Annotated in this window: 47 protein-coding genes; 21 read left to right on the plus strand and 26 right to left on the minus strand. The window is 50.1% G+C overall.

What is annotated here, in order from left to right:
- On the minus strand, nt 1-3,418 hold a 3,418-nt coding region (locus JWG88_RS17460), incomplete at its 3' end, for a DUF6531 domain-containing protein (protein ID WP_205235080.1).
- Between the two features lie 395 nt (nt 3,419-3,813).
- Nucleotides 3,814-4,470, minus strand: coding sequence for a response regulator (locus tag JWG88_RS17465; protein ID WP_205235081.1), 657 nt, complete (start codon nt 4,468-4,470; stop codon nt 3,814-3,816).
- Nucleotides 4,471-4,818: 348 nt separating this feature from the next.
- Between JWG88_RS17465 and JWG88_RS17470 the strand changes: the two genes are divergently transcribed.
- Together JWG88_RS17470 and JWG88_RS17475 are read left to right on the plus strand one after the other, a co-directional pair.
- A complete protein-coding gene (locus tag JWG88_RS17470) occupies nt 4,819-6,363 on the plus strand; it encodes an aminotransferase-like domain-containing protein (protein WP_205235082.1) in 1,545 nt (514 codons plus the stop codon).
- 65 nt (nt 6,364-6,428) lie between these two features.
- Entirely contained in the window at nt 6,429-6,656 is a 228-nt protein-coding gene (locus JWG88_RS17475; RefSeq protein ID WP_205235083.1) for a hypothetical protein, read from the plus strand.
- A 35-nt stretch (nt 6,657-6,691) separates the two neighbouring features.
- Here the strand turns inward: JWG88_RS17475 and JWG88_RS17480 are convergent, their stop codons facing one another.
- The 7 genes from JWG88_RS17480 to JWG88_RS17510 form a co-directional block, all read right to left on the minus strand.
- A complete protein-coding gene (locus JWG88_RS17480) occupies nt 6,692-7,156 on the minus strand; it encodes a nucleoside deaminase (protein WP_205235084.1) in 465 nt (154 codons plus the stop codon).
- A gap of 262 nt (nt 7,157-7,418) precedes the next feature.
- On the minus strand, nt 7,419-7,847 hold the full coding sequence (locus JWG88_RS17485; RefSeq protein ID WP_205235085.1) for a gamma-glutamylcyclotransferase family protein: 429 nt from the start codon (nt 7,845-7,847) through the stop codon (nt 7,419-7,421).
- Complete coding sequence (gene lspA / locus JWG88_RS17490; RefSeq protein ID WP_205235086.1) at nt 7,840-8,373, minus strand: signal peptidase II; 534 nt, start codon at nt 8,371-8,373, stop codon at nt 7,840-7,842. The genes JWG88_RS17485 and lspA overlap by 8 nt, the downstream gene beginning before the upstream one ends.
- Nucleotides 8,366-8,647 carry an Lrp/AsnC family transcriptional regulator gene (locus tag JWG88_RS17495; protein ID WP_205235087.1) on the minus strand — a complete coding sequence of 94 codons (282 nt, stop codon included), beginning with the start codon at nt 8,645-8,647 and terminating at the stop codon, nt 8,366-8,368. The genes lspA and JWG88_RS17495 overlap by 8 nt, the downstream gene beginning before the upstream one ends.
- A gap of 137 nt (nt 8,648-8,784) precedes the next feature.
- Entirely contained in the window at nt 8,785-9,084 is a 300-nt protein-coding gene (locus JWG88_RS17500) for an AzlD family protein (RefSeq protein ID WP_205235088.1), read from the minus strand.
- Nucleotides 9,077-9,784 carry an AzlC family ABC transporter permease gene (locus tag JWG88_RS17505; protein WP_205235089.1) on the minus strand — a complete coding sequence of 236 codons (708 nt, stop codon included), beginning with the start codon at nt 9,782-9,784 and terminating at the stop codon, nt 9,077-9,079. The genes JWG88_RS17500 and JWG88_RS17505 overlap by 8 nt, the downstream gene beginning before the upstream one ends.
- Nucleotides 9,785-9,834: 50 nt before the next feature.
- Nucleotides 9,835-10,200, minus strand: a complete 366-nt coding sequence (locus JWG88_RS17510; RefSeq protein ID WP_240194567.1) for a hypothetical protein — start codon at nt 10,198-10,200, stop codon at nt 9,835-9,837.
- Between the two features lie 399 nt (nt 10,201-10,599).
- On the opposite strand from JWG88_RS17510, the gene JWG88_RS17515 reads away from it, so the two are divergent.
- The 5 genes from JWG88_RS17515 (at nt 10,600) to folP (ending at nt 18,695) form a co-directional block, all read left to right on the plus strand.
- On the plus strand, nt 10,600-10,827 hold the full coding sequence (locus tag JWG88_RS17515) for a hypothetical protein (RefSeq protein ID WP_205235090.1): 228 nt from the start codon (nt 10,600-10,602) through the stop codon (nt 10,825-10,827).
- Nucleotides 10,828-11,230: 403 nt separating this feature from the next.
- Nucleotides 11,231-12,352, plus strand: a complete 1,122-nt coding sequence (gene carA / locus JWG88_RS17520; protein ID WP_205235091.1) for a glutamine-hydrolyzing carbamoyl-phosphate synthase small subunit — start codon at nt 11,231-11,233, stop codon at nt 12,350-12,352.
- A 40-nt stretch (nt 12,353-12,392) separates the two neighbouring features.
- Nucleotides 12,393-15,614, plus strand: coding sequence for a carbamoyl-phosphate synthase large subunit (gene carB, locus JWG88_RS17525; RefSeq protein ID WP_205235092.1), 3,222 nt, complete (start codon nt 12,393-12,395; stop codon nt 15,612-15,614).
- A 216-nt stretch (nt 15,615-15,830) separates the two neighbouring features.
- Nucleotides 15,831-17,885, plus strand: coding sequence for an ATP-dependent zinc metalloprotease FtsH (gene ftsH, locus JWG88_RS17530; protein WP_205235093.1), 2,055 nt, complete (start codon nt 15,831-15,833; stop codon nt 17,883-17,885).
- Nucleotides 17,886-17,903: 18 nt separating this feature from the next.
- A complete protein-coding gene (gene folP, locus JWG88_RS17535; protein WP_205235094.1) occupies nt 17,904-18,695 on the plus strand; it encodes a dihydropteroate synthase in 792 nt (263 codons plus the stop codon).
- Between the two features lie 44 nt (nt 18,696-18,739).
- Here folP and JWG88_RS17540 read toward each other — a convergent pair whose 3' ends face one another.
- Complete coding sequence (locus JWG88_RS17540) at nt 18,740-19,228, minus strand: FHA domain-containing protein (protein WP_205235095.1); 489 nt, start codon at nt 19,226-19,228, stop codon at nt 18,740-18,742.
- Between the two features lie 354 nt (nt 19,229-19,582).
- On the opposite strand from JWG88_RS17540, the gene JWG88_RS17545 reads away from it, so the two are divergent.
- From JWG88_RS17545 to JWG88_RS17570, 6 genes are all read left to right on the plus strand, one after another.
- On the plus strand, nt 19,583-19,948 hold the full coding sequence (locus tag JWG88_RS17545; protein WP_205235096.1) for a response regulator: 366 nt from the start codon (nt 19,583-19,585) through the stop codon (nt 19,946-19,948).
- A gap of 229 nt (nt 19,949-20,177) precedes the next feature.
- Entirely contained in the window at nt 20,178-22,781 is a 2,604-nt protein-coding gene (locus JWG88_RS17550; RefSeq protein ID WP_443112643.1) for a hybrid sensor histidine kinase/response regulator, read from the plus strand.
- Nucleotides 22,782-23,463: 682 nt separating this feature from the next.
- Complete coding sequence (locus tag JWG88_RS17555) at nt 23,464-24,294, plus strand: formylglycine-generating enzyme family protein (RefSeq protein WP_205235098.1); 831 nt, start codon at nt 23,464-23,466, stop codon at nt 24,292-24,294.
- A gap of 53 nt (nt 24,295-24,347) precedes the next feature.
- Nucleotides 24,348-25,265, plus strand: a complete 918-nt coding sequence (locus JWG88_RS17560; protein WP_205235099.1) for a DmsE family decaheme c-type cytochrome — start codon at nt 24,348-24,350, stop codon at nt 25,263-25,265.
- Between the two features lie 11 nt (nt 25,266-25,276).
- Nucleotides 25,277-27,319, plus strand: coding sequence for an MtrB/PioB family decaheme-associated outer membrane protein (locus JWG88_RS17565; protein ID WP_205235100.1), 2,043 nt, complete (start codon nt 25,277-25,279; stop codon nt 27,317-27,319).
- Between the two features lie 391 nt (nt 27,320-27,710).
- Entirely contained in the window at nt 27,711-28,352 is a 642-nt protein-coding gene (locus JWG88_RS17570) for a protein-L-isoaspartate(D-aspartate) O-methyltransferase (RefSeq protein ID WP_205235101.1), read from the plus strand.
- A gap of 32 nt (nt 28,353-28,384) precedes the next feature.
- Here the strand turns inward: JWG88_RS17570 and rarD are convergent, their stop codons facing one another.
- On the minus strand, nt 28,385-29,290 hold the full coding sequence (rarD, locus tag JWG88_RS17575; RefSeq protein ID WP_205235102.1) for an EamA family transporter RarD: 906 nt from the start codon (nt 29,288-29,290) through the stop codon (nt 28,385-28,387).
- 377 nt (nt 29,291-29,667) lie between these two features.
- Between rarD and JWG88_RS17580 the strand changes: the two genes are divergently transcribed.
- On the plus strand, nt 29,668-31,788 hold the full coding sequence (locus tag JWG88_RS17580) for a thioredoxin domain-containing protein (RefSeq protein ID WP_205235103.1): 2,121 nt from the start codon (nt 29,668-29,670) through the stop codon (nt 31,786-31,788).
- Nucleotides 31,789-31,909: 121 nt separating this feature from the next.
- Here the strand turns inward: JWG88_RS17580 and JWG88_RS17585 are convergent, their stop codons facing one another.
- The 6 genes from JWG88_RS17585 to JWG88_RS17610 form a co-directional block, all read right to left on the minus strand.
- Nucleotides 31,910-32,665 (minus strand): cytochrome c biogenesis CcdA family protein, encoded by a 756-nt coding sequence (locus tag JWG88_RS17585; RefSeq protein ID WP_205235104.1) that lies wholly within the window; start codon nt 32,663-32,665, stop codon nt 31,910-31,912.
- A 135-nt stretch (nt 32,666-32,800) separates the two neighbouring features.
- A complete protein-coding gene (locus JWG88_RS17590) occupies nt 32,801-33,217 on the minus strand; it encodes a PilZ domain-containing protein (RefSeq protein WP_205235105.1) in 417 nt (138 codons plus the stop codon).
- Nucleotides 33,218-33,681: 464 nt separating this feature from the next.
- On the minus strand, nt 33,682-34,728 hold the full coding sequence (locus tag JWG88_RS17595) for a two pore domain potassium channel family protein (protein WP_205235106.1): 1,047 nt from the start codon (nt 34,726-34,728) through the stop codon (nt 33,682-33,684).
- Nucleotides 34,728-35,705 carry a YihY/virulence factor BrkB family protein gene (locus JWG88_RS17600; RefSeq protein WP_205235107.1) on the minus strand — a complete coding sequence of 326 codons (978 nt, stop codon included), beginning with the start codon at nt 35,703-35,705 and terminating at the stop codon, nt 34,728-34,730. The genes JWG88_RS17595 and JWG88_RS17600 overlap by 1 nt, the downstream gene beginning before the upstream one ends.
- A gap of 14 nt (nt 35,706-35,719) precedes the next feature.
- Nucleotides 35,720-35,953 carry a YqaE/Pmp3 family membrane protein gene (locus tag JWG88_RS21995; protein WP_205235108.1) on the minus strand — a complete coding sequence of 78 codons (234 nt, stop codon included), beginning with the start codon at nt 35,951-35,953 and terminating at the stop codon, nt 35,720-35,722.
- 254 nt (nt 35,954-36,207) lie between these two features.
- Nucleotides 36,208-36,885, minus strand: coding sequence for a hypothetical protein (locus JWG88_RS17610; RefSeq protein ID WP_205235109.1), 678 nt, complete (start codon nt 36,883-36,885; stop codon nt 36,208-36,210).
- A gap of 525 nt (nt 36,886-37,410) precedes the next feature.
- On the opposite strand from JWG88_RS17610, the gene JWG88_RS17615 reads away from it, so the two are divergent.
- From JWG88_RS17615 to JWG88_RS17625, 3 genes are read left to right on the plus strand one after another with little or no spacing between them, the layout of a single operon-like run.
- On the plus strand, nt 37,411-38,055 hold the full coding sequence (locus tag JWG88_RS17615) for a TetR/AcrR family transcriptional regulator (RefSeq protein ID WP_205235110.1): 645 nt from the start codon (nt 37,411-37,413) through the stop codon (nt 38,053-38,055).
- Nucleotides 38,039-39,190 (plus strand): efflux RND transporter periplasmic adaptor subunit, encoded by a 1,152-nt coding sequence (locus tag JWG88_RS17620; RefSeq protein WP_205235111.1) that lies wholly within the window; start codon nt 38,039-38,041, stop codon nt 39,188-39,190. Before JWG88_RS17615 ends, JWG88_RS17620 begins: the two co-directional genes overlap by 17 nt.
- Nucleotides 39,187-42,498 carry an efflux RND transporter permease subunit gene (locus JWG88_RS17625; protein WP_205235112.1) on the plus strand — a complete coding sequence of 1,104 codons (3,312 nt, stop codon included), beginning with the start codon at nt 39,187-39,189 and terminating at the stop codon, nt 42,496-42,498. The genes JWG88_RS17620 and JWG88_RS17625 overlap by 4 nt, the downstream gene beginning before the upstream one ends.
- A 179-nt stretch (nt 42,499-42,677) precedes the next feature.
- Here JWG88_RS17625 and JWG88_RS17630 read toward each other — a convergent pair whose 3' ends face one another.
- Nucleotides 42,678-43,514 (minus strand): response regulator, encoded by an 837-nt coding sequence (locus JWG88_RS17630; RefSeq protein ID WP_205235113.1) that lies wholly within the window; start codon nt 43,512-43,514, stop codon nt 42,678-42,680.
- A 472-nt stretch (nt 43,515-43,986) separates the two neighbouring features.
- On the opposite strand from JWG88_RS17630, the gene JWG88_RS17635 reads away from it, so the two are divergent.
- Both JWG88_RS17635 and JWG88_RS17640 read left to right on the plus strand, forming a co-directional pair.
- On the plus strand, nt 43,987-44,940 hold the full coding sequence (locus JWG88_RS17635) for a radical SAM protein (RefSeq protein WP_205235114.1): 954 nt from the start codon (nt 43,987-43,989) through the stop codon (nt 44,938-44,940).
- Nucleotides 44,941-45,236: 296 nt separating this feature from the next.
- Nucleotides 45,237-46,889, plus strand: coding sequence for a fatty acid--CoA ligase (locus tag JWG88_RS17640; RefSeq protein ID WP_205235115.1), 1,653 nt, complete (start codon nt 45,237-45,239; stop codon nt 46,887-46,889).
- A gap of 114 nt (nt 46,890-47,003) precedes the next feature.
- On the opposite strand, the gene JWG88_RS17645 is transcribed toward JWG88_RS17640, so the two are convergent.
- The 7 genes from JWG88_RS17645 to JWG88_RS17675 form a co-directional block, all read right to left on the minus strand.
- Entirely contained in the window at nt 47,004-47,411 is a 408-nt protein-coding gene (locus tag JWG88_RS17645) for a c-type cytochrome (protein ID WP_205235116.1), read from the minus strand.
- 21 nt (nt 47,412-47,432) lie between these two features.
- A complete protein-coding gene (locus JWG88_RS17650; RefSeq protein WP_205235117.1) occupies nt 47,433-48,842 on the minus strand; it encodes a cytochrome b N-terminal domain-containing protein in 1,410 nt (469 codons plus the stop codon).
- Between the two features lie 64 nt (nt 48,843-48,906).
- On the minus strand, nt 48,907-49,386 hold the full coding sequence (locus JWG88_RS17655; protein WP_205235118.1) for a QcrA and Rieske domain-containing protein: 480 nt from the start codon (nt 49,384-49,386) through the stop codon (nt 48,907-48,909).
- 44 nt (nt 49,387-49,430) lie between these two features.
- Entirely contained in the window at nt 49,431-49,826 is a 396-nt protein-coding gene (locus tag JWG88_RS17660) for a hypothetical protein (protein ID WP_205235119.1), read from the minus strand.
- Between the two features lie 9 nt (nt 49,827-49,835).
- Nucleotides 49,836-52,346 carry a cbb3-type cytochrome c oxidase subunit I gene (locus JWG88_RS17665; RefSeq protein WP_205235120.1) on the minus strand — a complete coding sequence of 837 codons (2,511 nt, stop codon included), beginning with the start codon at nt 52,344-52,346 and terminating at the stop codon, nt 49,836-49,838.
- Nucleotides 52,343-53,332 (minus strand): cytochrome c oxidase subunit II, encoded by a 990-nt coding sequence (locus tag JWG88_RS17670; protein WP_205235121.1) that lies wholly within the window; start codon nt 53,330-53,332, stop codon nt 52,343-52,345. The genes JWG88_RS17665 and JWG88_RS17670 overlap by 4 nt, the downstream gene beginning before the upstream one ends.
- Before the next feature lie 219 nt (nt 53,333-53,551).
- Nucleotides 53,552-54,724: a CgeB family protein gene (locus JWG88_RS17675; protein WP_205235122.1), complete on the minus strand. Its 1,173-nt coding sequence runs from the start codon at nt 54,722-54,724 to the stop codon at nt 53,552-53,554.
- A 572-nt stretch (nt 54,725-55,296) separates the two neighbouring features.
- Here JWG88_RS17675 and JWG88_RS17680 point away from each other — a divergent pair.
- Together JWG88_RS17680 and JWG88_RS17685 are read left to right on the plus strand one after the other, a co-directional pair.
- Nucleotides 55,297-55,908, plus strand: a complete 612-nt coding sequence (locus tag JWG88_RS17680; RefSeq protein ID WP_205235123.1) for a hypothetical protein — start codon at nt 55,297-55,299, stop codon at nt 55,906-55,908.
- Complete coding sequence (locus JWG88_RS17685) at nt 55,883-56,476, plus strand: lysophospholipid acyltransferase family protein (RefSeq protein ID WP_306793125.1); 594 nt, start codon at nt 55,883-55,885, stop codon at nt 56,474-56,476. Before JWG88_RS17680 ends, JWG88_RS17685 begins: the two co-directional genes overlap by 26 nt.
- A gap of 36 nt (nt 56,477-56,512) precedes the next feature.
- Here the strand turns inward: JWG88_RS17685 and JWG88_RS17690 are convergent, their stop codons facing one another.
- Nucleotides 56,513-56,881, minus strand: coding sequence for a response regulator (locus JWG88_RS17690; RefSeq protein ID WP_205235125.1), 369 nt, complete (start codon nt 56,879-56,881; stop codon nt 56,513-56,515).
- Nucleotides 56,882-57,671: the final 790 nt, after the last annotated feature.

The following is a 57,671-nucleotide window of genomic DNA, read 5'->3' on the forward strand; positions in this document are numbered from 1 at the left end:
CGGGATCGATCATCTGGGTGCGGTTGCCCAGCAGATCGTATTGATAATCCACCCGTCCCATGAATTTATCGATGGCGGTTACCAGCATACCGCGGGCATCGTAATAGCGCTGCTCCCTGGTCGATTCATTGGCAATCAGGGTCTTTCTGCCGACATTGTCATAGGCATAGGATTTGAAAGTGGTGTCACCGGTGCTTTCTTTAATCACGCGGTCGCGCCTGTTGTATATATAGGCGATGGCGGTGCCATTGGGCTGGTGTTTCTCCAGCAGCTTGCCCGTAGGGCTGTAGATGAAGGTGGTTGTGTTGCCCAATGCGTCCATGGACTCTATCCTGCGGTCCATCTCGTCGTAGGCGAAATATTGAGCGTTGCCATTGGCATCGGTTACCCGGATGAGGTTGTCCACCGCATCGTAGAGATTTTCCGTGGCGTAGCCTTCGGCGTCGATTACGGCCGTTACCCGGTCGAGTTCGTCGTATTCCCTGGCGGTGATGTTGCCGTTGGCGTCCTGTTGGGCAATGAGCCTGCCTTTGGCATCATATTGATAGAAGTTTTTCCTGTCGCCCGGGAAGGTGCGTTGCTTTACAACTCTGTTTCGGGAATCATAGACATACCGCACCCCGGTACCATTGGCATAGGTTGTCTGAATTTTATTGCGTTCGCCGTCGTATTGATAGTCCTTGGTGTTGCCCAGAGGATCGGTTTCAGCAAGCATGTCGCTTCGTCTATCATACCTCCAGGTATATACATTGCCTTCGGCATCGATAGACTTGATGCGGCGCTGCATATTGTCGTAGATATTGCGGGTCACGGCACCCACCGGATCGACGGCGCGGGTTATCTTGCCCAATTCATTGTATTCGATGCTCGATACTGCCCCGTTTTCATCGGTTATCCCGGTGACTCTTCCCAGGGCGTCGGTGACGAAATCCCTGCTTGTCCCGTCCGGGTGGATGATCCGGGCCAGATGACCAAGACCGTCGTAGCTGAATTTTGTTGTATGGCCGTTTTCGTCGGTTACCGCCGTACGCAGACCGCGGTTGTCATAGGCTAAGCTCTTGCTGGTGCCGTCGGGATTTTCAACACTGCCGAGGTTGCCGTGGGCATCATAAAAATACCTTGTGGTTCGCCCCAGCGGGTCGGTGACCGAGGCTACCTTGTTGAATATCCTATCGTAAGTGATTGATGTAACATTGCCCAAGGCATCGGTCTTGCGGATGACATCGTTGAAATCATTGTAACCAAGCGTGGTGGTATTACCGTTTTCGTCGACGATTAGATCGCGGTTGTTGTGCTCGTCATAACCATAGGAGACCTCCGAACCATCCGGATGAACAACTCTTTCAAGACGGTTCGATTCGTTGAAGTGATATGAGGTGCGATACCCCATACGATCCATCATGGTTGTGACTCTGTTCTCCGGGTCATAGGAATAGTTGATTTCATAGCCTATCTCATCTATTTCCCTCACAACTCGACCTGATTCGTCATAGATATAACGGTAGGTATCGCCTTTGGGGTTGGTGCGGCCGGTCAGGTAGCCTTGTTCGTCATAGATATACCGCCACTCATTGCCCATGGGATCGGCATATATCGAGAGCCGGTCGCCGGAGTATTGATAACCGAATGTATTGTTCAGCGGATCGGTGATCTTTGAGATGAATCCCTGATTGTTATAGGCAAAGGTCGTGACCTTGCCAAACGTATCTTTGATTGAAGAAAGTTTACCGTCTGTATAGTTGTAGCTGATTATATTCCCATTTAAATCGATATCCTGAGCGAGTAAGGCGGTCCCGTCCGTCGTTTTTGTGAAGAATCGCTTTTCGCCATGCTTGGAAACAAATACATATCCGTCATTCGTCGGCTCGATATGACCGGTGTAGCTGCCATTGTCGGTGACGGGAAGATATGTTCCGTCGTCCTGCTGCTCGAAGAGAACCGGAGATCCACTCTCTTCGATGAGCTTCAGGTGATCGGCTCCGAAGTAAAGGTTGCGATCTTCGGGAAAGGGATTGCCGGGAAAAAGCTCCTCCTGCAATTGAGCTTCGGCTTCAGCGTTCTTGGCTTCATCTGCAAGCTTGGCTGCCATATGAGCTACGACAACCTGTTTTTGCACTATGGCATTGGCCGGTTCCTCTGCCTGGGCGGCTGTGTTTTCTGTGGCGGCTGCCGACTCAGCTGCCGTGGCAACCTTGGCATTTGCAGACTGCAGGTTTGCTGCAGCCAGGTTTGCCGAGTTCTCTGCTCTGCCGGCAGCATCCGCTGCTAGGGTCGCATTGTCTCTTGCATCCTGAGTGTTTGCTATAACAGCTTTTTCGGCGGCCAGGTTGGCGGATCCTTTAGCACTGGCAGCATGAGTGGCGGCACGTTCTGTCAAGGGTATGATTTGATTTCGAAGAGCTTCAACTTCTTCGGCTTTTTCGCGGACAATAGCGGAATATTGGTTTACCCTGTCAAGAGCGGACAGAGCATCGTTCATCGCTATTGTTGCTAGGGCAGCGAGCTTTTCGGCACGGACTTTCAGTTGAGCGGTGATCTCCTGCCGTTCTTTGACAAAGGGATTGCGACCGATGATAATTTTGGTATCCAGGTTGAAGCCCCATCCCTTGCCAAAGGATGTTTGTTGGTCTTTTCGATTGCTCCTGTATGTTCTCTGGATTTTTATAAGAGAATCTATCGTCTTGTAGCTCAGGTCGGTGAGTGAATACTCCTCGACACCGCTGGCGAGAAAGACGGGATCACCGATTGTGGCGCCCTGGGTTTCCAGATTCATGTCATCGCTCTCGCCGCGATTCAGGAGCACTTCGGCCAATTGCTCATTTATTATTTGTTCGGCTGCACTGCCCAATGAGGCGCTCTCCGCAAGATAGCTGCTGACAAGGCTTAAGGAACTGTCGATCGCACCGACCGAGGCGGTAACTTCATCGAGATATTCACCTAGAGTTCCCTCCAACTCGCTAAGGCTGGAGAAAAGCTCGGTGACCGCATCCGCATCCGCCGCGGCCCCGTTGGCTGAACCGTTAGCCGCGTTGAGCGCTTCTATGACTGCCTGGATCGCTGCGATCTGCTCGTCTGTTAAGTCACCGGAACCGCCTTTGACACCGGACTTAAATTGGAGTCTGGGAACCGACGGTGGTATGTCGAATTTCAGCCAGCAGTTTTCGCCTGGAGGATAGTAGGTGAAGGATCTGCAGACGATATCTATTGAACACTGATAAGCACATTCCTCCAGGGTAATATTATTGAGATCTTTGTAATCCGAACCCGGCAGGTCAATATTGCCGCTCACGCCTATTCCATGAATTACCTCTGCCGTGGAGCTTCCAAGCAACGGGAAGAGCAGGAACCACCAAATCAGACAGAAGGTTATTACTCCCCAAAAACAAGTTTTAATGCGCGGAAAGGGTGATGTGATCATGTTGATTTTCCTGTAGACGGTTTTGGATGGATTCGACCTTTCAGCTTTCGTGAATCAGGAATGTGTTGGGGATAGATATTACAGAAAAGAATGGCCGTGACAATTGGCAAAGCGTATAAATACAGCTAGGCGTTGGACCTAAATATATCTAAACGTTTTGCCTATGTCGCTGGAAAGCGGTATGTCCGGTCGAGTCGATAAGAGAACGACCGGCAAGAATTTTGTGACCTGTCAGGTATCGATGAACTCGTAAAAGTCATCGAAGTTGAAATGGGCTCTCGAAAAAGTTCAATATACCAGGCGCAGATATCTGGAACGGCGATTTGGTAGTGCACGGTGTATCACCATTTCACATCTGCAACGACGAAGATCGAGCTTTTTACGAGTCCATCAGGTTATTGATAAGGATTAGGGAAGTGCTCTTGAAGGCGAAGAAAGAGTTTGTATACCGTGTTGCAGGTTAGTTTTTTCATAATATTGCCTCTATGCACCCTTACCGTTTTGGGGCTGATGCAAAGCACATCGGCAATAACCTGTACAGATTTCCCCTGTGCCAGGAAGCCGGCAATTTCTTGTTCTCGGGGAGTCAGGTTATCCAACTCATGAATTTTATTCGTGCTGAGATGAATGAGGCTTTTAAGAAAATCACCCGGTAAGTTGCTGCTAATGTATAAACTACCCTCATGGACAGACTGGATTGCAGCGGTGATCTTTTCAAGGCTGTCGCACTTAAGAGCGTATCCTTTTGCTCCAAGCTTCATTGCTCTATGGAAGTAGCTTCGATGGATATGCGCGGTATATATAATTACGCCGGATCTTGGTGATATCAGAAGAATCTCATCGAGAAAGTCCAAACCATTTCGTTCTCCCAGGAATATGTCGAGAAGAATTATGTCCGGTTTGTACTTAGCTGTTGCTGTCACGGCTGATCGGTATCCGGAAGCGGATGCCACGATATCTATTTTCGGATGTTGCCTACAATATGAGGTGAAGCCTTTAATCACTATCGGATGATCATCAACGATGAGGATATGAATTTTCCCTGATTTCATTGTTGCATTGTGGATTCATTTTACTGATGGACCATAATCGATAGCAATCCGGTAAATTTGTCTTCTTTTTTGCCGGTGGATTCACCACGGTACGATGCGGATACCGAACTTTGATGGTAGCTTCGGGATAAGAACCATGTTCTTCCTATCCCTTTTCAGCTGTTTTTGTCAATAGTTTTTATAGTAATAATCACTTATCCCGTTTTCGGTCGGGCAAGAATCTGGTGTCTTTGCAGTGCAGGGATTTAGGGTAATCAGGAATTGTAATCAATTATTTTCTCTTGACACTGACTATATCAATTGTGTATCAATACAGTATCCATACACAATAAATATGAGATTATTGCTATGTATACCATCGACAGAGAAGCCGACACTCCGCTTTACATGCAGATTCGGGATAGGATAATAAGTGCCGTCCAGTCTTCCGAACTCAAACCGGGAGACAAATTACCATCGGTTGCAGCGCTGGCCAGGGAAATCGGGGTGACCCAGGCAACTATTCGCAGAGCTCTACAGGATCTTGGCGATGCGGGATACACCGATTCCCATGTGGGACGCGGCACCTTTATCTGTGAATCCACAATGGCTTCTGCAGATACGGAAGAGTCCGAGAGCCACGGGTCAACCTCGGCACCCTCCGGCACCAGCCGACCAAATCCGATAAATGCTTTGCAATTTGCCGGCAGAAGGCTGCGCTCGGGAATCAAGAAGGCGTTGTTCGACATTATGCCGCTGGCACATAAACCCGGGATAATTCAGCTGACGCGGGGCGTTCCCGATGACAAACTGCTTGCGCCCAAATTCCTTGAAGACGTAACCCAGGAGACCCTGGCCGGAGGCTCGCAGCAGTTTATTCAGGCTACAGAGGAATTGGGATTGGCTGCACTGCGCCAGGAAATCGCCAGACGCTTCAATGAAGACGGTAATGCCATCAGCGCCGATCAGGTCCTGATCACCAACGGCGCCATCCAGGGCGTCGCCCTGGTTGCCCAGGCGTTTATGGAGAAGCAGCCGGGCATCATTTGCGAAACCCCATGCTTCCAAGGGATCCCCGATACTTTTACGGCAATGGGACATTGGGTGGAAACAGTGCCGCGTGACGAGAACGGACCTCACATCGAAAAACTGCATCGTTTTGCCAAAGAAAAACCGCACCTGCTCTACCTCTGCCCCTTCGCTCACAACCCCACCGGAACGGATCTTAGCCCCGCCCGTTATCAAGAACTGACATCATGGGCCAGGAAAACCGGCAGCATCATTGTCGCCGATGAAATCTTCAAGGAACTCAGATACGACAATACCCTGCGTCCCAGCCTTTTCATGGAACTGGGTGGCGAACAGACCGTCGTCGTCAGTTCGCTCTCGAAATCAGTGATGACCGGCCTTCGCATCGGCTGGATTATCAGCTCGCGCGAGAGGATACAGGAGCTGGCGCAGCTCAAACGGCTGATGGATCACTCCACTCCCTCGCTGATTCAGGGCATGGCCCTGACAATATTCACCTCCGGAAGATTTGACAGCCACACCGATACCATGCGCACTCTTTACCGGAAACGCATGGAAACCATGCTCGAGGCCCTCAAAACCCACATGCCGCCCGGAGTCACCTGGACACTGCCCAGCGGCGGCTTCTCACTTCTTCTCGAGCTACCGAAGGGATATTCAAGCGTGGCGCTGCTGCTCTTAGCCGTCGATAATGGAGTTTCGTTTCTGCCCGGCCCCCTTTTTGATATAGACCAGAGATATGTGCACACCCTGCGGCTCAGTACCGCCTGGTCGAACACCCGGGAGATCAGGGAAGGCATCGAATTGCTGGCCGGAGCCATTGAGGAGTATATCCGCCGGCCGCCTGAAGATTCGGGACTAAGCGGCTTAGGAAATTTTCAGTAACTTTCGGTGGACAATTCAAACACGATGACCAAAGAAGTCGTCGAAGTTACCAAGAAGGTGAAGCTATGAATCCATACCTGCTGGAGAAGATGCTGGAAGAAAGACGCGGAGAAATGCTTGAGGAGGCTGTCCGACTACAGCTCCTGGCGGCCTATAATGCTCATTCTCCGTCAAGAAGGTCCAGACTGTTTACCGCCCTGGGAGTATATCTGGTCGCCGCAGGCGAGAGACTGATCGAGCGCAATAGCTGCAGGGTGGAGATTGGAAATACCGACACCACCGCACAAGCGTAGCTTTCAGGAGATAACTGGTTTTTCTACAGGGATGCTTAGTCTTCCTCCAGCCCTTCTTCCATCTCCAGTATCTCCAGACGATCATTTCTCCTGGCCCAGTCGACAAACAACCTGCGGCAGTCCTCTTCCCTGACCGGACCAATCTTGAGCAGATGGGCATGATCGAAGCGGACTTCCAGAATCCATTTAAAGGTTCTTGAACCCGAAACAACCTTAGCCACCTGAGCCTGCAGCATCGCTCCCTGACACATGGGGCAGGGCCAGAGCGTGGTGTACATTACACAGCCGCTGAAATCAGTTGAGCCCAAAGCCGCGCCGGCCCGGCGCAGGCAAAGCATCTCGGCATGAGCGGTGGGATCCTTGGCGGCCTGTTCTTCATTTCCACCGCGCGCCACTATAACACCATCCTTCACCAGAACGGCACCCACCGGACATTCTCCGCGCCTACCAGCGGCGACCGCCTCCCTGTAGGCCTCTTCCATAAATTCCCGTTCGTCCATGCATTTTATTCTACCTGCAGATCATTATTTTGACAATATCGCAGCACCACCCTTCCTGCTCAAGCATCCTGTTCATGACCAGACCATCAGAACCAGAGCAACGACGCCAAAAGCAGCACAAGCCAGAGCACAATCTTTTTCCAGAGTGTCTCTGTACTCAATTCCACCTCTCCTGGCCGTAGAATGATTCCCATAAACCTGAGATCAGCCAGCATCGATTGAGTAATTCAGAGACAGAATTCACTCATCTCTTATTCGGTTTTCACTCAGGTCCTTGTTTTATGGCGTTATAGCCGCTATAAGAGCTGGCAAAATCGTCCTTTTCATTATTGAGAAATTCGGCAAAGTCCCAATCCTTATCATCCAACCTGTCAAAATATTCGGGCCGGACAACATAGGCATATGCCTCCATTTTGGCGCCGTCTTCCAAAAACACCTGTAAAGATTTGCGGGCGTATAATTTCCCTTCGAACCTGTCAAGAATCAGCCCGCTCTTTTGAGAAATGTTGGAATAAACAAGGCCCTCTACCTCAAACCCCGGTGCCGCGTACAATCCCGGATAGTGTTCTTTTTTGATCCTGAGCCGTCGGTATCCTCTGACAACCCCTTTTTTAGAGAACGGCACGGAACCGGTAACCGCTTTGATAATATCTTCGCACATCAGGGTTCCATAGACAAAAAAATCAGCCATTGCCATCCTCCTGATCACGATTGACCATTTTGCTTCTCTTTACCGGAAGAAGGGAAAAGAACAGCAGGAGACAACCAATAAGTACAGCCATATCGGCAACATTAAAAATGCCGGTCCGCAGACCGCCCAGGCCTACATTGACGAAATCGACTACGGCGCCGTCTCGAAAACCGCGGTCTATCAAATTGCCCGTACCGCCGCCGATTATCATCGATGAAGCAATCAGTCCGACAGACGTGGTATGGTCGTCAAATAGCGTATAAACAAAAAAGCCTATAAGAAAAACCGAGGTAAGCAGCAGGAAAATCAGGTTTCTCACCCCGTCTGACAATGATGCACCAAGGCTGAGAAAACCGCCGCGGTTTTCAACAAGAAGAAAGCGCAGGCAGTCATTGAAAAGCGAAACAATCCTTCTGTCTTCAAGGAGTAGAATCGCCAGATATTTACTTCCCTGATCCAGCAGAATTACGGTGACTGCAACCAGACCTATACTGCCGAGCCTCTTAAGTAGCTTACGTCTATTCATCAAGTCCCAGGGAAAACATGGACTCCAGGTCATGCTTTGAATAGGCCTTGAACGCGAGCATGGTTTCAGTGGCGGTAATATTCTCGACATTTCTCAGTTTTACCGTCACCAGAGTGGACAGATCGTCATTTGTCCTCACCCGGACGATGGCAATCAGATCATATTTACCGCTTACCGAATATACTTCCGAGATCTCATCGAATTCAACCAGCTTCGCTGCCACCTCGTTGATACTTGTTCGATCAACATTCATTAATATTATTGAAGTTACCATAAGCCCACCTCCTTATTTTTAGATTGATAGAATTTTCACAAATTTTTCCGACCCCATCGGAACCGGATAGGACCTTGACTACAGAGGACAGTTAGCTGAAATGATACCATTTTCAACAACAGTTACTGATAAGGTCTCTACAATCCGAACCATCTGCTCAGGGCAATAATAAAGACGCCGACCAGCATCGAGACAAAGACATTGCCCGTCTTCAAGCTGCAGAGAGCAGTGCAGGCGGTCGCGATCCAGCTCCACAGGCCGCCGGCCAGGGCAGCGGGGACAACAAGGGAGAGCAGGATGGTGCCTGGAAGGGCATCCATGAATTTCTTGAAGCGTCCTGTTTTCGGGAGCCTGCCGGCCAGCAGCAGCCCTCCCAGCCGTAATCCATAGGTAATCACGGCGGCGGCAGCGATAACCAGGTAGCTCTTTTCAATCATGCTCTTTCCCCTTTATCTCTTTCTCAGGGAGAAAAGCCGTGATCAGCGCTCCTCCTATCCCGCCAATAAGAATGTACCATTTTCCGGCCAGAAGATTAGCGCCGGCTACTGCCAATACAGCGGTAGCAGCCCATGGCAGCAGATCGCGCCGGCCTCGCCAGAAACTGAACACCAGGGCGGTAAAAACGGCAACGAAGGCAAAATCCAGACCGAAGCGTTCAGGGTCCGCGATGACCGTGCCCAGTCTGTGCCCCGCCATGGTCCCGGCACACCAGGCACTCTGCACGCAGATGCCTCCACCGAGAAGAAAGTAGGTAGTGATCTTTTCCTTGTGAAAACGGGCCATGGTCATCGCCCAGTTTTCATCGGCGACAAGATGCATAAACAGTGCCTTGTGCCGCAGTGATGTGCCGGCAAACAACGGATTGAGCGAGGCGCCGATCAGGAGATAGCGCATATTGATCACCATAACCGCCAGGGTGATCTCCACAATAGCCAGGGGCGGCAGCCACATATCCACCATCACGAACTGAGCTGAACCTGCAAAAACGCTGAGGTTCATGGCAAGCAACTCAATCCAGCCGATGCCCTTCTTTGCGGCGAGCAACCCTAAAACACTGCCATAGGCGCCAACACTGGCGGCAACCACAAGATTTGCTATAAACCCCGCACGCAGCTGCTCTAAATTCTTCTGTTTCATCTCAACTCTCTACATCCGGATAGGCCCGGGAATAGGCTGGCTGATCATAATTACAAGCTGAACGTTTGAGCCTGGGCAACCTCGATAGCCAATTGCGCGCGGGCTTCGGCATTCATCGGCAGGTCCTTATCCTTACACCATTTGGGAAAAGTTATAGGATCAATATAAACCTTGATGACCGCATCTCCATCGGCCTGAACCTTTTCCTGCATCTCTTGGGCCCGCTCCAGCCAGGCTTCATAGGTTCTGGGCAGCATCTCGGCATCGGCAAACATAGCTATAAGCGTCTCCCAGTCCTCTTCCCTGTACCAAACCATGGCCTGCACCGAAGATTGCCGCTCCGGCGCCGGCTGAGCCTCTTTTTCACTGCATTTTTTTGTTTTTTGCTGGGCTCGTTTAAATTTTCTCTGTGACATCAACATCTCCATTCTCTAAAAGTAATACAGTCGCCAGCCGGAGCCTGAAAAAAGTCAGACCAGTGGTCGGAACTATGAAATTTTCCATTAGCGCAGGGCACCACTATACAGGATCGAATTCAAGCTTCAAAGAATTGTTTAGCGCCTTACTCCTGAAAAACTGCCATTATAACAAAAAACGAAAAATGTATTTAAATCTATGAATCTGACTCTATAGTCAAGGCATATACTCCTCAAGGGGGGTACGTAAAGAGTCCAGCTCAGCTGGGTTAAGCACCTCCTGAAAAAGGCGGGTCATTCCTGGCGCTATTTTAAGGTATATGCTTTGACTAAACTTACGTCATGAATTATCTTTCTACCACAAAGTGGTATAGCGTTAACTGACTTGCAGAGAAATATATGGTATCATGGATTTTGACAATTCTACGGGCAATCATCGGATTGCTTATTATCAAAACCGGACTGGATCTTCTCCTGGGTAATATTACCTTTTCAGGGTATTACAGAGAAACGTCGCTTACCGGGATTTTTTTTATCCTGCTCGGTGTTCACATCGTCTTTGCAGCCTTCTCGATCCTCCTGCGGGAGAGGGAACAGCACAAAAACCGGAAGTCTTCAAGCCCATAATCCATGCCTCCCTTGTATATCACAGATACGCCTGCAACAAAATTCAAGGAGCGCCTCATAGACTTCGGATAAGCGTAGACTTCGGATAGCTCCGTAGTTTCTAAATTGCTCATTATCCGGCAGACACCGGCCGTTATTGCCTCCGGCCGGGAATCGTCCGGCCCCCTTTACTATTGACGAAAATCATGAATACGAGTTATATATTATAATTTTGTCTGCTGAATTTCCAGGATATGGCTGCGAATGTTTCCTGAAGAGAACCTCACCAATTCGGGATTACCGGTGCATCGAAAATTCATCCTGCCAGCCTGCAGCAGAATACCAAAACAAAGAAAATAATTACTGGGTGGTTGCGGCAATATGATATGCCAGGCCAGCCGGTGCACAGAAGAAGGATTTATTGATGAAAGCAATTATCGCCCTGGAAGACGGGACTATCTTTAGAGGACAATCCTTCACCGGGGCAGGTGAAGCTATCGGCGAGATAGTTTTCAACACCTCCATGAGCGGCTATCAGGAAGTGTTGACCGATCCGTCCTATACATCTCAGATCGTAACCATGACCTATCCACTCATCGGCAACTACGGCATAAACTCCGAGGATATGGAATCTGCGGCCGCCCATCCCACGGCTTTTCTGGTTAAGGAATATAACAAAATTCCGTCAAATTACCGCTCCACCATGTCGCTTGCCGATTTCCTCATCAAGTTCGGAGTCCTGGGTATTGAAGGTTTTGATACCAGGGCGCTGGTAAAACATATCCGCACTGCCGGCGCCATGAAAGGCATCGTCTCGACCGAGGATTCGGATATTGAATCCCTTGTCGCTAAAGCACGAAACTGGAGCGGCCTGATCGGACAGGATATGGTCAAGCGGGTCACCTGCCGTGAACCGTATGGCTGGTCGAACAACCTGCCGGTCATCGGCAGCAATTTCAGCACGGCGCAACAGGATCTGAAAAATCCGCTGCGGGTGGTTGTCTTCGATTTCGGCATCAAATACAACCAGCTCAGGATATTGACCGAAATGGGCTGTCAAGTACAGGCGGTACCCGCCACCACGGATGCGGCAACTGTTCTGGCCATGAAGCCCGACGGCATTTTTCTCTCGAACGGCCCGGGCGATCCCGCCGGTGTCGAAGGAGTCGTGGCGACACTGAGATCCCTTCTCGGCAAGGTTCCGGTTTTCGGGATCTGCCTCGGGCATCAGATGCTGGGCCTGGCTTATGGAGGTTCCACCTATAAGCTGAAGTTCGGCCATCGCGGCGGTAATCAACCGGTCAAGGATCTTCTCAGCGGCCGAGTCGAGATCACTTCACAGAATCATGGTTTCTGCGTGGACCCCGACAGCCTTGATCCCGACGAAGTCGAAATCACCCATATCAACCTCAATGATGACAGTCTTGAAGGTATGCGCCACAAAAGGTACAAGGCCTTTTCGGTGCAGTATCATCCGGAACATGCCCCCGGCCCGCACGACTCTCTCTATCTTTTTAACCGATTTATCGAAATGATGCGGTCCTGATAGCTGCCATACCGTAATCAATTTCAGACGAGCACCAATTATGCCAAAACGAACTGATATAAAAAAGATACTTATCATCGGCTCCGGTCCGATAATCATCAGCCAGGCCTGCGAATTTGACTATTCAGGAGCCCAGGCGGTAAAGGCCCTGAAGGAAGAAGGATACGAGGTCGTTCTGATCAACTCCAATCCGGCCACCATCATGACCGATCCTGAACTGGCGGATGCCACCTATATCGAACCGATTACGGCGGAGATGGTAGGCATGGTCATCGAAAAGGAACGGCCGGATGCATTGCTGCCCACCCTTGGCGGCCAGACTGCCCTGAATACCGCAATCAAGGTCGCCGAAGCCGGTATTCTGGAAAAATACGGCGTTGAACTCCTTGCCGCCGACATCAATGTGATCCGCAAGGCCGAAGGGCGCGAAGAGTTTCGCGCGGCCATGAAGGCCATTAACCTCAAGGTACCTGAATCGGCCATTATTCATACCATCGACCAGGCCCTGGCCGCAGCCGAGGAAATCGGCTTCCCCATCATTGTGAGGCCAAGCTTCACTCTGGGCGGCACCGGTGGAGGTGTGGCCTATAATCGACAGGAGCTTGAAGAATTCTGCATCTCGGGCCTCGATCTCTCGATGACCACCGAAATCATGCTGGAGCGCAGCCTGCTCGGCTGGAAAGAGTACGAGCTCGAGGTAATGCGCGACAAAAACGACAACGTCGTCATCATCTGCTCCATCGAGAACATGGACGCCATGGGAGTGCATACCGGTGATTCGATCACCGTCGCCCCCGCCCAGACCCTGACCGACCGCGAATATCAGACCATGCGCGACGCCTCTATCGCCATCATGCGCGAAATAGGTGTTGAAACAGGTGGTTCCAATGTCCAGTTTGCCGTCAATCCCGTCGATGGCGAACTGATGGTCATCGAGATGAACCCGCGGGTCTCGAGGAGCTCGGCCCTGGCCTCCAAGGCCACTGGTTTTCCCATTGCCAAAATTGCCGCCAAACTGGCAGTCGGCTACACCCTCGATGAAATCAAAAACGATATCACCCGGGAGACCTACGCCTCCTTTGAACCCACCATCGATTATTGTGTGGTAAAGATTCCGCGCTGGACCTTTGAAAAATTTCCCGAGGCCGACGACGTTCTCACCACCGCCATGAAATCCGTGGGCGAAACCATGGCCATCGGCAGAACCTTCAAGGAGGCCTTTCAAAAAGGCATGCGCTCCCTGGAGACGGGGCGGTTCGGTTTCGGCGGTGACGGCAAGGACATGATGGACCACCTGGAACAGGAGGACCTTGAGCGCAGCCTGCGCACTCCTAATTCAAAAAGGGTCGCCCACATTTATGAAGCCCTGAAACGGGGGATGTCCATCGACCGGATTAATGAGCTGACCTGGATCGACCCCTGGTTTCTCAGGAATCTTAAGCAGATAGTAGCGACTGAAGGAGAAATCAGGGTGGCCGGCTTTCAGGGGCTGACCCCCTTCTTCCTGCGCAAATGCAAGGAGCAGGGTTTTTCCGACAGGCAGCTGGCCTACCTCACCGGCACATCACGGGACGACATTCGCAGCCTCCGCAAGAAATGCGGCGTCACTCCGGTATATAAACTGGTAGATACCTGTGCCGCGGAATTTGAATCCTATACGCCCTATTACTACTCCACTTACGAGCAGGAAAACGAGGCAGTTATCAGTAATAACAAAAAAGTAGTTATCCTGGGCGGCGGCCCCAACAGAATCGGCCAGGGTATCGAATTCGACTACTGCTGCGTCCATGCCTCTTTTGCGCTACGTGAAATCGGCGTTGAATCCATCATGGTCAACTCCAATCCCGAAACGGTCTCAACCGACTACGATACCTCGGATAAACTCTATTTCGAACCGCTGACCCGGGAAGATGTGCTCAATATAATCGAGATGGAAAAACCGGATGGCGTCATTGTTCAGTTTGGCGGACAGACCCCGCTGAATCTGGCGGTCGAGCTGGAAGAGGCCAACGTCCCCATCATCGGAACCCCGCCGGATGCCATCGACCGCGCCGAAGACCGTAAGCGCTTCCAGCAGTTTCTGCAAAAACTCGGCCTGCGCCAGCCTGCCAACGACACGGTGCATAACCTGGAAGAGGCTCTGGCCGCGGCCAACCGCATAGGCTATCCTGTTGTCGTACGTCCCTCCTATGTTCTTGGCGGACGTGATATGCGTATTGTCTATGCCGACAAGGGGATCCGCGATTTTATGAAGGCTATCGGCACAGCCGGCCTCGAGCATCCGGTACTGATCGATAAATTTCTCAAAGACGCCGTGGAGATCGATGTGGACGCCGTCAGTGACGGCGAGACCACAATTATCGGTGGTATCATGGAGCATATTGAAGAGGCGGGCATCCACTCAGGCGATTCCGCCTGCGTCCTGCCGCCACACACCCTCTCCGAGAAACTTTTGGAAGAGATCCGGGAAGCCACCAAAGCCATGGCGGAGGAACTCGGCGTTCTCGGGCTGATGAATGTTCAGTATGCCGTCAAGGATGATATGCTCTATATCCTTGAGGTGAATCCGCGGGCATCGAGAACGGTTCCGTTTGTCTCTAAAGCAACCGGAGTACCGCTGGCTAAGCTGGCCACCAAGATTATGATGGGCATGAAACTCAAGGATATGGGGGTGACCAAAGAGGCCAGAATATCCCACTGGGCGGTCAAGGAGGCGGTCTTTCCCTTCGACAGATTCGAGAACGTCGATACGCTCCTCGGTCCTGAGATGAAATCCACTGGGGAGGTCATGGGAATCGACGACAACCTCGGACTGGCGATCGCCAAGGCAACCCTGGCGGCCGGGACCACCCTGCCCTCTTCCGGTACGGTATTTATAAGTGTTCGAGATGGCGACAAGAAGGCTGCCACTATGGTCGCCAAGGCCCTTGTTGAACTCGGCTTCGAGATTATGGCAACCGACGGTACCGCCGCCCACCTGCGGGAAAACGATATATCCTGCACCAAGATTAATAAAATCTCTCAGGGCCGCCCGCACATTCTCGATAAACTTCGGGATAAGCAAATAAGCTGGCTTATCAACACATCATTTGGCAAACGGACGACAGAGGATTCCTACTCGATCAGAAGGGCTGCTCTTGAGCTGCATGTTCCCTACACAACCACATTATCAGGGGCTGGCGCCACGGTCAGAGCGCTGCAGGATCTCAAGCATAATATCATAGGGGTAAAGCCGGTGCAGCATTTCACGGCTTGCGGATGATCTCATCTGCTTTACTGCTGAAAAAAGCACTCTTTTCACTAAATTGTAGCAGCATAAAGGAAGAGGAAAAAATACCTTGCCCCTCGACATTGAATCATTATGATTTACAGTAGATTGATTGATAGAAATGATTGGATTTAATTTTTATTCTTTTCGTTAAAAAAAACAGAAAGTTAAATCCAGTTGAAGATAAACGGAGAACCCCCGGAGGATTCTTTGAACACCTTTTATAAAAATCTGAGCATGTGGTTGGTTATTGGCCTGACCATGATCCTGCTGTTCAACCTTTTCAATAAGCCTCAAGGCACAGCAACATCGCTCACCTATAGTGAATTTATTTCCAGAGTCGAATCAAGGACGATAAACCGCGTTGATCTCAGTGGTGATACAATCAGCGGCACGACTCAGGACGGTAAGCCCTTCCGTACCATCTATCCGATGAATGATGATGAACTTATACCCATGCTGCGGGAGTCAGGAGTTGAAATTAACGTCAAGGAAGGACAAAAAGACTCCTTCCTGATGACCGTCTTTGTTTCATGGTTTCCCATGCTGCTCCTTATCGGTGTCTGGATCTTCTTTATGCGGCAGATGCAGGGAGGCGGCAAAGGTGGAGCTCTGTCTTTCGGTAAAAACCGCGCACGCCTCATGGAGCAGGGACAGAATAAGTTTACCTTTGCCGACGTTGCGGGAATAGATGAAGCCAAGGAAGAACTCGAAGAAATAATCGATTTCCTCAGAGAACCTCAGAAATTTACCCAATTGGGCGGCCGTATCCCCAAAGGCGTCCTGCTGGCCGGTGCTCCCGGTACCGGTAAAACGCTGCTGGCCAAGGCTATAGCGGGTGAAGCGGATGTCCCTTTCTTTTCCATTTCCGGATCTGACTTTGTCGAGATGTTTGTCGGTGTCGGAGCAAGTCGTGTCCGTGATCTCTTCACCCAGGGCAAAAAGAATGCACCATGCATTATCTTCATTGACGAAATCGATGCGGTCGGACGACATCGTGGAGCAGGCCTGGGCGGCGGTCACGATGAACGCGAGCAGACTCTCAACCAGCTGCTGGTGGAGATGGATGGTTTTGAGTCCAATGAAGGCGTCATTATTGTGGCGGCCACTAACCGTCCGGACGTTCTCGATCCAGCGTTGTTGCGTCCCGGACGCTTTGACCGGCAGGTTGTCGTTCCGGTTCCCGATGTCGGGGGCCGTAAGCAGATCCTTGAGATCTATTGCAAAAAGACCAAGATGGCGACGAATGTCGATCTTGAAGTAGTTGCCCGTGGCACCCCGGGGTTTTCAGGTGCCGATCTGGAGAATTTGGTCAACGAAGCGGCCCTGCTGGCTGCACGTACAGGCGCCAAGGAAATCGACCTCGACCTCCTGGAGAAAGCCAAAGACAAGATCATGATGGGAGCGGAACGCCGTTCCATGATCATTACCGAGAAGGAAAAAGAGGTTACCGCCTATCACGAAGCCGGGCATGCCCTTGTTGCCAAACTGTTGCCTGGAACCGATCCTATTCACAAGGTGACGATCATTCCACGTGGACGCGCGCTCGGTCTGACCATGCAGCTCCCCATAGATGAAAAATATACGCATTCCAAAAGCTTTCTGGAAAGTACCATCTGCATTCTCTTCGGAGGCAGAATTGCCGAGCAGATCATTTTTAATGAGATCACCACCGGCGCCGGCAACGATCTCGAAAGAGCAACTGCACTTGCTCGAAAAATGGTGTGTGAATGGGGAATGAGCGATGAACTTGGACCCCTGACTTTTGGAAAGAAGGAAGAGCAGATCTTTCTGGGCCGGGAAATCTCCCAGAATCGTGACTTCAGTGAAGAGACAGCCCGCCAGATCGATGGTGCCGTGAAAAACATCGTCATCACCGCCAGGGACAAGGTCAGCAATCTTCTTGAAGAAAATCGGGATATTCTGGAAAGAGTAGCCGCAGAACTTCTCGAGAAGGAGACCATCGTCCTGGAAGACATCGAGGCGATTATGGAAGAGCTTCATCCGGAGAAATATCCACATAAAGTCCGGACTGAAAAGGCCAAATCCGAACCTCAGCCTGAGTCTTCGATTATTGTGGACTCCGAAATTAAAGCTGAGAAAAAACCGGAAGAGAAACCCGCAGAAGCTGAAGAAGCTAAAGATCCGGTCGCTGATGCAGAGCAGAAGGACCGGGTAGAATTATCCAGCCGAAAAAAATCCGCCGAAGGCCAGAAATCATCATCAGGTAAAAAAGGTGATGATACCGCCGAAGCCAGAACATAACCATCTGAGGATTCTTCTATGCAGGTAATGGGGATTCTCAATGTAACCCCTGATTCTTTCTCCGACGGCGGGCTGCATTTTTCTTTGCAGGCCGCCATCGAACAGGCTGATCGTATGGTTGAGGAAGGTGTCGATATCATCGATATCGGCGGTGAATCCACCAGACCATTCGCTGAACCGGTTTCAGCCGAGGAAGAGTTGAACAGAGTCATACCGGTCATTGAAAATATTCGTGGCAAACATTCCACTCCGATCTCAATCGATACCAGTAAAGCAGAAGTTGCCCGCCTCGCCCTTGAGGCCGGTGCAAATATTATAAACGATATTTCTGCCTTGCGAAAAGATCCCGATATGCTTGGTCTGGTGCAGTCCACCACGGTTCCGGTGATCATCATGCATATGAAGGGTACGCCCGGCGATATGCAGGTCAATCCCGAATATGATGATGTTGTCGACGAGATTAAGAGATTCTTTGAAGAAAGGCTTCTCTGGCTCGAAAAAAACGGAGTCGATATCAACCGAATTACCATTGATCCGGGAATTGGTTTCGGCAAGAATCGCAAACACAACCTTTCCATCATCAAACATCTCGGCGAGCTGAAAGAGCTGGGTCGGCCACTTCTACTGGCTCATTCGCGAAAACGGTTTCTCGGGGATATTACCGGCAGGGATGCCGAAGACAGGGATCTTCCCACGGCAGTTGTCTCAGCCTTGGCACTTTATTGGAACATCGACATGATCAGGGTTCATAATGTAGCGGCAAGCCTCGATGCCGTCAGGGTCACGCAGGCGATTCTAGCAGCAGAATAGTCTCATATCCATCACCGCACAGGCGTTCAAGAGATCAAGCTGACCTACTCCTTTTTCCGTACCTCAAAGTTATCCAGCACCAGGAACTGAAAGACATATGGTGATTTTCGGGTGCCGATAGTCAAGACATCACCATCCCTCAGCTCAATCGTCTCCTTTCTGTCACCCCCACCCACACTCTGCTCTTCCACCATGGTGCCACAGGCGCTGCCCCTATCGTAAAGATAGAATTTCTCGCCCTCCCGCTCTATCTGGAAGTGTTCTCTGGAAATATTGAGCAGATGACCGTCATCTACAAGGTAGAGATCATTTGTCGGACTGCCCGCTTCGGGTCTTTCCCGCTCAATTCTCTCAACCCTGCCTTCGATAATTTTGACTCGTGACTCTCTGCCCACACGGAAGGGAAAGCGTCGTATCGGTACAACACCACCTATCAGAATTGTTTGCGGGACTGCGCGTTCAGCCGCATCAGTCAATGCTTTGAGAACGGCAACCGGAATTATTGTCTCGATAATTTTCTGTTTTTCTTCCATTAGGCTGTCACAGTTGGGATATCTGGGTTGTCGAAATTAATTTGCATCCGAAGATATCTTTATTTGAGAAGAAGCTCAATTGATTTTTTTTAACGTTGCATTGTTGCTGCCGATTTCATACGTTTTTATCCGGTCATGGAAGAATCTCCGAAAAGATCTGAATAAAGTCTTTCTTATTAATTCCATGGCACAAAATAAATTCTGTCTCTTGGACAATTACTGCAAAATGGTTTCTTTAAAGACAATTGCCTAAGGGTGGTAAATGTATTGAAAGATTGATAGAATGTGAATATGGTATATCATGCAGCTCAATGAGATATCACAGCACTACTAGAGATTAACGGAACTGAAATAATGAAGAAGATATTATACATTGAAGATGATCACTCTCTTCGCCAGCTGATTAAATTTATTATAAACAACAGAGATGATCTTCACCTGTTAGAGGCGGAAACCGGTGCTGCAGGCCTGCAGCTCGCCCTCCAGGAAGCTCCCGATATTATTCTTCTAGACCTCAGTCTGCCTGACATCTCCGGATATGATATTTTACTCAAGCTGCACAACACTGAGGCCACCGCCGAAATACCGGTTATCGCCATGAGTGGGGACAGCCTGCCGGAAGACATCGAAAAGGGTTTGCGGGCAGGATTCAGGGGATATCTGACCAAGCCTGTCGACATCAAGAAATTCTATGCAACACTTGATGCGGCCCTAAAATAACACACACCAATTCAACGCATTACTCTCGAAAGTGCTAATCCCGCCCCCTATCTCTTCTCCGTTCAACTCCCGGCGGATGAATAGAACCATTTATGCACGAATTAGTATTGCCAATTTTGATCGAAGTTGCTAAATGTTTGGGTCTTACTATTTGTTTCTATCACCCTGTTCTTCCTATTGCCGATTGCAGTGGTAAGTTTGGTCAGCGCTGCACCGAGCAGGATACTTTATGAGCGTATTCAAACTTACATCTCGATTTCATTGGAATAATATTGTTTCACGTTTTTTGCTTATCTTTTTGTCACTAGCCCTTTTTTTTGGCAGCATCACATTTTTATTCTATTACAAGGATGTTGATGCCGAACAGCTTACAGTAGAAAAAAGTGAATTTTACAAGATAAATTCCCAGCTGAAAATGGTGAATTCAAGATTTGAATCCATCATCACCGATCTGCGCTTTCTTGCACTGCAAAGTGAACTATCCGACTACCTTGAGGACAGTAATCCACGTAATCTCGATAATCTGGCAGATGAATTACAACTTTTTTCCGACATAAAAAGAATTTACGATCGTATCCAGTTTATCAATGAAGACGGCCTGGAAAAAGTGCTTATCGACAGGAGCAGCACTCCCCCTGCCCTCCGCAATGGTAGCCGGCTCCAGGATGAAGTCCGACATTCCCTTTTACAGTCGACTCTTTTGCTGCCAAGGGGCCAAATCTTCATTTCTCCTCTCAATCTGAGCGGCGGCGAGGACGAGCGAAGCAATACCCTGATCCGCTTCAGCATGGCCGTCGTTGACAGCAAGGGCAAACCCCGCGGCGTCATTGTTCTCAACTATCCAACCACTCACTTGCTTGAGAATCTGCAGACAACCGCCACAAATTCACCCGGAGAAACACTGCTGGTTACCTCTGACGGGTATTATCTCGAGGAATCGACAACAAATCCGACAAATTCCGAAGAGGCTGTTTCCCTCAAAAATATAGAGAATTTCTTGAATGAAGAGTGGCAATGGATAAGGGATGCTGAAACCGGTCAATTCATCTCTCCAAAGGGGCTGATAACCTTTAACACCATCTATCCCTTCCAGCCGGAAGCTGGGGAAAAAGGCCAGCCAACCGGTGTTTCAGGTATAAAAAACGACAGCGAGTATCTATGGAAGACCATCTCCTATGTACCACGGAATACCCTGAACGAGTGGCCTGAAAAAATCCTTGGCCGCATTCTCCTGCTCTACACCGTCTGTCTGGTAATTATCGCCATCAGTTCCTTCATTCTGGCACGAACCAGCCTGCGCCGCAGAAGAGCGGAAAAGGCCATGCGAGAAAATGAGGAAGAATTGCGTGCTATAAACGAGGCTGCCGCAAATGCCATAATCGCCATCGATAACAACAAGAATATTATTCACTGGAACCCAGCTGCGGAAAGACTTTTCCAGTATAGCGCTGCCGAAGTCGTCGACATGCCTATCACTTCAATTATTTCCCCTCCGAAACACCAGTCGAGCTTTACCAAAATCTCCCGAAAGTTCAAGATGCCGGTCGATACAGACAGTATGGAAGCAAAAACCATCGAGCTGTATGGCTATAAAAAAGATGGCTCCGAATTTCCGGTAGAAGTTTCCTTTTCCGCCTTTAAAAAAGGCGACCAGTGGCATACTGTCGGAATCGTACGCGATATTTCCGCGCGCAAAAAGATGGAAATGGAGGTACTGCGGGCCAATAAATTTGAGTCCCTCGGCGTGCTTTCCAGCGGCATCGCCCATGATTTTAATAATCTGCTCACCGCCATCATCGGCAATATCAACCTGGTCAGCAAACTTTCCGGAACACCTCCCGATTCTTTCGATCTCCTCAAGAATGCCGAAAAGGCTGCTCGGCGCGCCAAAGCGCTGACCCAGCAGCTTCTCACTTTCTCCAAGGACGGAATACCCATACGTAAGACAACATCAGTGGAGGATCTGATCCGGGACTCGGTTGAGTTTGCCCTGCATGGCTCCAAAATCGCCAGCAGTTTCGATATACCCGATGATTTGCTCCTTGTCGACATCGATGCCGGACAGATAGGTCAGGTTATCCAGAATATCGTCACCAACGGCCGCCAGGCGATCAGGGGCTCCGGGGCAATAAATATCTGCTGCCGCAACGTCGAAGGCAATGAACTTGATGCTCTGCCTACCAGGGCCGGCGGCCAGTATATCGAAATCGCCATCAGGGACAGCGGCCAGGGAATCGCCAAAGATGATCAGACCAAAATCTTTGAGCCCTATTTCACCACCAAGGACAATGGCAGCGGACTCGGCCTTACTATTGCCTACTCCATTGTTCAGCGTCATGACGGCTTTATCACCGTCGATTCCGATGAGGACAGTGGCTCTACCTTTACGGTTTATCTTCCCGCGGCAGTCGACCAGCATCCCACAAAGGAACAGGAGGCACGAAAGGGAAAAGGTAAACGTTTCAAGATCCTGGTGGTCGACAGCGAGGAGATGCTTCTCAATATCGCCGGTCGCATGCTGGTCCATCTTGGTCACGAATGCATCTGCGCCGGAACAGCCCGGGAGGCACTCGATCTGTATAAGCATCTGTGGAAAACAGGCTCTCCGGTTGATGGCGTCATCGTAGACCTTACCCTGCCCGGAGGCATGGGCGGTAAAGAGACGGCAGGGGCAATTTTTGACATCAACTCAGAAGCCCGAATCATAGTTTCCAGCGGTTACTCCAATGATCCGGTGATGGTCGATTTTGACGAATATGGCTTCTGTGCTGCTATCGCCAAGCCTTTTGACATGGATGAATTGGCCGAAGTTATTGAAGAGGTGTTGGAATAAGGTACCAAAGCCATCACTTTTTTTCGTTTTTTTCTCATTATTATATATGATAATTTGACTATCCCCTCCCCTATAACATACAATTCAACCATCACCACCGGATTCTCAAAGAAGAGAGTCGACAATACCTTGCGGTAAATCGTAAAGTTCTCCTCGAAACATCTGAGATAAAGTGAAAGTTGTAAAGAAGTAACTTAAAATCAGTCCGTTTTTGACTAAAGGTTCATCGGTATGCCTGATCATTCCCAGGGTATGCCTTTTTATCATGTATCTTCGGAGAAAGCCGTCTTCCGAGATTAAAGCGGAATGTTTTGCCACCACATCTCATCCCGCTATATTCAGGGATTCAAGCAGTTAATCGCCTGCTTATTAGCACAGCTCCAGAGCCGGGGGAGAACTGTGCGCCCTTGATGCCTGGTATACACTCTCAGTCAGTGACTGAACCAGTCTTGACAGTAGAGGGAGGCATAGGAAAAACATCTTCACCAGCAGAATAGAAAGTACATTCTGAGAATGAGTATTTTTATATCAGGTTTTCATCCTGATTCTTTTGCATTTTTTTAAAGTAAATTCACCACAACCCATAAATAGTGGAGAATGGTACCTTGACGAAATTCATTGCGATAAACACGAGATAATTTCCAGGGTGCTACCAGATAAAACGAAATGGAGGAGGTGCAGAATGACTTTCAAGATGCCTGGTACGTTATTGATTCTTTTACTTTTTGCTTATCCCGCAGCAGCCCAGGGAGAAGATCCCTACACTGAGACCACCACAGGGATGGATTTTGTTTTTATAAAAGGAGACTGTTTTGACATGGGCGATACGGTAGGTGGAGGTGATCCCAGCGAAAGACCGGTCCGTGAGGTCTGCGTATCCGATTATTATATCGGGAAACATGAAGTGACCAATGCCCAATACCAAAAGTTCAGATCCGAACACGACAGCGGCATGTCTGAGGGAATCAGCCTGAATCAGGAAAATCTGCCGGTGGTCAATGTCTCCTGGGAGGATGCTGTTGCTTTTGGCGAGTGGCTCTCTCTGAAGACGGAGCAACAGTATCGCCTCCCCACTGAAGCCGAATGGGAATATGCTGCACGTGCCGGATCGGAACAGAGCCGCTTTTGGGGCAATAACCCCAATGAAGCCTGCAACTATGCGAATGTAGCGGATATGACGGCACAGGAACATTGGGCAAAATGGACCACTTTCAACTGCGATGACGGCTATGCCATGGCGGCTCCGGTAGGAACGTTCAAGCCCAACGATTTTGAACTCTACGATATGTTGGGCAATGCCTGGGAATGGTGCTGGGACGTGTACAACAGCGAAGCCTATGAAAAGCTCCCGAAGGATGATCCAATCTACCAGGGAACAGGAGAGTATCGGGTTATGCGCGGCGGTGGCTGGAGCAATGGACCTCTGGGGATACGAAGCTCTCATCGCGTGGGACTTTCACCGGAATTCGGTCATCATGCCCTTGGTTTTCGCCTGGTGAAAGAGGCCCGGTGAAGTAATACGTTCTGAAGCTTGCTCAAAATTTCATATAATCCTGGAGGCACCATATGAACAGAAAACGTACTTTTTTAACGGTAATACCACTGAGCCTGCTCCTGCTCTCCCTCTCCTTGTTCTTCAGCGCTGCCGGGGAGGCGCAGGAGACCGAGCCCGGAGGATTTATCGGCGCGGAGACATGTATAGAATGTCATGAAAGCCAATATGAAAGCTATGCCCGGTCAATTCACTCCAGAGAATCGATAAAGGGACCGCAGTCACAGGATGCCTGCGAAACCTGCCATGGCGCCGGTGCACTGCATGTCGAGAAAGGTGGCGGCCGCGATGTCGATATCTTCACTTTTGATGACGACGTCGACCCGGAAGCCCGTTCGGCAAAATGCCTCACCTGCCACCAGACCTCCGAGGGCATGGACTTGTGGAGCCACAGTGCCCACAGCCGCAATGAGGTTTCCTGCGACGGCTGTCATGATCTGCATGTCGACGGAGTGCAAAAACCCAACGAGCCGGAAGTTTGCTTTAACTGCCACCGCGATATCAGGGTTCAGGTTAGCAAACGCTCGCATCATCCGATTCTTGAGGGCAAAGTTAACTGCTCTTCCTGTCACTCACCCCACGGTAGTCTCAGCAAAAATCTGGTGAAAGCCGATGATACTCAGCAGCTCTGTCATTCCTGCCATACCGATAAACGGGGACCGTATATCTATGAACATCCACCGGTCGAGGAGAACTGCCTGACCTGCCACACTTCCCACGGCAGCAGACATTTACGGCTTTTGACTGAGAAAGTACCCAATCTTTGCCAGGATTGCCATGACTGGTCCCGTCATCCCGGAACACCCTATGATGCGGAAACCGGATTCATCGGGGAAAGCCCGAGCAACAGATTTTTTGCCAGGTCCTGCTTGAATTGCCATGGCACTATTCATGGCAGTAATACATTCGAAAACCACAGACTTACTAGATAGGAGGAGGGAATATGAAAAACAGACCATTAATGCTCGTAGCAACAGCCCTGCTCATCCTCCCCTTCGGTAATGTTCTTGCCGCCGGCAATGAGGGTATGAGTGGCTCGATTGAACTAGGAGCACAGTTTTCCGACGGAGAAGATGAAGGCGCAAAATTTCAGGAATATCAAGATCTTGATAGCTCAATATTCGGTGATTTCCGCTTTGATTACTTTCGAGACTCCTTTTACTTCAAAGCCGAGGCTGATAACGCCGGCCTGGACGATCAATACTATCAACTCGACGGCGGTATCTATCAAAACTACGATTATTCACTCTTCTATGATGAAATACCTCACAATATCTCTTTCGGGGCACGATCATTTTATTCAGGATTGGGTTCCGACCGGTTGACCATTGAAGCCACCCCATCAAGCCCCGACACCTGGCGGTCTTTTGATTATACCATTGACACCAAAAGGTATGGCGCCGATGTAGAATTGTTCAAGGCCTCTCCATACTTCTTAAATATCAATGTCAACAGACAGGAGAAAGACGGGTTGCGGCCACTGGGAAGCGGTAGTTTCTCGGGAGTCGTGGAAATGCCTGAGCCGGTAGATTACCAAACGAATAATTTCATTCTGAACGGCGGTTACCGCGGTGAGACGATGTCGCTCAAACTCTCAGGCCTGTACAGCACTTTTGACAACGACAACACCACCCTTGACTGGGAAAACCCGTTTCTGGGAATAACCGAACACAATTCCCTGCCGATGGATAATGATTTTGGCAAAGTCGGGGCCACATTTACCTGGAGACAACTGCCCTGGATGTCAACATTAGCCGTGAGTGGAAGCTATTCCGACCTGTCGAGTGATCTAAGTATCTTTGAGACCGGGACATCAATTCCTACCGGTCTCAACCGCACCGAATTCGATGGAGATATCGCCACCACCAGACTCTCTGCCGCATATACATCCCGTCCCATGGACCGGCTGGATACCAGGGTGTTCTATAAATACTACGACAGAGACAACGATTCGAGTGTCATTGATTACGATGACGGCGGCAATGACATCCATCTCTTCGATTATTCCAAACACACTGCCGGCCTGGAAGGCGATTACCGAATGACATATCAGACCAAACTCAGCGGTGGCTATACTTTTGAAGATGTCGAGCGCCGCAACCGTCCGGATGGCGACAGCAACCAGGACAATCTGTTCTTTGCCAAACTAAAAAATACCAGCCTCGATTACCTGACGGCAAAAGTTGAGTATACATACCTGAACCGGGATACCGATCCTGATTTTGATCTTGTCGGGCTTACCGTTTTCGATGCAGCCTACATCAATCAATTCATGCAGCGTTTCGATGTGGTTTCAAAATCGAAGCATGCAGTTGAATTTGCCGTAGAGGTCTTCCCTCTTGATGCTCTTGATTTTGGTTTGTCCTACACCTATGTCAAAAACGACTACGATGAGGTCATTCTGGGACGTACTGAAGACACCGGTCACGAATTTTATTTGGATTTCCTGTGGCGGGCGGCAAAATTCCTGACCCTGAACGGTTTTGCCGGTTATGAGAACTATGAAGCAGACTCGAACCACTATAACTACCAGGCCGGTGCAGGAACACCGCCGCAGACCGCCGATCCGACCATCGAGGATGGAAATCCCTCCTCGTTTCTCTGGACCCAGGATCGGAATGAAGATTTCTGGACGGTTGGACTCGCCACGAACATACCGCTCATGAGCGAAAGATTACTGCTGGGCCTCTCTTTTCAATATCAGAAATCAGACGGCGAATCAGGCTTTACCAGCCAGGGCCCCGCACTTGAGCCAATTAATGAATACGAGGATTATTACATAACCACCTTTGAGGCCAAAGTGAAATATGCCATGAGCGAAGCTCTGGCCGTGAACCTTGGATATATTTTCGAAGAAACCGATTATGATGACCTGCAGTATCTTGGCTACGACCTAGCCCCCGGAGGAACTTATCTGACCGGAGCCTACAGCGACCATGATTACGATGCTCAGGTCGGCTATGTTACCGTACAATATAACTTCTGATCAGTTGGTGTATGCCTGAGTCGGGATTATCGCCAAGATAGTCCCGGCTCGAGGTGAAAAAGTCCTGGCTCCTTTTCCCTAAAGTTCTTTACCGTTGATACTTTCCCATAACTGAGACTCCTGCAAGGATTCACCGAGGCCCGTCCTGTTTTAGAGGATAACAATCTTGTCAAACCGGATATCCTACCCTTTATTATCCTTTCGTCCGCCCCCGCTAAAGGCTATGACAATGAAACCAAGCTGCACAAGAAGGTGGTCCGACAGCCTGTTCAGAGCTCCACCATTGCCGTTCCGATGAAATCAATGACACAATGCCGATTGGCATGGACTTTGTATCAACTTCTCTCACGGAAACCTCACCAAATAGTCTGATATGGAGGGTACGAATAACATGACAACAGACTTCGAACGGGCTCGGGAAAAAATGGTAAAGGAGCAGATCATCGGCCGGGGGATACATGATCGTAAGGTTCTTGCAGCAATGAGAAAAGTTCCCCGGCACCTTTTTGTAGCTGAAGAACTCCAAGGTCTGTCCTATGCCGACAGGCCCCTGCCCATAGACATGCAGCAAACTATTTCACAACCGTATATGGTTGCTCTGATGACTGAAGCACTTGAATTGTCAGGAGACGAAAAAGTACTGGAAATCGGTACAGGCAGCGGTTATCAGGCGGCTGTTCTTGCTGAAATCTGCAAGATTGTGTATTCAGTCGAGTCGTTCCCTGGGCTTCATGAAAAAGCATCGGCACTGCTCCGAGGCCTTGGATACAAAAATGTGGTCACTACGGTTGCCGACGGGACCCGGGGCTGGCCCCAACATCAGCCCTACGATGCTATCATCGTTACAGCCGGCGCCCCGGATATCCCCACCCCCCTTCTCGACCAGCTCGCCGAAGGCGGCAGGCTGCTGATACCGGTTGGAAACCATGTGTCGCAGCAGCTCAAAAAAGTTATCCGGCTCGCTGATGGGTTCAGTGAAGAGATGCTTCTCGGATGCCAGTTTGTCCCGTTACGCGGGGAGCATGGCTGGTAGAGGGCGTGAAATATCCGGGCTGGCCGGCAATACTACATTTTTTTCAGAGCCGTCTCTATCCGCCATGCCCGGACCTGATGGCTGAGACCATCCCAGATAAGCAAAGCAAGAGCCATCCAGATAATTGCAAAACCAAGCATCCGCTCAGCAGGAAACGGTTCATGATAGACGAAAATACCGACAAAGAGACTGATGGAAGGTGAAAGATACTGCAGCAGACCTACAAGAAAAAGCGGAATCTTCTGGGCGGCATAACAGAAACAGAGAAGCGGTGCTGTCGTAGCCACTCCGGTGCCCGCCAGAAGCATGGCCTGCATAAGTGAGCCCTGCAGAAACGGTCGGCTTCCTGCAATCTCAAAATAGAGAAGAAAAGCACAGGCCGGCAGAAAAAGTATACTGGTCTCCAGACACAAGCCCTCCAGTGCCGGAACTGTAGTGATTTTCCGCAGCAGCCCGTAACAGGCAAAGGTGATTGCCAGGGAGAGGGCAATCCAGGGTACCTCTCCATATATCCAGGTGAGATATGAAACCCCCAGAAATGCCAGAAAAACGGAAATCCATTGGACTTTCCGCATCCGTTCCTTGAGAAAAATGACACCGAAGCAGACAGAAACCAGTGGATTGATGAAATAGCCGAGACTCGCTTCGACAATATGTCCTGAATTTACCGACCATATGTAAATAAACCAGTTCATCGATAAAATGAGAGCCGTTAGTAAAAAATAGGAAAGCTGTCGTATCTCCCGGAAAAGCTGGAAAAAACCGCGGATATGCCCGGTAATCGCCAGCAGAGCAAGAGTAACCACCAGCGACCAGGCCATTCGGTGACTCAGAATTTCATAGGCCGGAACGGTGTCGAGCAACTTCCAGTAGATCGGCAGCAGCCCCCACATCACAAATGAGGATGTTGCAGCCGCCATCCCCTTATTATAGTTCATTTTCAATCATGACTCGTAAAAAGTTCGCTTTATATCGCTGTAGATCTGAAATAGCAATTCACCATTGTTATCACACGTAATCTAAAAACCCGTACTGCCAAAAAACTGTTATGCCGAAGATCGGACTTTACGACCCCACCCGGCAAATGCAATCCAAATATTTTACACTTTCAGCATCTTCCGGCGAAAGCAAGATATCTGAATTTCGGGTCTTCTCATTGATTGTTCCCGAAAAAATCGGCTACCCACAGACAGTGTCTGAAAATATGTATATACTATTCTGAACACATGAATATTCCCTTGTAGCAGATGTCCCGGTGTTACGCCAGCAGTAATCCCGGCTATAGCTGGAAAAAGAAAAGGAGCAGGTAAAGGCAATGGCACAGCACAATAAAACGGCAAAACCCAACAGCCTCATTCATGAGAAGAGCCCTTATCTTCTGCAGCATGCCTACAACCCGGTTAACTGGTATGCCTGGGGTGAAGAACCTTTTGAGACGGCCCGACGTGAAAACAAGCCGGTTTTCCTTTCCATTGGTTACTCTACATGTCACTGGTGTCATGTCATGGAGAAAGAATCCTTTGAGAATGAAGCTATTGCAGAAATTCTCAACAGGAACTTTATTTCCATCAAGGTTGACCGCGAAGAACGTCCGGATATCGACCAGATATATATGATTGCAACCCAGGCCATGACCGGAGGAGGCGGATGGCCCATGTCCGTCTTCCTCTTTCCCGACAAAAAACCGTTTTATGCAGGCACCTATTTTCCGCCGGAACCGAGATACAACCATCCCGGCTTTGCCGAACTGCTCAATTCAATCACTCTCGCCTGGTCCGAAAAGAAAGAAGCCCTGTCCGAGTCCGCCGAAAAAATCACCTCCTATCTGCAGGATTCCTCGACCGTCTCTTCTGCGGAAAAATTGAAGAAAGAGTGGTCGGATACGGGTTTCAAAGCGTTTCGAGAGAGCTACGATGCCCGTTTCCACGGTTTTGGCACCAATAATAAGTTTCCACGACCGGCCTGCCTGGAATTTCTCCATGCCTATGCTTACAGGACAGGAAACGAGACCGCCTTCAGCATGGCCGACAAAACTTTGGAGGCCATGGCCCTGGGCGGAATGTATGACCATGTCGGCGGCGGCTTCCATCGCTACAGTGTCGATCCGCAGTGGCGTATTCCTCACTTTGAAAAAATGCTCTATGACCAGGCACAGCTGGTGGTTTCTTATCTGCAGATGTATCAGCAGACCGGGGACCCGTTCTTTGCAGATGTTGCCGAGCAAACCATCGAATATGTCCTCCGTGATCTGCGCCATCCGGAGGGCGGCCTCTACTCCGCGGAGGATGCGGACAGCGTCAACCCTTATGACACGAGCGAGCAGAGTGAAGGTGCTTTCTATCTCTGGAAAGAAAGCGAGATCAGGGAAGTTCTCGATGATGCGGACGCTGAAATATTCATACAGTGCTATGGAATAAAGGCAGAGGGCAATGCTCTTGAGGATCCCGCCGGGGATTTTATCGGCAGGAATATTCTCTATATGGAAAAGCCGTTGCCGGCGCTTGCAGATGATCTCGGTAAGGACCTGGAAGATCTGGAACACTCGCTTGATCAATCAAAAAAACTGCTTCTTGACAGGAGGAGCAACCGAATCAGACCGCATCTCGACGATAAGATTATCACAGCCTGGAACGGCCTGATGCTCTCGGCACTTTCCCAGGCGGGCCGTATCTTCAACAACAAAGAATACCTGGATGAGGCGGAGCGGGTTGCCGCCTTCATCCTGGAGAACCTGATAACCGATGGGTATCTGCAGCGCCGCTGGCGCGAGGGAGAGGCTCGCTTCGACGGCGTGCTCGAAGATTATGCTTTTTTTATCCAGGGCCTGCTTGATCTTTATCATGCCACGCATCAAGGCCGTTATCTGCAAACCGCTATCGATCTCTCGGAGAAGCAGCTCGAAATATTTGCCGATCCTCTAGGAGGTTTCTTTAACAGTAGGGAATCCACAGATCTTCTTACCAGGATGAAGGAAACCTATGACGGCGCCGAACCCTCCGGGAACTCTGTAGCCGCCATGAATTTTCTTCGACTGGGAAGAATGCTCAACAATGGCCAATGGGTGACTCTGGCTGAAGAAACCATCAAATCATTCGGCAAGATTCTCGATACGCACGGCTCGGCAATGCCTCTCATGCTTGCTGCGCTGGAGTATAGTTTCGATGCACCCGAGCAACTAATAATTGCGGGCACACGGGGTGAGAAAGACACCGAAGACATGCTTCAGCAGGCAAGCCGCTTCTTTCATCCCCATCTGCAGGTTCTGCTGGCCGACGGCGGAGAAAATCAGGAGATGCTAACCACTTCCCTGGATTTTTTCGACACCGTTGAAAAAATCGACGACAAGGCCACCGCCTACCTGTGCAGGGATTATACCTGCCGAATGCCGACCAATGATGTCGAAAAACTGGGTCACCTTCTTGAGGAAATGAAATAGTGCTTTCGCGGGCAGAACTGAGAATATCGACTATTGATAATAGTCGTAAAATTGTCTCGGATTCTCAAATGGTTTTTTTGAAGTCGGAGTTTATGTTTTGTGGGTGTTTATGGCGACGCCATCACTGTTGAAAAAGCAGACCACTGGAGAGCCAATAATAGATTATGTAGGAACCTGCAAATATTGTCAGCACCGCTGATATCTTCTGAACGTGAGGAAGGAATCTGCGCATGGCGCTTACCACCACGCCCTCTTTGACAAAGGCCATTCCCAGTGTCAAAAGCAAAAGCACCAGTCCCATTCCCAGAATATAGCTGAGAAACTGGACAACACCTCCGACAAAATCACCGGCGGTAAGAGAACCCGCCATCACCGCCAGGAAAATAGGCAGTGTACAGCTGAGCGAGGTGGCACCGAAAGCAACACCAAAAAGAAAAAAACCTTTGAAGGTCAGTTTCCGGGGATCTCCTATTTTATTTGCCAGATTGAGCATAAAATTAAGAGAAAAATGCTTACCGAAAAGGATCCAGATACCTAAAATAATCAGGATACAGCCGACGAATATGGCGATCCAGGGCATAATATTGCTTAAAAAAACCCCTCCTGCAGAAACCAGGAATCCCACCGCCCCAAAAAGAGCACCAAAACCGGAGGTGACCACCAGTGTAACCCAGACTGCTTTACCAAATCTGAGGAAAATCGAGCGGTTGTGATAATTCTTCTCTTCAACGCCGAGATACAGAGAGAGGTAGACTGGAAGCATGGCGAAACCGCAAGGATTCACGGCTGATACCATTCCCGCTCCAAAGGCATATCCCAGGGGAAGATACCCTGCCACCTGGCTCAGCCACTGACTCGCCCAAACCTGAATATCCATAAAATGTTAACCTTTCAATATTCTTTTTGATTCATTCGGCTGCACCAGATAAAAACCTGCAATGCTGAAGAAAGATCGGGTTTTCCCGAAGTTGGAGTTTATGCCCGTATGGGCGCTTATCGCAACCCCATCACATCATGGTTTATCCAGATCTACATTAAAAGTTACATCAAGTTCGTTGCCGTCTTCATCAATAAACCGCTGAAAAAAATCGTGTTCTCCTATTTGTTCTATAAAATCCAAGGTTTCCTGATACCTATCTATATGCTCAGCTATTATTCTAAAGCTCTTGTCGTCTATATGAGTGGTCTTGAATCCTAAAAGATTTTTCGTCTGCCTGATAAGTTGGGCGCTCAGCTCGATTTTTTCGTCATCATCAGTCAATATAACGATATCATACCTGTCTTTGGGAAGAGACATTTCCGGAACAGTTATGGCAACACCACCCTGACTGATATCGATAGCTTGCGCCTTTATGTGTGCTTCTCTGCCTCTGGACAGAAGAGCTTCGCCACTGAGGGGAACCCGGAAATGTATTCTTTTACAATCCATGATATCCTTATTTTTTTTGATTTTTGTCCTTCCCGTAGGACTGCAAAAAAATGTTCCTGCTATTATCATGTAAGCTGAATAAATCCGTAAGCTGCTTACTTTCATTAAAAAAGCACAAGAAAGATCCGTCTAAAGAGGAAATTTTAGGCCGATTGCCGGGGTAAACTCTCCCTTGTCTCTGGTTATGCTGAAATCAAGGTATTCGAGGGTAGTCCAAATCGGGTCGACCCAGAAGTTACTTCTGCCGCTGTTCGCGTTACTTTGTTTGATCTGGTAGCGGAGTTCACCGATGAGCCAGCCGATACCGTGGTAGCCAGGGAGAATATCACGATTGCCGAAGGGAAGCAAGAATATACAACGACATAGAATTCAAGAAAAGTAACTCAATCAGGGTTGTATTTGGTGGGCAAAAAAAGATCGGGAACCTGATTTATGAGAATCTGTCAGAACAGGCAGCGTTGACATCAATGCAGGCCGGAGGCTGCTTTCGCTGCTTCAGCTTCATCGGAGCTTTGCTGCCGCATGCCCTCCTGCCATTCCCAGCCGGAATAGGCGACGTAGCCATCCAAAGTTCGTCTTCGTTCGTCCAGGGCCTGCAGCCTTCTGTCAAATTCATCGGCCTCAACACTCTGCCGCTCAAAAAAGGCAAGATCATTCAGGGACAGCGAAGGTGGTGGTTTATCGGCAAGAGGGATACGCAGGGAACGCAGGGTACGAAGGTAGAAGGTCAGGCTGTGCCGGAGCGGCAGTAGATTTTCAGCTGTCGCCGGCAAATCGGCGCTTCCATTGAGAATGAGTGTCAGTGTTTCATCGAGGTCCGCCAGAGCTAGAGGCAGTGAGGCTTTAGGATTGCTGCTTTGCATAAAGCGAAGGACTGGATAGGCGAGCTGCTGTTGCCCGAGGCGACTGATTTTTTCAGTCAAGGGCTGTAGATTTTCAATAAGTCCGTGCAGTCCCAATCCTTGAAATGAGGGAATGAGTCCGCCCCTTGCAAAACCCATGGAATGTATGTAAACCGCGAGCTGGCGCTGTTCGACCACCGCGGAAACAACAGGCAGAAGATAGGTAATGACCAGGGTGACCATGAAAAAACCGCTAATTGCCAGAACTATGGAAAGGATTTCCCAGAATTCGCTTCCCGCTTTAAAATCACCTATCCCCAGAGTGATAAAAGTGAATCCTACGTAATATGCCCGCTGCAGGAAGTTCGCAGTCGCTCCGCTCTGAGATTCGAGTACGGAGAATTTCGAAATCGAGAATATCAGGGTCCAGCCGAGCCAATAGAAAAATATCCACACAGTAATGGATGCCAGGATGATCAAGCCGCCGCAGAGGGAGAGGGAACCCCGGAGCATGAAGCGCCGGTGCAGTTTGAGACAGATTTTCCACAGTCCGCTGGTCAATGGAAAAGTGAGCGGCCCGGCGCCGCTTAAAAGCATGGTAGTGGTCATGACATCCCAGAGAACGATAATGACAAGCAAGGTACCAGCCAGACCGAAAATATAATCCATCAATTTTTCCGCTTCCCGGTTTTTTTAGTGGGGCTCTTTCCGACGGTATCAGCGACATAAGCCCCTCGCTCCCCCAAGGGTTTCGAGGGACCGTGAGTAGTATCCGTTTGGGTCTGAAGCTCCATTTCCGCGTTGATCTCTGCTCCCAGCAAAACGGCAAAGGCGGTAATATAAAACCACATGAGCAAAATTATGATCGCACCTATGGAGCCGTACATCTCGTTGTAGCTGTCCGAATGTGACACATACAAAGAAAAAAGAATGGAGACGGCAATCCAGAGTAATGTGGCAATGATCGCCCCCCAGTTAATCCATTTGAACTGCGCCTGGTTTCGATGCGGGGCGTAACGGTACAATAATCCCAACCCCATGATCACGAAGAATGCCAGAAGGGGCCAGCGCAGGATACTGGTCAAGGTTCCTGCCATTCCGGATAAGCCGATATACTTCAGCAGTATTGGAAAAACGACAATGAATCCGAGAGAGATCAGTACAAAAATGATGGCGCCAAAGGTCAGCAGCAAGGCTAGAACATTGAGAGCTATGAAACCGCGTGATTCTTCTTCACCATAGACGATATTGAGTCCGGTGATGAAAGCCTTCATGCCCTTGGTTGCACTGCCCAGGCTGAAGAGGATGCCGATCAGGGCTCCAAAACTCACCCCCCCGCCTGCCCCTTCGGCAACCCGTTCGAGCTGGTTCTGCAGAATCTTCATGCCTTCTTGGGGGAGGATTCCAGAGAGTGTCGAAACCTGTTGCTGCACCTCTCCCGGATTGGAAACCAAGCCATAAATGGCTACCATTGCTCCTATTGCCGGGAAAATGGCGAGAAGAGCATAAAAGGCCACGCCTGCAGCGACAATGGAGAGGTTGTCCTTGCCGAGGTCCTCTTTTGTTCTGAGCAGTATGTCCTTCCACCCTTGCCAGGGAATATTGCCCGGACGCCTGGCACCACGCCCCCTGTTTTCTTTACTCATCCGTAGTCATCTCATTACCTTTTCAGGACTACCCATAATGCATGAAGAATACCCGGGATATACCCGAATACGGTCAGCACAAGGTTGATCCAGAGATGCTTCCCCACTCCTTCCTCTACAAGGACACCCAGCGGCGGCAGGACAATGGCGAGAACGATTTTGCAGATGTATTTGGCATTTTCGTAACCACCATTTATCGCAACAGGTGTATTGTTGCCGAGAATCCGGTCTTGTTGTGTTGCACTCATAGTGATTTTATTGTTTTTGGTGTTTAATAACTGATGATCTCGCAATTAATCATCGCAGTAGCCGAGATACTGGACGCCAATTGCCACATCACCTTGATACGGCCTGTCCCTTTATTTTTATTTCAAGCAATATTTATGCCTCAATAACCTTACTGAAAAAGTTTTGAAAATCGTTGAACCTACCAACAGCATGACAGATTTTTTCCGGTCAATCATCCAATTCGGCAAGAACAGTCCTGTAATAACGGAATGGTTCAGCTTTCTCTTACGATAAGACGGCGGAGTTCCTCTTCCGGAAGGTCATTATTCACAATTAGCTGAGCACCCAGAAACTGCCGGGTCAGCCACACTAGAATATCTTCGGTATGTTTCGCCACTTCAGGGTTTTCCTCCATATATCTGTCGAATACATCTGCTTCCCCCAGAGTTCTCCGTTTCGTTATCCTCCTCTTGCGTATAATCTGATCAACAGATAGAACAATGGTGTGAAAAGAGGGTATGGTCCGCATCTCCGCCAATGTTGCGGTTAAACCCTGAGGAAGAGGAATCAGATCTTTGCGGGGATACCGAAGAGCCCAGTAAATTGCCAGCCCCCGCAGATAGCGGTGGCCGATGATAATAAGTTTTTCACCAGGAGTTTTGAATTTTCTTAGATCTCTTTGCAACAATACAGTGAGTATCCTGGGAAGCAGGAATCCAAAGAAGGGTAGAAGAACGAGGAAGGCCCGTTCAAGAAATAATACCAGCGCAGTCTTAGCCCCACTGGTATTTTCCGCCGCTTTGCTGCCGCTGAGGAGATTTTTTCGCTTCTCGGCACAACCTCCTCTCTCCCTGATCAGTCGCTGCGCGATTTTGGCCAGATGATCCTTGCCGGCAGCGTCTATGCCGACAATCAAGATAATATCGGGAATATCTTCTGGTTTTTTAGACAAGATATAATTTACCCTCGGTTTGGGATTGTAGAAAGGCCGACATCCTGTGAAGCTTTACGGCCAATTTCCCTTTGCTTTTATACCTTTTTCATATTGATGGGCTCGTAAAGCTCGATTTACGTCTAATATATCAAGCTTTCTCGAAGCCGGAGTGTGTGCCCTTACGGGTGCTTATCGCGAGTCCATCTCGGTGATTACAATTACTTATTACAAGATTATCACTAATTACCATATAAGATGGACTCGTAAAAAGCCCGATCTACGTCGTTGTAGATCTGAAACGGCGATTTGCCGTACCACATGTACTGCCAAATCGCCGTTTCAGATACTACGCCTAGTATATCAAGCTTTTTCCAGAGTCCATCCCGGAACTTCGATGACTTTTTACGAGATTATCATATAAGGTTTATCAGATAATTACCTGAAGAAAAAAATCGACCGCGGTCATTTTTTTCTTGACCTGATGCTCGTTGTGGTTAAAATCTCGACTGCGGTCGACTTTAACGAAGGAATCAAGAAATGAGCATGTCGCGAGAAGAAAAAAAACAAAAAACCAGAAAGGCAATAATAGCAGCCGCCATTCATCTTTTTGGCAAAAAAGGCTTTGAAAAGACTTCCATTGCCGAGCTTGCCCGAGAAGCTGGCATAGGCAAAGGAACCATCTATTCCTATTTCCAGACAAAAAACGAAATATTTTATGCCTTCTGTGAAGATCAGCTGGAATTCATACGCGACGAGCTTGTCGGCAAAACCGACCCGAAAGCTCCCATACTCGAACAGGTCATGACCGTTTTTATGGGTGAGTTCATTCACGTCACTCAAGACCGGAAATTCGGCTGTTTTTATATGCAGCAGGTCCTTTTTCCTGATGATCTTGATAATGGTAGTTTTAAAAAGCTTGAGGATAAATGGCTCGAACTGCTTTTCTCCCTCTACGAAATAGCTCAGGAAAGAGGTGAGCTGCGCAAGGATATTGACCTTCTCTATCTCGCCGGTCATTTCTATGCTCTCTATATCCTGGTTGTTTCAGCCTGGTATTCAGGAAGAATTACTGAGGAAGAAGTCGCTCCGGCAATGCGGCTGCTTTTTCAACAGGCACTTGAAGGCCTGGCACCATCACCAGTCTCAATCCCAGAGCAAAAGGTAAATTACAATGGATCATCAATATAATCAACCAACCACAGCCAGAGCCAAGTCAGTTTATTTTATCTGGAGAATTCTGCCCCGGCTCGTCCTCCTTTGCCTTTTCCTTCTGATAATAGCTTTGGGGATGGCTACCACCCGGAAACAGAATTCAATCGCAGCCGACAATGCTGATGCAGTGAGTAAAGAGCGTCCTCCCGTCAATACAGTTGTCTTTCCCCTGCAGCGCTCGGTAATCAGTGATCGAATCAATCTGCCCGGCAGCATCGAACCATGGACCAAGCTGGAACTGATGGCAAAAGTCAGCGGCGCCATCAATGAAGTTCTTGTTCAGGAGGGGGATAAGGTAAAAAAAGGCGATATTATTGCCCGGATTGAAGATAATGATTACAGGATCGCCCTGCAGCGCGCTCAAGCCGCCTATAAACAGGCGAAGACCGACTTTGAACGCGACCAGAATATTTTTGAGAAGGGGGTCATTCCTGCCGCCCAGTTGGATGCCAAGGAAACCAAAATGCTCACCGCCAGGGCGGATCTCGACAATGCCAGGCTGCTCCTGTCCCGCACCACGATAACGGCTCCTATCGATGGAATAGTGCGCAGGCTTGATGCCAAGATCGGTCTGCTTCTTTCCGTTGCCGACCCCATTGGCCAAATACTGCACATCGACAAGGTCAAGGGGGTAATAGGCATCCCTGAATCCGATGTCGCAGCGGTGCGCCAGCTCGATGAAATAGCGGTAAGCATTCAAGCCCTTGACAGACTTGGCGTCCGCGGAAAGAAACATTTCCTTTCACCCTCACCCGATACCACCGCGCGGTTATACAAGATGGAACTCGAAATAGACAACCCTTCCCATAGTATTCTGCCCGGCATGTTCATTCGTGCCGACATCGTCAAAAGGAGTGTGCAGAATGCCATTACCATCCCCATATACGCCGTTATTTCAAGAAATGATGAACATTTTGTCTATGTCGAAAAAGATGGAGTAGCCACCAAAAGACTGGTTGAACTCGGAATCATGGAAAAATGGATGGTTGAGGTAAAGAGCGGTCTGAACCCCGGAGACAGATTGATTGTCGAAGGACATAGAAATATCGAAAATGAACAAAGGGTCGAGGTCGTCAAGGTGCTCACCAGTGTGGATAATTATACATTATGATAATCTCGGATACGGCAATACGAAAAAGCACCACCGTCGTTGTTCTCACCCTGCTGCTGATCATCTTCGGAGTCTACAGCTATCTCTCGCTCCCCCGGGAGAGCGATCCGGATATAACCATACCCAATGTCTTTGTTTCCACTACCTATCGAGGAGTGTCGCCTGCCGATATCGAGACTTCGATAACCATAGAAATCGAAAAAAAACTCAAAGGTCTTGACGGCCTCAAAAAGATACAGTCCGTCAGTTCGGAGGGTACCTCTTCGATCAATATCGAGTTCGTCACCGGAACCGACATCGACCAGGCCCTGCAGGACGTCAGGGACAAGGTGGATGAATCTCTTGGTGAACTTCCCACCGATCTGGATGAAGATCCTTCCGTTTTTGAGGTGAACTTCTCCGAGATGCCCATCGTCGTCTTCTCCCTCTCCGGCACCTGCGGATTACCCTGCCTGAAAGAGATCGCCGATGATATCGAGGATGACGTCGAAGCTATCACCGGAGTTCTCGAAGCCGATGTCACCGGAGGGCTGGAACGCGAAATCCGGGTCGAGGTCATTCCGGAAAAACTCGCCTACTACGGACTTACCATCGGTAATTTCGAAGCAGCTGTCAGAAGCGAGAATCAAAATACCTCCGGCGGCACCATACAACTTGGGAATGGACGTTATCAACTGCGCGTACCAGGAGAATTTTCCACACCCGAGGAGATCTACGGTCTGGTAATGGCCACCCATATGGGTGAACCGGTCTACCTCAAAGACGTCGCCACGGTCGTAGACGGCTTCAAGGATGAAGCAAGCAGATCACGGCTCGACGGCCGCTCCGCCGTTAATATCGCGGTAAAAAAGCGATCCGGGGAAAACATCATCGCCACCAGCGAGCAGATCGACAGGGTCATTGAAAGACACCAGGCCACCTGGCCTTCGGGAACGGAGATTACCAAGGTGATGGATAAGTCACGGGACATCCATCTGATGGTCAAGGACCTGGAGAATAATATCCTCTCCGGTCTCTCCCTGGTACTTATCGTCATCTTTTTCGCCATGGGTATACGCAACGCCCTGCTGGTAAGCATGGCCATTCCCCTCTCGATCCTGCTTTCCTTCACGGTTCTGCAGATTATGGGGATAACCCTGAATATGGTGGTGCTTTTCAGTCTCACCCTGGCCTTGGGCATGCTGGTGGATAATGCCATTGTCATTATCGAAAACATATACAGGTTCATGGAGCAGGGGGCAGGTCGAATCGAGGCGGCAATGAAGGGCACATCGGAAGTCGCCTATCCCGTTATCGGCTCCACCGCAACCACTCTGGCGGCCTTTTCCCCGATGCTCTTCTGGCCTGGCATCATGGGAGAATTCATGAGCTATCTGCCCCTGACCCTGATTATAACATTGTCCTCAAGTCTTTTTGTGGCACTGGTGATAAATCCTGCGCTTGCCTCGATTTTCATGAAAGTCAGGAAAATCGGGAATACCGAAGCCAGAAGTCTTGAAGAGGTTTCCAAAGCGGTTGAACAGCCCATCGCCGTCAAGGGAAGATTTCTGAAAAGCTATGCCCGGCTGCTCTCTTCCGCTCTCGACATGCCTTTAACCGTAATCGCCACAGCCTTCTGTGTGCTCATCCTGCTCTTCCAGTCATGGCTGTTGGTCATTGGCCTGGAAAAACCGGTGGAATTTTTTCCTGATATTGATCCAAAGGGCATGTATGTCAACATGGATGTTCCCGAGGGTGCCGATCTCGATTATATCGATACCATTATTCAACGTGTTGAGCGGGCTCTGGCAGGATTTGGCTACAATCAAGAAGATGTCTTGATCGAAGAGGCACTGGCACCGAAGAAACATGAAAAAGCCACAGGGGAAGAGTTTTACGGCCCCAGCGACTTGAAGAACATCAAGAATATTTACACCAAGGGAGTTCTTTCGGCCGGAGGTGGATCAGCCTTTGACGCCAACACCCCTAATCATATCGGAATCCGTTTTCTCGAAATCGAAGAACGGCTGCGTTCCACTCACGAAACAGTGGACGATATCAGAGAGCGTGTTGAAAACATTCCGGGCGCCATAATCACGCTGGCCATGGAAGCGGAAGGTCCGCCAACAGGAGCACCGATCAATATTGAGATCGCCGGAGACAATTTTGCCGTTCTCAGTGAGATCGCCGGGACCATCAGGGAAATTCTTGAAAAGGTACCTCATGTCAAGGATATTCGCGATAACTACGTTGAAGGTATCCCATCTGTTGAAGTCAACGTAGATAGGCAGAAGGCCTCGCTCTTCGGATTGTCGACCAACAGCATCGGCTTCGCCCTGAAGAGTGCCTATAACGGTCTTGAAGTTTCTTCTTACCGCGAAGGTGACGATGACTATGACATCACGGTACAACTGGGGGAAAAGGACAGAAATGTTGTGGATGTCCTTCATGAATTGATGCTGCCCACGCCATCCGGGGAAATGGTGCCCCTTTCCACAATCGCTACCGTCAGTTTTGAAGGTTCTTTAGGCGATATCAACCGGATCAATAATGAACGGGTAGTGACGGTGAAAGCCAATGTCGACGAAACCAAAATTCCCGGACCGGTAGCCCGCGAGCATGCCGCAAAAATCATGCAGGATCTGCCCATTCCTCCCGGATACAAACTGACCTTCACCGGTGAACATGAGTTTCAAAAGGAATCGGAAGAGTTTCTTTCCAAGGCTTTCGCGGTGGCCTTATTGCTTATTTTTCTGATTTTGGTGAGCATGTTCAATTCGGTGACCCAGCCCTTTATTATCATGACCTCGGTGATTCTCTCGCTGGGCGGTGCTTTTTTGGGACTGGTTCTGTTCAGGTCACCCTTCGGCATCATCATGACCGGGGTTGGCGTGATTTCACTGGCGGGTGTAGTGGTCAACAATGCCATTGTCCTGATAGACTATACCAATAAACTACGCCAGCGCGGTTTTGCCCTGCGCGACGCCGTCATTTCCGCTGGGGCAACCCGCCTGCGTCCCGTTATACTGACGGCGGTAACAACCATATTAGGTCTTGTTCCCATGGTAACCGGAGTCTCTTTTGATTTTCACATCCTGGCAATTTCGTGGGTAAGCGAGTCGAGTCAGTGGTGGAGATCAATGGCGGTAGTGGTAATTTTCGGGCTGGTGGTGGCCACCTTCCTGACGCTGATCGTGGTGCCGACTCTCTATTATATGATTGAACGTTTTTTTCTGTCACGCACCAAAATCCTGCAGAGAATCAGCGAAATCTACTGGAAGCCCTATCCCTTACTGGCGGGTGAAAAACAGCGGCGGGAGAAAAGATAAGGCAAAACGGGGTTGGTTGGTATGTGTGATGTTCTGGTAAAGAATCATCGAAGTTGTGGGATCGACTCTGCGATAAGCACCCGTACGGGCATAAACTCCGACTTCGAGAAAGTTGATCTACCAGGCGTAGTATCTAAACGTTGCAGCATCTATCCAGCTTTTTACGAGTCCACCATTTGTTACTCAGTAACATGAAGAGTAACCGCTGTTAAAAGTTCCAGGGCCAGCGCATCCGCAGCATTTTTGAGCTTATCAATATCGGCTTTGACTTCCTTCAAGCCGCCCTGCAGGGCTCTGCTCTCTATGATGCGGGCTAGCTGCTGACACTCTTCCGCGGCAAAATGGTTGACCGCTCCCTTAAAGGCATGCGCCGCAAAGCTGAGCTCCTCGCCATCATTTTTTTTAAAAGCATCTATGACGGCTGCCATAAGGAAATCCTTTTTTTCGAGAAAAATTTTCATCAGCTCGAGCAGCAATTCCTCATCACCGCTCACATACTCACGAGCGAGCTGTCGGTTCCAAGTGCGCAGGGAGCTTTCTTCGCCATCCTCGGGTTTAACCACAATGGAAGGCTGAGGCTGCTCTGCTCCAGCGCAAATGCGGCAAGCAGAGGCGCCATGGGCAAGCAGAGAACGCAGGTATGGTATCAAGGTCTGCGGTTCAATAGGTTTGCTGATATAGCCATCCATCCCCGCGGCGAGACAGATGTTTTTTGTCGAATATGAGAAACTTGCCGTCATTGCGATGATTATTTGCGGAGCATCTCCTCGCTCCAGTTCTCTGCGGCGTAATATCTCAGTCGCTTTTATTCCCCCCAGAACCGGCATCTGGATATCCATAAAGACGAGATCGTAATGCTTTTCTGCTGTTTTCTTCAGAGCTCCTCTGCCGTCGACGGCTACTTCAACTTCGAAACCTATTTTTTCCAGTAAACTCCTGCCGACACGCAGATTTATTTGCTCATCATCCACCAGCAGCACCTTGCCCTGCAACATATCTACGCACTTGGTTTCCATCCTTTTCTCCGTCTCCTCCTCCCCGCCGTAATTTTCCCGAAGGTGGTTCTTTTGAAAAATCCGGCATTCAATGAAAAAGCTGATTGAAAATGAAACTCAGCTGGACTCATGCTGTACAGTTAAAAAGATATTGCAAGAGTGGGTTCTCACCGTCCGGGATGACTGATTTAAGATGAGACCGAAAATACTATCCTATTTTCAAGCGTCGAGCAACATACATCCTGATCACCCTATCCTCAGCTCAAGGTTGGGCCAGAAAATGCTGAGTTCCCGGGGTAATCAGATACTTAATAATCTCGTAAAAATACCAATGCCGGGATTGGCTCTGGAGAGACAGTGGTTCGGCTTTTTTGCCTAACAAATTTGGCAATTGCACTCATTCGTTGTATAATCAGGAAGGAGACGTGGTTTTGCCACTGTAGAGAGCAAGTGATTTCCGGCATTATGTTTTATTTTCAGAAGAGAAGAAAATATGAAACCAGGATATTTACAACTCTTTGAGAGTGGTGAGTTGCAGCGCCGCATTGATCATGCGTGGAAGATTATGGAGTGCTGCACCATATGCCCTCAGAACTGCCGTGTGGATCGGATAGCCGGGTCTTTAGGTGTTTGCGGAGTGGGACCGCTCGCTCCGGTCTCAAGTTACGGTCCTCATTTCGGTGAAGAGCGGCCTCTGGTGGGACAACGGGGCTCCGGCACCATCTTTTTCGCATCCTGCAACCTTCTCTGCATTTTCTGTCAGAATTATGAAATAAGTCACTTCAATGAAGCGGATGCTCGCCATCTCTCCAGTGAAGAGCTCGCCGCTGTCATGATCAGCCTTCAGCAGCAGGGATGCCACAACATCAATCTGGTCACCCCGACCCATGTAGTACCTCATATTTTAAGAGCACTGCCGGAAGCCATCAGAAACGGACTCAGACTTCCTCTGGTATACAATAGCAGCGGCTACGACTCCGTTGAAACACTGGCCCTGCTTGACGGAATAATCGATATTTATATGCCTGACTTCAAATTCTGGAGAAAAACAACAGCCAGGGCGTATACCAAGGCCGCTGATTATCCCGAAATTGCCAGGAAAGCGATTAAAGCAATGTTCGACCAGGTGGGAAATCTTCGTATAGACAGTGAAGGAATAGCACAGCGCGGACTGCTGATCAGGCATCTGGTTATGCCGAATCATGTAGAAGAAACCGGCAAAATCCTCACCTTTATCTCTGAAAAAGTTTCATCCCGTTGCTACGTCAATATCATGGACCAGTACCGGCCCTGCGGCACCGCCTCGACTCCAATCGACAGAGACCTGAGCAACCGTGAATACCAGGAGGCGCTTGCCTATGCCAAAGCGACCGGTTTGGTTCAGTTAAATGAAAACAGGCTTACCGACCTCCTCAAGAATCTCGGCATTCTCGGCGGATTTTTTTAAGAAGATCCTGTTCTAATGCCTGTCCGAGCTCTTTGCTCCAACGATACCTGGTGAAACATTGAAATAGGGGTATCATCCCGACGATATCTTTTTCCTCCCATACCCTTGTATTCTCCGAGCCACTAATTTATATCACATTTCTGTTCAACTTGTGCTATTTATGGTAGGGTAGTCACATCGGAAAGCGGCATTTTTCTGCTGAAGGGAGAGTTTGCTCCTACTCTTGCGGCCAACGCCGTGATCCGTAAGTCACACCTTCGACATGACGTAAAACATAATACAAATATGGAGGCTCTATGCAGACAAAAATCATCCCAGCTACCCCTTCAGCCTTTTCCCAGCCCCTTCTCATCAAAAATTTGCTCATCTCACCTCTCATATATTCTCCAAATCAGCGGATATGCTACCGCGACCAGATAGAATTTACCTATCAGCAGTTTGGTAAACGTATATGCCGGTTGGCTAATAGCCTCAACAGCCTCGGAGTCCGGCCTGGAGACACCGTTGCCGTAATGGACTGGGATTCACACAGATATCTTGAATGCTACTTTGCCATTCCGATGATCGGAGCAGTCCTCCATACCGTCAATGTCCGGCTCTCCAGCGATCAACTTCTGTACACAATCAACCATGCCGAAGACGATGTCATTTTTGTGAACGCTGAATTCCTGCCGCTTCTTGAGGCGATTAGGGACAAGCTCACCACGGTGAAAAAGATTGTGCTTATCAACGACGGTGCAACACCTCCACAGACAGACCTGGTCCTCGATCATGAGTACGAGACAATGCTCCGGGAGAGTTCTGAGGAGTATTCCTTCCCGGATTTCGACGAAAATTCCATAGCAACCACTTTTTACACTACCGGGACAACCGGTTTACCAAAAGGGGTATATTTCAGTCATCGACAGCTCGTCATGCATACTCTCGGCATTATCGCTGCACTCTGCGGCTACGACAGCCAGGCCAGGATAAGTTCCGCTGATGTTTATATGCCGATCACCCCAATGTTTCATGTACACGCCTGGGGCATGCCATACCTGATGACTTATCTGGGTGCCAAGCAGGTCTATCCTGGCCGCTATGAACCTGACATGCTCCTCAGGCTGATTACAACTAAAAAGGTCAGTTTCTCCCATTGTGTTCCCACCATTATGCATATGCTGCTGTCATCGCCGATCATCGATGAATGCGATCTTAATGGCTGGAAGGTCATAATCGGCGGGTCCGCACTGTCCAGCGGCATGTGTAAGGCTGCTCTCAATAGAGGTATTAATATCTATACCGGTTACGGCATGTCGGAAACATGTCCGATTCTGACCCTTGCCAATCTTAAGCCTCATATGCTTAGCTGGGACCAGGAGAAGCAGATAAAAATGCGCTGTCGCACCGGACTGCCTATCAGTAATGTCCACCTTGAAATAGTCGACCCGCATGGAAATCCCCTGCCCCATGACGGCAAGTCCACCGGAGAAGTTGTTGTCCGCGCTCCCTGGCTTACTCAAGGATATCTCAAGGACCCGGAAAAAAGCGAAGAGCTCTGGGCCGGCAATTGGCTGCATACCGGAGATATAGGTTTTATCGATGACGAAGGTTATCTGCAGATCACAGACAGACTCAAGGACGTCATCAAAACAGGGGGAGAATGGATCTCCTCACTTGAGTTGGAAGACATCATCAGTAAACATGATGGAGTAAGTGAAGTTGCCGTCATAGGCGTTGCTGATTCGAAATGGGGGGAGAGACCTCTGGCGCTTGTGGTCCCTAAGCAGGGCTTTGATATACATCTTTCTGAAGCGGATATCAAAAGTGTAATTCAGCAGAGTATCGACGATGGCACACTCCCCAGATATGGCATGCCGGAACGGGTTCTGATTGTTGATTCCATTACTAAAACCAGTGTCGGTAAACTCAACAAAAAGGCATTAAGAGAGGAGTTCGCCTCAAATTAGAGCATTGTCAAAAACAGGATCATGGGTACGTTGCTGCAGCTTTGACAGACTCATAAAACGATTGAAAAAAGCTCGATATACCAAGGCGTAGATCGGGCTTTTTACGAGTCCCCATCAATGCTTATAAAGGTAAGCGGCAATATCCAGGACATCCTGATCCATGACGCCGAGATCAGGCATAGCCGTTTCAGGTGAAAACCTTCGTGGATTACGGACCCATTTGGCCATGTTGTCCGGAGAATTCGCCAGCACTCCTCCTATATACATCTGCTCGCGGATGTCGTGCAGTTTTGGACCAACCCTGCCGGTGGCTTTGCGAATTCCGGCAATTTCATGGCACGAGAAACAGCCATATCTGATAATTGCACCGGCTCCATGTTGAGGATTGCCCTCAGGTACGGCCCACACGGGGTCTTCGCCCTTCTGCATAATCTGCGGCAGGGCAAAATAACCGGCGGCCATGATAATTCCAATGACAAGGAGAGCTGTAGTCCCGATCCCCCATTCAGTTCCTTTCCGCATGGTCGTTCTCCCAGTGTTGATTCACTTGTCCTTCTGCCGTGGAAAGGTCTGCGCTACCAGGACGAAATCCGCTACGCGGTCAAGATCCGTTGCCGATATCCGGTTCTGGTAAGCAGGCATCGGGACATCCCCCGGAGGCTTCAGAATAAAGTTGCGCAACTCCTGCACAGACATCCGATGCTCGATCCGGGCCAGATCTGGCCCGACCCTGCGGCGCTGCGAAGCGATGGCATGACAGCTGTTGCAACCGTATGCGGCAAAGAGCACACGTCCCTTCTCAGCCTCCTCAGAGATAACCACTTTGGAAGGAACCGGCGGCGAATCCGGGTCCGGCCAGCCTGTCCAAGGGGATTTCGTGCGCAGATAGGAAAGCCACAGCAGGGCGATGATGATCACTATCACGAAACCCATCCAGAACGGCCTTCTGTGCGGTCCCCGGTTAGCCCCGCGATCTGCAAAAGGCAGAAGCAGCATGCCCACGAACAGCGCCAACGGAAACATCCAGTAAAAATTGGGGGCAAGCCAGGGAGGCAGCTGTGCTATTAGAGCGCTGTACCACCAGAACCACCATTCCTCCTGCGGCATGGAGGAGTGGATGAGATTTCCTTCGGGAAACATCTCCCTCGGCCCCACAATCAGCGCTACAATGAAGGCTATTGAGAAGATCACCAAGGCCATGGTGCCGGTTTTCAAGACCGTTCTCGGATAGAACCATTCCCCGCCTTCCTGCGAATGAGCCGTTTCCTTATATACCTTTTTCTCCTGCTCCGCCGTTCTCACTGAAGCCTCGTGCTCCGCCCTGGAACTCACTCCATGAAGAACCACGAGGTAGAGATGGATGCCAACCAGACCGATCAACAGCAGAGGGACCATCCAGACGTGTACGGCAAAGAAACGGGAAAGGGTAAGAGAGCCCATCTGTTCGGCCCCTTGAACCAGAAGCACCAGTTCGTCGCCAATAAAGGGAACCTTGGAAAACATGTTGAGCACCACCCGCGCGGCATAAACCGCGCGTTCATCCCAACGCAGCACATAGCCGCTGAAGGACATGGTCAGCACCAGAAAAAACTGAAACACGCCGATAATCCAGGTGCCTTCGCGAGGAGCCTTGTAGCCGCCCAAAGCCAGATGCCGAAGTACATGAAAGATCAGGGTTACCACCATTATTCCGGCACTCCAGTAGTGAATGCCGCGAACCAGCCAGCCCAGCGGCAGATTGGCGGTGATATGATTGATGCTGTCATAGGCGTGATCGGCGGCATTGGCATAATAGAGCGTCATGGTGACGCCGGTGATCACCTGAACCAGCAGCAGTGTAGTCAAAGCTGCGCCATCACCCTGATACCAGAAGGTCTTCGGCACTCTCCGGTGGAGGACTTTTTCTATGAACGGCATAAAACCGAGACGGTGGGCGGCGGTTTTTTTAAACATTGCCCATTACTCCTTTGAATACTCCTGTTTTGCCAATCACAAGTTTAAGCCTCATGTTTTCCGGTCATGCCATTGCCGGCACTGAGTTGAGATCGATCTCAATTTCACCGTTGGCGACCCGAACCGTAAAACGATACATCGGACGATGGGGAGGCCCGGCCATCCTTTCCCCATTTTTATCGAAAATGCCGCCGTGGCAGGGACAGAAAAAGCACTCACTCCCAGGATCAAAAGTAAGCGGGCACCCCAGGTCGGTGCAGCTCCTGGAGTAGACCACAGCTTCTGCCACAGTTGGACGCCAGGCATATACCGCCTTTTCCCGCAGAGCCTTGCCCCATTGTTCCTCGGGCAGGGAGATCAAAATTTTCTGCATTTCTCCCACGGGAAAGTCCTCGAGCCTCCCCAGCGACCGCCATACCTTCGGCCTTCTCCGATATATCCAGGACGGTGAAAACGCGGCAATGAAGGCAGGGATGCCGACCATGCCCGCGATTGCCAGACCTATGGCCCGGATCATCCATTTCATCATGGTTCTTCTTTCCATCACTTCTCCTGAAAATGACAAGAAAACGCGAAGATCGACCGACTTTAACAGCCCCCGAGATAGGCGAAAACAGGCAGACTCTCAACAAAAATTATCAGAACAAACAAGCCATTGAGAGGCCAGCCGAAGCTCGACAGATATCTCTCTCCCTCATCCTCCCCCCCCGGCTTTTCCTGTTGTTTATCTCGACGGGCATCGATATAGCCGACGATAGTTGCGGCGACAGCAGGCGCCAGCGAGATAATCCCCGTGATTATGAGCAGCCAGGCAACGCCGCTGATGCCGAGATACATCTGCTGGTCAAAACCGCTGACACAACCAAATTCCCCTATTGCATAAATTGCCAGCAGGTGAAAGGTCCAGGCAATGCCGCCGCCCAGAAAAGCGAACCAGCGCCGCCATACCGGTGGAGCCGTTTTATCTGTAGTGTGAGCATACATGGCATCCTCTCAAAAAATGTAAAGTGAGATGTAATTGACCAGATAAACCAGCACGCTGACGACCACACCGAAAAACCAGAACATTTCGCTGTTCTGCAGCCAGAGCTGCAGCCTCGGAGCAGCAAAGGGTTCCGAGCGTCGAAGACGGATCAGACAACCCGCCAGCATGGCCGTTCCGGCGGAGACCGTGAGCACCGCAAATCCGTTGAGGGTGAAGAAGATCGAGGCGTAGGCGTTGGTGGTCGGAACAAATGGTGTAGCGGTCAGGAACAGTATCTCTCCTGCAACAAAGACCAGACCGGAAATGACGGCGCTTCCCACACCCAGATACACTATTCCCCTGCGCCTGCTCCGCCACGCCCATGAACCAACAATCTGCAGGATTCCGCCCGCCGCCAGAACAGCAAAGGGAATGAGCCCGGGAAGAGCCTTGGGCAAGGGCAATCCTCCCTGCGGCCATTGCTCTGAGTAGAGCCACAGGTAAAAGTAGGAAAATATCAGCATCCCCAGAATTGTCGCAAAAATGGCGATCATCCCGATTGTACCCCACCATCCCGTCGCCCGAGGTCCACTGGAGAGCAGAGGAAGATCGAGACGGGCCGCCAGTTCCCGGGCTTCCCCGGGAGGAAGTTTCGGTTCGGAACACATCCACCTGCCGACCAGGCCAATACTGAAAAGTGCAAAAATACCGGCTACCAGGAAGTTCTTGGCCAGAAAAGCTACCGCCGCCCCGAGAATGGTAACAGAGACTATGAAGGGAAGATATGTCGGTCCAGGAAGATACTGCAGGGCCTGAGGGCGGGCATTGGTGACATCGGTGAGCAGGGTCGCCCGCCATCCGGTGGGTCGGCAGTCCAGAGCATCAGCCACACTGCTGAGCTCCTTCCGGGGATGTTCCGGTCCGGCCGGGTTCCATAACGGATACCGGTCCCGCACCACCGGCGGCCGGCGGAACCCGTAAACAGGGGGCGGTGAGGAAAGGGACCATTCCAAGGTCCCTCCGCCCCAGGGGTCGGCGACCGCAGACCGCCCCCGCCAGCTGCTCCAGATCAGGCCCAGCAGAGCGACGGTAAAGCCGAGCCCCAGCACATAAGAGCCTGTAGTGGAAAGGAAATTGAGGGTGCCGACTCCGAGTTCTTCCGGATAGGTATATACCCGCCGGCGCATTCCCAAAAGCCCTATGACGTACATCGGTAAAAAGGTCAGGTTGAAGCCCAGAAACATCAGGCCGCAGCCGGTTCCTCCCCAGATTCTGCCGTACATGCGGCCGCTGATCTTGGGCAGCCAGTGATACAGTCCCCCCATGAAGGGGAAGACCGCGCCGCCGATCAGTACATGATGGAAGTGAGCCACCACGAAATTGGTGTCATGCACCTGCCAGTCAAAGGGCATGGTGGCCACCATGACACCCGTCAAGCCACCGTTGACAAAGATAAAGAAGAAGCCCAGGATAAAAAGCATGGGCACGCTGTATATGGGCCTACTTCCCCACAGAGTAGCAACCCAGGCGAATATCTGCACCCCTGAGGCCAGCGCTATCATGAAACTGGCGGCCGTAAAGAACAGCATCGGCAGATCCGGCAATCCGGCGGTAAACATATGGTGCGTCCAGAGCCCGAAGCTGACGAAGCCTATGATGATGACGGCCGCGACCACCAGTGGATATGCCACTATGCGGCGGCGGGCGAACACCGGGATGATGGTGGAAATGAGTCCGGTTGCCGGTAGAAAGATGATGTAGACCTCGGGATGACCGAAAAACCAGAACAGATGCTGCCAGAGCAATGAGCTGCCGCCGAGTTCGACATTAAAAAAGCGAAACCCTAAAGATCGATCCATCTCCAGCATCAGGCTGGCCAGGAGCAAAGGCGTGAAGGCGAAGATGATCATGACGCCGACCACCAGATAGCTCCAGATGAACAGCGGCATATGCTGAATGGCCATGCCGGGGGCCCGGAATTTGAGAATAGTGACGACAATCTCCACGGCGGCGCTGATCCCGGCTATTTCTACCAGGCTGAGCCCCAGCAGCCAGAAATCTAGCCCCACCCCTGAGAATTTGGAGCCGGAAAGCGGCGTATAGGCGGTCCAGCCGGCATCCGGCACCTCTCCGAACAGGAAACTGGCATACATGGTGAGTCCGCCAAAGAGATAGAGCCAGTAGCCAAAGCTGGTAAGCCGGGGAAAACCGATGTCCCGGGCACCGATCAGCAGCGGCACGAAATAGAGCCCCAACCCCTCGATGAAGGGCACGGCAAACAAAAAAAGCATGGTTGAACCATGCATGGTGAAAATCTGATTATAGCCATCAGGGCCGAGAAAAGTATTCTCCGGCACGATAAGCTGGGTTCGCATGAGAAGCGCCATGATCATGCCGGCAAAGAAGAAGCTCAGCGCCGTAATCATATACCTCTTTCCCAGAGGGCGATTGTTGACGACTTTCGGCCATCCTGCCGGACCGGTGGGGGATCGCCAGATCTCGGTAAAGCGCTGCTCAGTTGCCTGGTCAACGGGATTCATTTCAGGCTCCGAAGATACTCCACCACCCCGTGCAGATCTGCGGGGGACAGATAGGAGGGCGGCATCAAATTACGGGGTTTGATCGATTGCGGATCGGCTATCCACCCCGACATGTTCCCCTTGTTGTTGGGAACCGTTCCGGCACCCAGTGTTCTTCGCGAACCCACCCATGTCAGATCGGGGCCGGTATCACTTTGCGACACTCCCGCTATGGCATGGCAGGCGGCGCATCCCTCTTCCTGGAAGACCCGGCGTCCCCGGCGCAGCTGCGGATCTGTCGGTGGAGGCAGTGGCTCACGGTGACGGCGGAGCCACTGCTCAAACTCATCAGCGTCATGAGCCACCAGACGAAAGGCCATGAGGGCGTGGGGACCGGCGCAGTATTCGGTGCAGGTGCCGCGGTACACGCCGGGATCATCGGCCGAGAGCCGCAGTTCAATGGGATGGTCCGGAATCATATCCTTCTTGCCTGCCAGTCTCGGCACCCAGAAGCTGTGCACAGCCCCTTTCGACAGCAGTTCCATGCTGACCACTCTGCCTGTCGGAATGTGGATTTCATTGGCGTCGACAATGCCGTAATCGGGATAAAAGACTGCAAACCACCAGTGGTGACTCACTATTTTTATCTGAAAATCGGCGGGTATTTTCCCAAGCTCCACCGTCGCCCGAATTGCCGAAACGAGCATGACAATGAGAATTATGAAGGGTATGCCTATTCCTGAAATAAAGACGAAGCGGGAACCAAGAACCGGATGCTCGCGCCGGCGAGCCAGCAGAGCCAGCACCACCAGCATCATGGTGAAAAGAAAAACGATGCCGTACACCACCAGCATCTCCCACCACAGGCCGGCAATGCGTTCGGCTGCCGGCCCGGCGGGATAGAGCATGGATTCTCTGGCGGCATGCACATGCCGTACAGGGAAAAATGATCTGCACAGGACCGTAGACAAAATAACCAATAATCGCCTGCCCGTCGATAGCGTCATAATTAAGCTCTGTTTACATGTATTGAGCCCGCTGGCTTGGCGGATCACCGGCGAGCGGTGTTCGACGTTTTGATAATCATCCCGGAACAGAAAAAGTGTATCTCTTCAATACTCCAATTTCCCCAGCCATAGTCGCGATTGATGGTTAGCTCAACCAGGGTGCGCAATTGAAAACATGATCTCTGCTGAGCCATTTACCTATGGCTTGATTTGATCTCCTTATTCCGCGGTAGTCAAAGTATCCGTGCAGAGGGCAGACTCTTGCAGATCAGAACCGCTGATGTCTTGCGCGGCAACTATCTGCAGCAGCTGGGTAACTCGATGAGAGCAGGTATGGTGCTCCCTAATGGTGGCCAGACCATGAGCGGCCAGCTGAAGAGCAAACCCGGGATCATTAAGAATCGTACGCAGATGTTGCCGCATTTCATCACCGTCACGAGCCACCAGAAAATCTTTTCCGGACTCAAATAAGCCTTCATTATCCTGCCAGGGAGACGTAATCAACGGAATGCCGCAGGCCAGCGCCTCGAAGGGGCGAATGGCAGGAATGCCGGACCATGTGCCGGCATAAATGCGTCGCGGCACCTGGATGCTGACGGCATGATTGGCAAACACCTTGGGAATATGAAAATTTGGGAGCCTGCCGCAATACTCTATATTTTGGCGTTTGAGCAGGCCCAGAATTTCCCTGGGGTAATGCCTACCGTAGATATGACATTTCAGGCCAAGCGCCTGAACAGGGTGGAACAAAAACTGATTTAACTCTCCGGTACGCTCGACGTCGCCCCAGTTACCGATCCAGACCAGATCGCCGAACGGATACTCCGTACTCGGATAGCGTGGAAAAAAGCGGCGTATATCGGCGGCTTCATGCCAGATCCAGACATATTTGCTCCAACCATGTTTCCGGTAGACATTGCGGAGCATCTTGCCGAAGACTAGTATGCCATCGTAAAAATCAAGCCTGAAACGGTTAAGCCAGGCGGGGTCGCTGACGGAACGATGATGGCTGTCATGAAAAAGCAGCTTGAAGGAGTTTTTCGGGCCGGCACCTCTCATCAGTCTGTTGTGCAATACCCCAAAGCCGTTGACCAGCCAGGGTTCGTTCGATTGAACGATGATCACATCCGATTCGGCCGCAACCTTTTCCAGATCAAGGGTCTGGCGGTTATACACGACCCTCACCTGATTCTGGTCTTTTTCCCTGAACTGCTCCAAGGCATCAGTCCCATGTTCCTTGAGCAGGCTTTTTCTATTCCAGCCATGGTCCGGTTCGAATACCCGCACCCGATGACCAAGCTCCTGTAGTTCACTCACCACGCCCTGAAGGAAATGAGCATTGCCGTGATTCGAATGGGACTCCAGTAATTGATAAAAGAGGCTGAAATTCATTGGTAACTCCCTTTTTGCTGCGTTCAATATCATGAACGTATATGAAATCAAGGTGTTGTTGACTTTTCCAGTTAAATATCGGAACGCGACAATGACCAGCGCCGCATTTTGTCGAATTACGCCTGACCCAATGAAAGGGACACCAGGTGCCTTCTTGTCAGAAGAGGGTTTCTTGAAAATTACCTGATATTCTGCTGCACCTCCTGAAAGAGTAGGCAAGCAATATCCATACCAAATCAGATGAAGATCATTGCTGCGGCTTCAGGAGGAAAAAAATCGCGCCCTGCTCCGGAAGATGCCCTTTGCGTGGTTCAGCAGGAGCGGTCGGAAATGTAAAAATCATCGGCACTGAGGAGATTCCTCCTCAGCCGCGGGGTCCTGATTAATAGGATTCGTCCTATTCAACAAGACATTGAGAGGCTCGCTGTGAGCGATGTTTCCAGCGCCCCCTGCTTTTAGCTATTCTTTCAACCAGATCGGAATTATTTTTTCCTGAACATACGCTCGTCTCTCTGCTGCGCGCCTGATATGGAGATCATGCGACGGCTGAACGGTCCTGGTGCTATGAGCATATGCCCAAGATCATGGGGGATCATTCCCAGCTGCCCATGACCATGGCGATCAGGGACGGGACCATCAGAGGCTTGCTGCTGATGAACCAGAATCCTGTGGTCGGCGGGCATAACAGCGGAATGATCAGGGAGGCGCTGCCGAACCTGAAGTGGATGGCCATACGCGAGACTTTTGACAAGGAAACGGCTTCCTACTGGTATAAATCTCCGGAGGCAAAAACCGGTCTATTGAAAGCGAAGGAGATAAAGACCGAGACGCTCCTGCTGCCGGCCGCCCTGCCCGGGGAGAAGAACGGATCATTCACCAACACCCATCGGCTGGTGCAGTGGCATGACAAGGTGGTGGAACCTCCGGGAGACTGCCGCTTATTTGGAGCTCGACGAAGAAACAATCTCCGGAATCCACAGCGTTCGCGATCTGCTCAAGGAAGTCAATCGGGGAAAGAAGAAACCAGGGGACATGCCGATCCGGTGGAGGACCCTGAGAAATACCTGGATAAGGAGAGTGAACGCTGGCTGACGGAAATTTCCAGGGGGACAGCGCGCCGCGGCCCGTCTGGCTCACGCGTTTGTCCGGCTTTTCTCTCTGGTCTGGTTCCGCGCTGCCGCTGAAGGTACCGGCAACATTCCCACAGACAGACAGGTGGTATTTACTCCAAACCATGTAAGCTTCCTGGATCCCCTTGCCCTGACGGCTCTGATTCCCTACAACGTGCTGCGCCGCCAGTTTGCCGGATTGAAGGACCCGGCGTTCGCCAATGGTTTCAATGCCTTTTTTGCCCGTCTGGCCTTCGCCTTCCCGGTGGATCCGGTGCGCAGGCCTGGTATCGGTCTGGCCTATGGCTCAGAGGTACTGAGACGAAACCGCAGCCTGATCTGGTTCCCAGAGGGCGCCCGCTCCCGCACCGGCCGGCTCGGCGCCTTCCTTCCCGGCCTGGGTATGATATTAGCCAAACATCCCTGTCTGGTTGTGCCCGTCTATATCGCCGGAACACGAACAGCCATGCCGCCGGGCAGCCTGCTGATCCGGCCGAAAAAGGTGGTCGTGTATTTCGGCGAACCGATCTCCTCCAAAAAACTGCAAAGGGAGGGCAAGGGCGAAGAACCGCTGGAGCGCATCACGGATGCATTGAAACAACGGGTAGCCGAACCCGGCAAACTGGCCGGGGAAGAAAGATAAAATCAGCAACCATTATATTGTCCCTCAACCAAATGGTTATTTACCGCAAGCAGCCTCTATTTTTTCTATAAGAATATCCAGGGAGACAGGCTTCATCAGGTAATCAAACAATCCTTTATTCATCCCTTCTATGCTGCTTCCGGCTGTAGGATGGCCGGTGAGTATAAGACACTGTACGGAAGGCGAATGTGACTTGATCATCCCCATTGTTTCCAGGCCGTCGTATTCAGGCATCAACAAGTCGAGTATGGCCACATCGGGTATCCAGCCGTCATCAAGATTGGCCATTGCTTCTTCTGCACCGGCTGCCGCCCTGCCTTCAAATCCTCGCCTGCATAGTCTCTGCACCAGGGATTCAGCGAAGTCCTTCTCGTCATCAACCACCAATACCTTTATATTACTCATTTTATACCTTCTCCATGTTTTCCGGTAAGGTCAAACTTTGATAATCTAAGCTCTCAGATGGCTAGATAAAAAGTCGATATACAAGGCGCAGTGCTTTTGGCAGTTCTTCGACTATACAGGTAGTATGTCGAAGGCCTGCCAAAAACCTGCAACGCCGGAGATCGGGCTTTTTACGACGCCATCAAGTTTTCATTTTATGCGGTAAACACCATTTTTATAGAAAAACCAATCTCTCAATGACCTCTTTTGTTTATTTAAAAACAAATAATTGTTGAAATATCAAATAAAAAAGTTGGCGATGCAAATTTTTTCATGCTGTATTTCCGGCAAAAAAAACTTCTGCCTGGTCGGAAAAAATCTTTGCCCCACCTGAGGGGAATCTATTGACTGGCGCCTCTTGGAACGTCAACGGCAATTACGCCGATACAAACACATACTCTTTGATACGTTTTAGAGCTGCGATACATTTTGTTACAGAAGAGAGAACTACAAACCAAGTCATCCATATAACTGATAACAATAACATAATCTATATAAACAGATATGGCATAGGCTGTGCAAAGAGGCTGAAGTGCTGGATTAAAATGTATCAGCTATTAAAAACTATTTTTGATCCTGCCGCAAAAGGTCTACTAATAAACCCCTTTATCAATTCCAGTTATTCTTGACACAACATAATTAGAAATGGTATGAAAAGTAGGTCTGTGCACATTAAGACAATAAGTGATGGAAGTAAGAGGAATAATTCTATCACGGCCATCTTCCGAAACGACTCACTTAAACTTTCAAG

It is taken from the genome of Desulfopila inferna (genome assembly GCF_016919005.1).
GTDB classification, from domain to species: Bacteria; Desulfobacterota; Desulfobulbia; order Desulfobulbales; family Desulfocapsaceae; genus Desulfopila_A; species Desulfopila_A inferna.

Excerpts from the sequence above, each read along its gene's own strand:
- JWG88_RS17465 (WP_205235081.1), bottom strand. The coding sequence starts at position 4,470 with ATGAAATCAGGGAAAATTCATATCCTCATCGTTGATGATCATCCGATA.
- JWG88_RS17470 (WP_205235082.1), top strand. The coding sequence starts at position 4,819 with ATGTATACCATCGACAGAGAAGCCGACACTCCGCTTTACATGCAGATT.
- JWG88_RS17475 (WP_205235083.1), top strand. The coding sequence starts at position 6,429 with ATGAATCCATACCTGCTGGAGAAGATGCTGGAAGAAAGACGCGGAGAA.
- JWG88_RS17480 (WP_205235084.1), bottom strand. The coding sequence starts at position 7,156 with ATGGACGAACGGGAATTTATGGAAGAGGCCTACAGGGAGGCGGTCGCC.
- JWG88_RS17485 (WP_205235085.1), bottom strand. The coding sequence starts at position 7,847 with ATGGCTGATTTTTTTGTCTATGGAACCCTGATGTGCGAAGATATTATC.
- lspA (WP_205235086.1), bottom strand. The coding sequence starts at position 8,373 with ATGAATAGACGTAAGCTACTTAAGAGGCTCGGCAGTATAGGTCTGGTT.
- JWG88_RS17495 (WP_205235087.1), bottom strand. The coding sequence starts at position 8,647 with ATGGTAACTTCAATAATATTAATGAATGTTGATCGAACAAGTATCAAC.
- JWG88_RS17500 (WP_205235088.1), bottom strand. The coding sequence starts at position 9,084 with ATGATTGAAAAGAGCTACCTGGTTATCGCTGCCGCCGCCGTGATTACC.
- JWG88_RS17505 (WP_205235089.1), bottom strand. The coding sequence starts at position 9,784 with ATGAAACAGAAGAATTTAGAGCAGCTGCGTGCGGGGTTTATAGCAAAT.
- JWG88_RS17510 (WP_240194567.1), bottom strand. The coding sequence starts at position 10,200 with ATGTCACAGAGAAAATTTAAACGAGCCCAGCAAAAAACAAAAAAATGC.
- JWG88_RS17515 (WP_205235090.1), top strand. The coding sequence starts at position 10,600 with ATGGTATCATGGATTTTGACAATTCTACGGGCAATCATCGGATTGCTT.
- carA (WP_205235091.1), top strand. The coding sequence starts at position 11,231 with ATGAAAGCAATTATCGCCCTGGAAGACGGGACTATCTTTAGAGGACAA.
- carB (WP_205235092.1), top strand. The coding sequence starts at position 12,393 with ATGCCAAAACGAACTGATATAAAAAAGATACTTATCATCGGCTCCGGT.
- folP (WP_205235094.1), top strand. The coding sequence starts at position 17,904 with ATGCAGGTAATGGGGATTCTCAATGTAACCCCTGATTCTTTCTCCGAC.
- JWG88_RS17540 (WP_205235095.1), bottom strand. The coding sequence starts at position 19,228 with ATGGAAGAAAAACAGAAAATTATCGAGACAATAATTCCGGTTGCCGTT.
- JWG88_RS17545 (WP_205235096.1), top strand. The coding sequence starts at position 19,583 with ATGAAGAAGATATTATACATTGAAGATGATCACTCTCTTCGCCAGCTG.
- JWG88_RS17550 (WP_443112643.1), top strand. The coding sequence starts at position 20,178 with ATGAGCGTATTCAAACTTACATCTCGATTTCATTGGAATAATATTGTT.
- JWG88_RS17555 (WP_205235098.1), top strand. The coding sequence starts at position 23,464 with ATGACTTTCAAGATGCCTGGTACGTTATTGATTCTTTTACTTTTTGCT.
- JWG88_RS17560 (WP_205235099.1), top strand. The coding sequence starts at position 24,348 with ATGAACAGAAAACGTACTTTTTTAACGGTAATACCACTGAGCCTGCTC.
- JWG88_RS17565 (WP_205235100.1), top strand. The coding sequence starts at position 25,277 with ATGAAAAACAGACCATTAATGCTCGTAGCAACAGCCCTGCTCATCCTC.
- JWG88_RS17570 (WP_205235101.1), top strand. The coding sequence starts at position 27,711 with ATGACAACAGACTTCGAACGGGCTCGGGAAAAAATGGTAAAGGAGCAG.
- rarD (WP_205235102.1), bottom strand. The coding sequence starts at position 29,290 with ATGAACTATAATAAGGGGATGGCGGCTGCAACATCCTCATTTGTGATG.
- JWG88_RS17580 (WP_205235103.1), top strand. The coding sequence starts at position 29,668 with ATGGCACAGCACAATAAAACGGCAAAACCCAACAGCCTCATTCATGAG.
- JWG88_RS17585 (WP_205235104.1), bottom strand. The coding sequence starts at position 32,665 with ATGGATATTCAGGTTTGGGCGAGTCAGTGGCTGAGCCAGGTGGCAGGG.
- JWG88_RS17590 (WP_205235105.1), bottom strand. The coding sequence starts at position 33,217 with ATGGATTGTAAAAGAATACATTTCCGGGTTCCCCTCAGTGGCGAAGCT.
- JWG88_RS17595 (WP_205235106.1), bottom strand. The coding sequence starts at position 34,728 with ATGGATTATATTTTCGGTCTGGCTGGTACCTTGCTTGTCATTATCGTT.
- JWG88_RS17600 (WP_205235107.1), bottom strand. The coding sequence starts at position 35,705 with ATGAGTAAAGAAAACAGGGGGCGTGGTGCCAGGCGTCCGGGCAATATT.
- JWG88_RS21995 (WP_205235108.1), bottom strand. The coding sequence starts at position 35,953 with ATGAGTGCAACACAACAAGACCGGATTCTCGGCAACAATACACCTGTT.
- JWG88_RS17615 (WP_205235110.1), top strand. The coding sequence starts at position 37,411 with ATGTCGCGAGAAGAAAAAAAACAAAAAACCAGAAAGGCAATAATAGCA.
- JWG88_RS17620 (WP_205235111.1), top strand. The coding sequence starts at position 38,039 with ATGGATCATCAATATAATCAACCAACCACAGCCAGAGCCAAGTCAGTT.
- JWG88_RS17625 (WP_205235112.1), top strand. The coding sequence starts at position 39,187 with ATGATAATCTCGGATACGGCAATACGAAAAAGCACCACCGTCGTTGTT.
- JWG88_RS17630 (WP_205235113.1), bottom strand. The coding sequence starts at position 43,514 with ATGGAAACCAAGTGCGTAGATATGTTGCAGGGCAAGGTGCTGCTGGTG.
- JWG88_RS17635 (WP_205235114.1), top strand. The coding sequence starts at position 43,987 with ATGAAACCAGGATATTTACAACTCTTTGAGAGTGGTGAGTTGCAGCGC.
- JWG88_RS17640 (WP_205235115.1), top strand. The coding sequence starts at position 45,237 with ATGCAGACAAAAATCATCCCAGCTACCCCTTCAGCCTTTTCCCAGCCC.
- JWG88_RS17645 (WP_205235116.1), bottom strand. The coding sequence starts at position 47,411 with ATGCGGAAAGGAACTGAATGGGGGATCGGGACTACAGCTCTCCTTGTC.
- JWG88_RS17650 (WP_205235117.1), bottom strand. The coding sequence starts at position 48,842 with ATGTTTAAAAAAACCGCCGCCCACCGTCTCGGTTTTATGCCGTTCATA.
- JWG88_RS17655 (WP_205235118.1), bottom strand. The coding sequence starts at position 49,386 with ATGGAAAGAAGAACCATGATGAAATGGATGATCCGGGCCATAGGTCTG.
- JWG88_RS17660 (WP_205235119.1), bottom strand. The coding sequence starts at position 49,826 with ATGTATGCTCACACTACAGATAAAACGGCTCCACCGGTATGGCGGCGC.
- JWG88_RS17665 (WP_205235120.1), bottom strand. The coding sequence starts at position 52,346 with ATGAATCCCGTTGACCAGGCAACTGAGCAGCGCTTTACCGAGATCTGG.
- JWG88_RS17670 (WP_205235121.1), bottom strand. The coding sequence starts at position 53,332 with ATGACGCTATCGACGGGCAGGCGATTATTGGTTATTTTGTCTACGGTC.
- JWG88_RS17675 (WP_205235122.1), bottom strand. The coding sequence starts at position 54,724 with ATGAATTTCAGCCTCTTTTATCAATTACTGGAGTCCCATTCGAATCAC.
- JWG88_RS17680 (WP_205235123.1), top strand. The coding sequence starts at position 55,297 with ATGCCCAAGATCATGGGGGATCATTCCCAGCTGCCCATGACCATGGCG.
- JWG88_RS17690 (WP_205235125.1), bottom strand. The coding sequence starts at position 56,881 with ATGAGTAATATAAAGGTATTGGTGGTTGATGACGAGAAGGACTTCGCT.